The sequence below is a fragment of the Treponema primitia ZAS-1 genome (genome assembly GCF_000297095.1).
GTDB classification, from domain to species: Bacteria; Spirochaetota; Spirochaetia; order Treponematales; family Breznakiellaceae; genus Termitinema; species Termitinema primitia_A.
This window is the reverse complement of sequence record NZ_AEEA01000037.1, coordinates 1-56719: the sequence shown is the minus strand read 5'-3', so window position 1 is coordinate 56719 and position 56719 is coordinate 1. Positions and strand designations below refer to the sequence as shown.

General features: G+C 48.7%; 54 protein-coding genes. 35 read left to right on the top strand and 19 right to left on the bottom strand.

What is annotated here, in order from left to right; genetic code table 11:
- Window positions 1-439: 439 nt before the first annotated feature.
- Together TPRIMZ1_RS0105950 and TPRIMZ1_RS0105945 are read right to left on the bottom strand one after the other, a co-directional pair.
- On the bottom strand, window positions 440-1216 hold the full coding sequence (locus TPRIMZ1_RS0105950) for a DUF2971 domain-containing protein (protein WP_198429906.1): 777 nt from the start codon (window positions 1214-1216) through the stop codon (window positions 440-442).
- 54 nt (window positions 1217-1270) lie between these two features.
- Window positions 1271-3769, bottom strand: coding sequence for a type ISP restriction/modification enzyme (locus TPRIMZ1_RS0105945; RefSeq protein WP_198429905.1), 2499 nt, complete (start codon window positions 3767-3769; stop codon window positions 1271-1273).
- Between the two features lie 261 nt (window positions 3770-4030).
- Here TPRIMZ1_RS0105945 and TPRIMZ1_RS20680 point away from each other — a divergent pair, with 261 nt between their 5' ends.
- Window positions 4031-4414 carry a hypothetical protein gene (locus TPRIMZ1_RS20680; RefSeq protein WP_198429904.1) on the top strand — a complete coding sequence of 128 codons (384 nt, stop codon included), beginning with the start codon at window positions 4031-4033 and terminating at the stop codon, window positions 4412-4414.
- A 97-nt stretch (window positions 4415-4511) separates the two neighbouring features.
- Here TPRIMZ1_RS20680 and TPRIMZ1_RS0105940 read toward each other — a convergent pair whose 3' ends face one another.
- Together TPRIMZ1_RS0105940 and TPRIMZ1_RS0105935 are read right to left on the bottom strand one after the other, a co-directional pair.
- Complete coding sequence (locus TPRIMZ1_RS0105940) at window positions 4512-4853, bottom strand: type II toxin-antitoxin system PemK/MazF family toxin (protein ID WP_010256296.1); 342 nt, start codon at window positions 4851-4853, stop codon at window positions 4512-4514.
- Entirely contained in the window at window positions 4853-5089 is a 237-nt protein-coding gene (locus TPRIMZ1_RS0105935; RefSeq protein ID WP_010256294.1) for a hypothetical protein, read from the bottom strand. The genes TPRIMZ1_RS0105940 and TPRIMZ1_RS0105935 overlap by 1 nt, the downstream gene beginning before the upstream one ends.
- Before the next feature lie 161 nt (window positions 5090-5250).
- Between TPRIMZ1_RS0105935 and TPRIMZ1_RS0105930 the strand changes: the two genes are divergently transcribed.
- Window positions 5251-6345 carry a hypothetical protein gene (locus TPRIMZ1_RS0105930; protein ID WP_010256291.1) on the top strand — a complete coding sequence of 365 codons (1095 nt, stop codon included), beginning with the start codon at window positions 5251-5253 and terminating at the stop codon, window positions 6343-6345.
- Here the strand turns inward: TPRIMZ1_RS0105930 and TPRIMZ1_RS0105925 are convergent.
- On the bottom strand, window positions 6342-9452 hold the full coding sequence (locus tag TPRIMZ1_RS0105925; RefSeq protein ID WP_038077969.1) for a helicase-related protein: 3111 nt from the start codon (window positions 9450-9452) through the stop codon (window positions 6342-6344). The genes TPRIMZ1_RS0105930 and TPRIMZ1_RS0105925 overlap by 4 nt on opposite strands.
- A gap of 417 nt (window positions 9453-9869) precedes the next feature.
- On the opposite strand from TPRIMZ1_RS0105925, the gene TPRIMZ1_RS20245 reads away from it, so the two are divergent.
- The 12 genes from TPRIMZ1_RS20245 to cysK all read left to right on the top strand — a co-directional run bounded on the left by TPRIMZ1_RS20245 (window position 9870) and on the right by cysK (window position 20307).
- The gene (locus TPRIMZ1_RS20245) at window positions 9870-10019 is read left to right on the top strand and encodes a hypothetical protein (protein WP_332829110.1); all 150 of its coding nucleotides are present in this window, start codon (window positions 9870-9872) and stop codon (window positions 10017-10019) included.
- Between the two features lie 99 nt (window positions 10020-10118).
- The gene (locus TPRIMZ1_RS0105910) at window positions 10119-11489 is read left to right on the top strand and encodes an MATE family efflux transporter (protein WP_051004288.1); all 1371 of its coding nucleotides are present in this window, start codon (window positions 10119-10121) and stop codon (window positions 11487-11489) included.
- A 168-nt stretch (window positions 11490-11657) separates the two neighbouring features.
- Entirely contained in the window at window positions 11658-12515 is an 858-nt protein-coding gene (nifH, locus tag TPRIMZ1_RS0105905) for a nitrogenase iron protein (RefSeq protein ID WP_010256281.1), read from the top strand.
- 14 nt (window positions 12516-12529) lie between these two features.
- Window positions 12530-13993 (top strand): nitrogenase component 1, encoded by a 1464-nt coding sequence (locus TPRIMZ1_RS0105900; RefSeq protein WP_010256280.1) that lies wholly within the window; start codon window positions 12530-12532, stop codon window positions 13991-13993.
- Window positions 13990-15390: a nitrogenase component 1 gene (locus TPRIMZ1_RS0105895; RefSeq protein ID WP_010256279.1), complete on the top strand. Its 1401-nt coding sequence runs from the start codon at window positions 13990-13992 to the stop codon at window positions 15388-15390. The genes TPRIMZ1_RS0105900 and TPRIMZ1_RS0105895 overlap by 4 nt, the downstream gene beginning before the upstream one ends.
- 22 nt (window positions 15391-15412) lie before the next feature.
- Window positions 15413-15874 carry a NifB/NifX family molybdenum-iron cluster-binding protein gene (locus TPRIMZ1_RS0105890; RefSeq protein WP_010256278.1) on the top strand — a complete coding sequence of 154 codons (462 nt, stop codon included), beginning with the start codon at window positions 15413-15415 and terminating at the stop codon, window positions 15872-15874.
- A gap of 109 nt (window positions 15875-15983) precedes the next feature.
- Window positions 15984-16151, top strand: a complete 168-nt coding sequence (locus tag TPRIMZ1_RS20005; RefSeq protein WP_010256277.1) for a YezD family protein — start codon at window positions 15984-15986, stop codon at window positions 16149-16151.
- A gap of 20 nt (window positions 16152-16171) precedes the next feature.
- Window positions 16172-16360 carry a DUF2292 domain-containing protein gene (locus tag TPRIMZ1_RS0105880; protein ID WP_010256276.1) on the top strand — a complete coding sequence of 63 codons (189 nt, stop codon included), beginning with the start codon at window positions 16172-16174 and terminating at the stop codon, window positions 16358-16360.
- Window positions 16361-16486: 126 nt separating this feature from the next.
- Window positions 16487-17515, top strand: coding sequence for an ABC transporter substrate-binding protein (locus TPRIMZ1_RS0105875; protein ID WP_010256274.1), 1029 nt, complete (start codon window positions 16487-16489; stop codon window positions 17513-17515).
- Window positions 17516-17563: 48 nt separating this feature from the next.
- Complete coding sequence (locus TPRIMZ1_RS0105870; RefSeq protein ID WP_010256272.1) at window positions 17564-18370, top strand: ABC transporter permease; 807 nt, start codon at window positions 17564-17566, stop codon at window positions 18368-18370.
- Between the two features lie 31 nt (window positions 18371-18401).
- Window positions 18402-19322: an ABC transporter ATP-binding protein gene (locus tag TPRIMZ1_RS0105865; protein WP_010256270.1), complete on the top strand. Its 921-nt coding sequence runs from the start codon at window positions 18402-18404 to the stop codon at window positions 19320-19322.
- A gap of 46 nt (window positions 19323-19368) precedes the next feature.
- Complete coding sequence (gene cysK / locus TPRIMZ1_RS0105860; protein ID WP_010256267.1) at window positions 19369-20307, top strand: cysteine synthase A; 939 nt, start codon at window positions 19369-19371, stop codon at window positions 20305-20307.
- Here the strand turns inward: cysK and TPRIMZ1_RS0105855 are convergent.
- From TPRIMZ1_RS0105855 to TPRIMZ1_RS0105840, 4 genes are read right to left on the bottom strand one after another with little or no spacing between them, the layout of a single operon-like run.
- On the bottom strand, window positions 20294-21673 hold the full coding sequence (locus tag TPRIMZ1_RS0105855; RefSeq protein WP_010256265.1) for a nitrogenase component 1: 1380 nt from the start codon (window positions 21671-21673) through the stop codon (window positions 20294-20296). The genes cysK and TPRIMZ1_RS0105855 overlap by 14 nt on opposite strands.
- Complete coding sequence (locus TPRIMZ1_RS0105850) at window positions 21670-23139, bottom strand: nitrogenase component 1 (RefSeq protein WP_010256263.1); 1470 nt, start codon at window positions 23137-23139, stop codon at window positions 21670-21672. The genes TPRIMZ1_RS0105855 and TPRIMZ1_RS0105850 overlap by 4 nt, the downstream gene beginning before the upstream one ends.
- Before the next feature lie 9 nt (window positions 23140-23148).
- Window positions 23149-24510: a nitrogenase component 1 gene (locus TPRIMZ1_RS0105845; protein ID WP_010256261.1), complete on the bottom strand. Its 1362-nt coding sequence runs from the start codon at window positions 24508-24510 to the stop codon at window positions 23149-23151.
- Window positions 24507-25973 (bottom strand): nitrogenase component 1, encoded by a 1467-nt coding sequence (locus tag TPRIMZ1_RS0105840; RefSeq protein WP_010256260.1) that lies wholly within the window; start codon window positions 25971-25973, stop codon window positions 24507-24509. Before TPRIMZ1_RS0105840 ends, TPRIMZ1_RS0105845 begins: the two co-directional genes overlap by 4 nt.
- 317 nt (window positions 25974-26290) lie before the next feature.
- On the opposite strand from TPRIMZ1_RS0105840, the gene TPRIMZ1_RS0105835 reads away from it, so the two are divergent.
- The 6 genes from TPRIMZ1_RS0105835 (at window position 26291) to pyrF (ending at window position 30924) form a co-directional block, all read left to right on the top strand.
- Window positions 26291-26518 carry a hypothetical protein gene (locus tag TPRIMZ1_RS0105835; RefSeq protein ID WP_010256258.1) on the top strand — a complete coding sequence of 76 codons (228 nt, stop codon included), beginning with the start codon at window positions 26291-26293 and terminating at the stop codon, window positions 26516-26518.
- Window positions 26515-26841, top strand: a complete 327-nt coding sequence (locus TPRIMZ1_RS0105830) for a type II toxin-antitoxin system PemK/MazF family toxin (protein ID WP_010256256.1) — start codon at window positions 26515-26517, stop codon at window positions 26839-26841. The genes TPRIMZ1_RS0105835 and TPRIMZ1_RS0105830 overlap by 4 nt, the downstream gene beginning before the upstream one ends.
- 72 nt (window positions 26842-26913) lie before the next feature.
- A complete protein-coding gene (locus TPRIMZ1_RS0105825; RefSeq protein WP_010256255.1) occupies window positions 26914-28212 on the top strand; it encodes a dihydroorotase in 1299 nt (432 codons plus the stop codon).
- Window positions 28213-28214: 2 nt separating this feature from the next.
- Window positions 28215-29087 carry a dihydroorotate dehydrogenase electron transfer subunit gene (locus TPRIMZ1_RS0105820; protein WP_010256254.1) on the top strand — a complete coding sequence of 291 codons (873 nt, stop codon included), beginning with the start codon at window positions 28215-28217 and terminating at the stop codon, window positions 29085-29087.
- A complete protein-coding gene (locus tag TPRIMZ1_RS0105815) occupies window positions 29084-30004 on the top strand; it encodes a dihydroorotate dehydrogenase (protein WP_010256253.1) in 921 nt (306 codons plus the stop codon). The genes TPRIMZ1_RS0105820 and TPRIMZ1_RS0105815 overlap by 4 nt, the downstream gene beginning before the upstream one ends.
- Complete coding sequence (pyrF, locus tag TPRIMZ1_RS0105810) at window positions 30001-30924, top strand: orotidine-5'-phosphate decarboxylase (protein WP_010256251.1); 924 nt, start codon at window positions 30001-30003, stop codon at window positions 30922-30924. Before TPRIMZ1_RS0105815 ends, pyrF begins: the two co-directional genes overlap by 4 nt.
- A 15-nt stretch (window positions 30925-30939) precedes the next feature.
- Here pyrF and TPRIMZ1_RS0105805 read toward each other — a convergent pair whose 3' ends face one another.
- From TPRIMZ1_RS0105805 to TPRIMZ1_RS0105780, 6 genes are all read right to left on the bottom strand, one after another.
- Window positions 30940-31914: a transketolase family protein gene (locus TPRIMZ1_RS0105805; protein ID WP_010256248.1), complete on the bottom strand. Its 975-nt coding sequence runs from the start codon at window positions 31912-31914 to the stop codon at window positions 30940-30942.
- A complete protein-coding gene (locus tag TPRIMZ1_RS0105800; protein ID WP_010256246.1) occupies window positions 31914-32783 on the bottom strand; it encodes a transketolase in 870 nt (289 codons plus the stop codon). Before TPRIMZ1_RS0105800 ends, TPRIMZ1_RS0105805 begins: the two co-directional genes overlap by 1 nt.
- A gap of 19 nt (window positions 32784-32802) precedes the next feature.
- A complete protein-coding gene (locus TPRIMZ1_RS0105795) occupies window positions 32803-33861 on the bottom strand; it encodes a zinc-dependent alcohol dehydrogenase (protein ID WP_010256244.1) in 1059 nt (352 codons plus the stop codon).
- A gap of 21 nt (window positions 33862-33882) precedes the next feature.
- Window positions 33883-34740 (bottom strand): hypothetical protein, encoded by an 858-nt coding sequence (locus TPRIMZ1_RS0105790; protein WP_010256243.1) that lies wholly within the window; start codon window positions 34738-34740, stop codon window positions 33883-33885.
- Between the two features lie 94 nt (window positions 34741-34834).
- A complete protein-coding gene (locus TPRIMZ1_RS0105785) occupies window positions 34835-35731 on the bottom strand; it encodes an AraC family transcriptional regulator (RefSeq protein WP_010256241.1) in 897 nt (298 codons plus the stop codon).
- Window positions 35732-35842: 111 nt separating this feature from the next.
- Complete coding sequence (locus tag TPRIMZ1_RS0105780; RefSeq protein ID WP_010256239.1) at window positions 35843-36628, bottom strand: SDR family oxidoreductase; 786 nt, start codon at window positions 36626-36628, stop codon at window positions 35843-35845.
- A 199-nt stretch (window positions 36629-36827) separates the two neighbouring features.
- Here TPRIMZ1_RS0105780 and TPRIMZ1_RS0105775 point away from each other — a divergent pair, with 199 nt between their 5' ends.
- From TPRIMZ1_RS0105775 to TPRIMZ1_RS0105745, 7 genes are all read left to right on the top strand, one after another.
- Window positions 36828-37847 (top strand): sugar ABC transporter substrate-binding protein, encoded by a 1020-nt coding sequence (locus TPRIMZ1_RS0105775; protein ID WP_010256237.1) that lies wholly within the window; start codon window positions 36828-36830, stop codon window positions 37845-37847.
- 29 nt (window positions 37848-37876) lie between these two features.
- Window positions 37877-39424, top strand: coding sequence for a sugar ABC transporter ATP-binding protein (locus TPRIMZ1_RS0105770; protein ID WP_051004286.1), 1548 nt, complete (start codon window positions 37877-37879; stop codon window positions 39422-39424).
- Window positions 39424-40425 (top strand): ABC transporter permease, encoded by a 1002-nt coding sequence (locus tag TPRIMZ1_RS0105765; protein WP_051004285.1) that lies wholly within the window; start codon window positions 39424-39426, stop codon window positions 40423-40425. Before TPRIMZ1_RS0105770 ends, TPRIMZ1_RS0105765 begins: the two co-directional genes overlap by 1 nt.
- Before the next feature lie 3 nt (window positions 40426-40428).
- On the top strand, window positions 40429-41277 hold the full coding sequence (locus TPRIMZ1_RS0105760; RefSeq protein ID WP_010256231.1) for a hypothetical protein: 849 nt from the start codon (window positions 40429-40431) through the stop codon (window positions 41275-41277).
- Between the two features lie 28 nt (window positions 41278-41305).
- On the top strand, window positions 41306-42229 hold the full coding sequence (locus tag TPRIMZ1_RS0105755) for a hypothetical protein (protein ID WP_010256230.1): 924 nt from the start codon (window positions 41306-41308) through the stop codon (window positions 42227-42229).
- A gap of 149 nt (window positions 42230-42378) precedes the next feature.
- A complete protein-coding gene (locus TPRIMZ1_RS0105750; RefSeq protein ID WP_010256229.1) occupies window positions 42379-43383 on the top strand; it encodes a diguanylate cyclase domain-containing protein in 1005 nt (334 codons plus the stop codon).
- Window positions 43380-44408, top strand: coding sequence for a GGDEF domain-containing protein (locus TPRIMZ1_RS0105745; RefSeq protein WP_010256228.1), 1029 nt, complete (start codon window positions 43380-43382; stop codon window positions 44406-44408). The genes TPRIMZ1_RS0105750 and TPRIMZ1_RS0105745 overlap by 4 nt, the downstream gene beginning before the upstream one ends.
- Here the strand turns inward: TPRIMZ1_RS0105745 and TPRIMZ1_RS0105740 are convergent.
- Window positions 44405-45262: a DMT family transporter gene (locus TPRIMZ1_RS0105740; protein WP_010256227.1), complete on the bottom strand. Its 858-nt coding sequence runs from the start codon at window positions 45260-45262 to the stop codon at window positions 44405-44407. The genes TPRIMZ1_RS0105745 and TPRIMZ1_RS0105740 overlap by 4 nt on opposite strands.
- A 28-nt stretch (window positions 45263-45290) precedes the next feature.
- Between TPRIMZ1_RS0105740 and TPRIMZ1_RS0105735 the strand changes: the two genes are divergently transcribed.
- Genes TPRIMZ1_RS0105735 through TPRIMZ1_RS0105725 form a run of 3 tightly spaced genes read left to right on the top strand, consistent with a single transcriptional unit; the run spans window position 45291 to window position 49169 of the window.
- A complete protein-coding gene (locus TPRIMZ1_RS0105735) occupies window positions 45291-46037 on the top strand; it encodes a nicotinamidase (protein ID WP_010256226.1) in 747 nt (248 codons plus the stop codon).
- On the top strand, window positions 46034-47494 hold the full coding sequence (locus TPRIMZ1_RS0105730) for a nicotinate phosphoribosyltransferase (protein WP_010256225.1): 1461 nt from the start codon (window positions 46034-46036) through the stop codon (window positions 47492-47494). Before TPRIMZ1_RS0105735 ends, TPRIMZ1_RS0105730 begins: the two co-directional genes overlap by 4 nt.
- Window positions 47487-49169 (top strand): nucleoside kinase, encoded by a 1683-nt coding sequence (locus tag TPRIMZ1_RS0105725; RefSeq protein WP_010256223.1) that lies wholly within the window; start codon window positions 47487-47489, stop codon window positions 49167-49169. The genes TPRIMZ1_RS0105730 and TPRIMZ1_RS0105725 overlap by 8 nt, the downstream gene beginning before the upstream one ends.
- Before the next feature lie 15 nt (window positions 49170-49184).
- Here TPRIMZ1_RS0105725 and TPRIMZ1_RS20430 read toward each other — a convergent pair whose 3' ends face one another.
- Both TPRIMZ1_RS20430 and TPRIMZ1_RS0105715 read right to left on the bottom strand, forming a co-directional pair.
- On the bottom strand, window positions 49185-49349 hold the full coding sequence (locus tag TPRIMZ1_RS20430) for an SUMF1/EgtB/PvdO family nonheme iron enzyme (RefSeq protein WP_010256222.1): 165 nt from the start codon (window positions 49347-49349) through the stop codon (window positions 49185-49187).
- A gap of 143 nt (window positions 49350-49492) precedes the next feature.
- Window positions 49493-49825, bottom strand: coding sequence for a type II toxin-antitoxin system HicB family antitoxin (locus TPRIMZ1_RS0105715; RefSeq protein WP_010256220.1), 333 nt, complete (start codon window positions 49823-49825; stop codon window positions 49493-49495).
- 190 nt (window positions 49826-50015) lie between these two features.
- Between TPRIMZ1_RS0105715 and TPRIMZ1_RS0105705 the strand changes: the two genes are divergently transcribed.
- Window positions 50016-51839: a methyl-accepting chemotaxis protein gene (locus TPRIMZ1_RS0105705; RefSeq protein ID WP_010256217.1), complete on the top strand. Its 1824-nt coding sequence runs from the start codon at window positions 50016-50018 to the stop codon at window positions 51837-51839.
- A gap of 18 nt (window positions 51840-51857) precedes the next feature.
- Window positions 51858-53039 carry a DNA polymerase IV gene (dinB, locus tag TPRIMZ1_RS0105700; RefSeq protein WP_010256213.1) on the top strand — a complete coding sequence of 394 codons (1182 nt, stop codon included), beginning with the start codon at window positions 51858-51860 and terminating at the stop codon, window positions 53037-53039.
- 10 nt (window positions 53040-53049) lie between these two features.
- Here the strand turns inward: dinB and TPRIMZ1_RS0105695 are convergent, their stop codons facing one another.
- On the bottom strand, window positions 53050-54447 hold the full coding sequence (locus TPRIMZ1_RS0105695; RefSeq protein ID WP_026043550.1) for a bifunctional folylpolyglutamate synthase/dihydrofolate synthase: 1398 nt from the start codon (window positions 54445-54447) through the stop codon (window positions 53050-53052).
- Between the two features lie 120 nt (window positions 54448-54567).
- On the opposite strand from TPRIMZ1_RS0105695, the gene TPRIMZ1_RS0105690 reads away from it, so the two are divergent.
- The 3 genes from TPRIMZ1_RS0105690 to TPRIMZ1_RS18525 all read left to right on the top strand — a co-directional run.
- The gene (locus TPRIMZ1_RS0105690; protein ID WP_010256208.1) at window positions 54568-55338 is read left to right on the top strand and encodes a carbon monoxide dehydrogenase accessory protein CooC; all 771 of its coding nucleotides are present in this window, start codon (window positions 54568-54570) and stop codon (window positions 55336-55338) included.
- Between the two features lie 59 nt (window positions 55339-55397).
- Window positions 55398-56342 (top strand): methylenetetrahydrofolate reductase, encoded by a 945-nt coding sequence (locus TPRIMZ1_RS0105685; protein WP_010256205.1) that lies wholly within the window; start codon window positions 55398-55400, stop codon window positions 56340-56342.
- 122 nt (window positions 56343-56464) lie between these two features.
- On the top strand, window positions 56465-56719 hold a 255-nt coding region (locus TPRIMZ1_RS18525; protein WP_010256201.1), incomplete at its 3' end, for a formate--tetrahydrofolate ligase.

Here is a 56719-nt window from a genome sequence, read left to right as displayed (position 1 = left end):
AAAAAATTATAGATGGGAAAAATGGGATAAAATACCCTAAATCTGTTGTTGTAGTCGATGATGATTTCACAGCTTGAGGATGTCTGCAAAAGATTTTTCATATTATGGATACATGATCCTGAATGTCCAGGTAAAAATTACGCATGTTTTGAAGATTTGACCGGGAAAAACCGGATCCTAATTCGCGGGTCAGTCGTTTTGATATTTCCGGAAGAAGTTACTTTCCATATTCAGCCTTAATATTCCCGTTTTGTTCATACTCAACAATAATATGGCCTATCTCCCAACAAGTTTTTAGATGACTGCCATTGATTTCATGCGCAACCGGGCATGGGCCATGATGTCTTTAATTTGCATAACAATTACATTATAATCTATTATGTTGTTCATTTTCTTGCTCCGTGCGATAATTTATTCATAGCAAAATTAATAATTTCATTTATATATAGGATGCCCTTGACCGTTCAATTTGCGTTTTTTTCAATCCATTTTCAGCAAGGAAAAATTGTAGATCCCCTATATCAATCTTGCATTTGGGTCCCATGAATATATTGGATATTAGATCAGATGTAAATTTTTCTTCTAATTTCAGTTTAAAATAGGAGGAAATGTCATTGTTCTTGCAAATAAAATTGACTTCTGAAATATTTCCCATTAAGACACTAGCATTATTATTATCGGTAAATACCGCAGGTACGTGCATCAACCTAATTTCTTGTTCTTCAACGAATTTTGGGTTTTTAAAAACAAGCGAGTTAAAACGTAAAGGCATTACATTGTATGCTGCCATTTCATTACTTTCATTCTTCAATTTATCGATATCCAAAATAGAATTGACAATATTCCTCTGCTGAATTTCATCATATATACATTCGTGATATCCGGTACCTACGGTCCAATGGCCTCCCATTCCCGGCATCTTTTTTTCTATACCTATTTTTTCTTCATTAAATCCAATAGAAAATCCTGTGGCATTATTTGCGTATGCACGCCATTGGCTTAACTTATCCCCATCATTTGAAAAGCATGCAATATATGACCACCAGTTATTAATACTATATTGCTTCAAAAGCATGTCAATCTTTTCCGGTCCCAGTATTTTTTGATTTTCAGAAAGATGCTCAAGTATAAAATGATCTATCCAATGGGTTTCTTGAAAATCATTCATTTGTCTGGTGTTGAAAAGCCATATCTCTTTTGATTGAATAATTTTCATAAAATTTTCTACACTGCAATAATGATATATCATAATATTCCTCTTACCCAACCTTTATACAACCCCAACTTTATCAATTTCCCTCATTACCCGCCCTGTTTCTGTCAGTGCCATGATGATCTTCCGGTAATGCTTGACATCCTCGCCGCTCAAAATCTGTCCCTTGCGGTCTTTGAGCCACTTTTGGGCAGGCTGGTACCCGCCGATATAGAACTCCCAAGCGGCTTGCAGGACATCGGGAAAGTAAAAGCCGTCATTGATAAAGACCTTCCCATCTTCATACCTGGGTTTATCCACCGGAACCTTCCCGGCAGCCTCTTCTGAATCAACTTTGCTGAACAGGGGACTTTCCAAAAGATGAAGCTGCCGGAGTTCCCCGCCCAGGGCAACCAGTTTCCAAAATACTTTTTTATCCGTAGGATAGGGAATACGAGGGAAGTCGATCTTGAGAAATTCCTTGTACGTTTCTCGGTATTTGGGGGAATGGAGGACCGCATAGATATAATCCAAGAGGTCTATAGGGGCAAACTTATCCTTGTCCCCGGACTTTTCGTTTTCAAAGGAAAGACTGAGTTTATCGGCAATCTCATTAACAAGCATTTGGTCCAGGTTCGGGCGGCGGGATTGCTTGCCCTTTTTTGAATAGCCTTCATCGGGATAGAGATAAAGAGGGAATATTACCCCACCGCCTCTATAATAAAGATTAAAGTCTGTAATTTGAGTTGATAAAAAAGACAAATTCCATGCCATAGAGCCAACTACTTGTCCTTGGCGCCCTATTATTAAACCAATATTCTCTTTGTAAAATAAATGTCGCATAATAGTAGTTCTTGCTCTTTCGATCTTTTCGGTATCATAATATATATATTGAGTATCAAATATTCGATAATTAATGGATCTAATCAATTTCTTGTCAGGCTCTATGGAAAAGTGTTGTTTAATATTATTTATGAGTAGTTTTTTATCACTATTAATAAATATAGAATCACTTGATGTTACAATACCTACTGAATGAATCTGTAATAAATTTTTTATATAAAATCCATTATCATATACATTTTTGTTGTCAAATATTTTTTGTGTCAAAAAATATTGTGAATATTGTAATGATATTTTATTCCACTTTAATAGATTAATTCTGTTCTTATTAAGAAAATCGTATTTTTCATCTCGTAGCCCATATAAATCAAAATGAAACGCTTCAGCTAAATCGTCAGCGTTTTTCTTTCCGTTTTTTACAAATATATTTATACTTACACCTTGCTGAATATCAAAAACATTTTCATCTTTATCGCCGTCAGGCGTTGTTTCTTTCTTTTTGCTATTGCCATGTAAATCAATGATATAAATTTTGTCGAAGGATTTTAACAAATTCCAGCGCATACCTCGAAAGGTTGGATTATCCAGAAAACTATGATTATTGATATATGCAACAATCCCTGACCCAGAACGTTCAATATATTTCTGTGCATAGCGGATAAATTTGACATAATCATCATTTATCCATTTGGGATTCCGCTCGTTTAACTTTTCGACCCCGCCCGGTTCTTTTTTATAATCCTCCATCAGGGACATGATCCATTCACCCTTATTGGCGCTTTCTCCGCTATACGGCGGATTCCCAATCACCACATTAATTCCCTTGTTCTTTTTGGTTTCCCTTGCGGCTAATGATTCTTCCGCCAGGGCGTCATGTTCAAACATCATGCCCTGGCCGCCTTCTTTGTCGGCTTCTTCCAGGGAATTGGTAAGGAACACCTTTACCCGGTCAGGGTGTTCCTGGTCTTCATCAAAGGCATAACCAGTTTCCTGCAGGGCTATTGCCAGTTTCATGTGGGCAACGGCATAGGGAGCCATCATCAATTCAAAGCCGTTAAGACGGGGTAGGAGATGATTTTTGACATAGTAATTCCATTGATTCTCTATAGATTTTTTAGTAGCCCCGGTACGTGTACATTTAAAATTTTCCCATATTTGAAGAATTATCTGCCGCAGAAAAGTTCCTGTACCGGTTGCGGGGTCCAGGATTTGAATAGCCGGTACGACCTGGGGGCTTTCTTCTTTCTTTCCTTTTCCTTTGGCCATGATAGTTTTTGTTTCGGTTGAAGCAAGCCCGTCTTTTATACCGAACTCGGTTTTCAGGATATCGTCAACGGCCCGAACCATAAAGTTGACAACCGGTTGGGGGGTATAATAAACGCCACGCCGCTTTTTCTGTTCTTTTTCATAGGCGTTCAGGAACCCTTCATAAAAATAAATAACCGGGTCTTCCCTGCCGCCGCCGGTCTGTCGGTTAAAATCTTCAAGGATATGAACGGTATCGGTATTTTGTAACAAGAGGGTTATATCACCCAAATCAAGTTCATCAAAGGACAATCCGTGTCGTTTGGTAAAAGATTCCTTGAGCAATTTTTGCAAAAAAGGATTCGTGCTGGGAATAGCGTCAATAGCCTGCTTGGGATCGAAATGCTCCTCTGTACTCATACAACGGGCAGAAAATAAGCCATAGACCATGGTCTGGGCATACATATCGGCAAACTGTTCGGCGGTCATATCATGGATAAGGGTTTTTCGGTATCGTGTATACAGTTCATGAACATACCCGGTCTCGGTCTCAATGGCGAATATTTCAAGGATACGTTTTTGTATCACCCTGGCGATAGAGGAAAGCTCGGCCGTTAAGGTAATGGAATCACGTATCGTTTGATGATAAACAGTAGTAAAAGCTGTGGACCATGTTTCTACCCAGACCTTAGAGTCGGACGGATTAAGAGGCCAGCTTAAATGCTTTAGCTTTTCTTCAAAATTGTGCAGTTGCCTGGCATCTTCAAGACGGGGATTACAATAAAATGTTTTTATCCGGGGCAATCCAGCCGCCTTATCCTCAAAATACACTGCCCCAAAGGTCCGGTTGTTTTTTTCACCCCAGAAACAGAAGAAAAGCAGGTTCTTTTTATCCCATACCGCGTGGTCGCGGTTACGGCGTTTAGGGATAAGACCGGAAAGAACTTTGCGAAGGCTGGTAACTTCAAACCGTTTGCTTTCAAAATCAAGGGCAAATATTCCCCAGGGCTGTTTGTCATTAAGGGGACGGAGTTGTTTAAGGGAGTTAATCCGGGCAAATTCTTCCGGCTTAAGATGGATGTCCCTGGCTTCAAAGTCGTAGGTAACATCGTCAATGTCTTCGAGGTCGTCTAAGGCAATATTCCAATTTAAATGTTCCCCACAGTAGGAAAGCAAGGTCTTGAGATTGTGTACTTCTTTTATCTCTGTTGCCATTAGTACGCCCCTCTTATTACGGAAGCTCAAATATCTGCTTTATCCCCGCATTGATTTTTTCAATGACGCTTTTGGGAAGCATAGAAACCTGTTCTAAAAAATACGATTTATCAATAGTGAAAATTTGGGAGAAATTAATAACCGATGTTTTTTCCAGACCGGAAACTGCCTTCTCCAGCAGAAAATTTGGCGGCGCCTTGGCAAGTTCCAGGTTTGAGGTAAGAACCGCGCAAATAACCGTATTAAGGGCGCTACGGTTATACGTATCCCCCTGGATGACCAAAACAGGCCGCCGTTTTGCAGGTTCCGAACCCCTGGGCGGTGGCAGTTCCGCCCACCAGATTTCACCACGAACCATTACCAGTCTTCCCCGGCAAACAAAGCCGATTGAGTTTGTTGAATGTCATCATCTAAAGTGGAATTTTCTCTGCCGTAGACTTCGTTAAGCTGCTTTAACAGAATATCCGGGCTGTGGTTCCGCAGGTACTCTTCTATAGCCAGGGTATAGAGCTTGCTTCGGGTCAGGCCCATCCGGTCTGCTGCATCCTCGGCTACGCTGTAAACCCGGTCTTCAATGGAAATTGCGGTTTTCATACCTAATAAGTATAACCAAGGGTATAACGAATGTCAAGAGAAAATGTAGGGTACATTGGTACTGATTTTCAAGAATGTTTAATCTGTACTTAAGGCCAAGACTTGATACTTGAATTCTATACCTATAATAAAGTACTGTAGTCTAAGGAGTTTTTATAATATTGAAAAAGACGGAAAAACAAAATAGCAACAGTATAATAAAGGGCTTAAGAAACCAATCAAAAAAAACTAAATATATTTTATTACCGATAGTGTTAGTTCCTTCTGTCTTACCAATTTTGTTATTATTTATTCGTAATAAAATAATGATAAAACTAAATATGACCGAAGGCCTAGTGGTTAATATAATTATTGGTTTTTTGCCATTGGTATTTGGTATAACAACATTGTTAATTGAATATTTTCTAACTTCTAAAAAAGAAAATAAACAAATATTTAATGATGCTGTAGAAAATTTTAATTTGCAAATAAAAAATTATAACATGATCATGCAAAAACTTGCTAGAAACTTTAATACAATACTTACGGAAGCAAATCATATTTCATCAATATTAATCGGTGAGATATCAAAAATAATAGAATTTAAAGAATTTATAAATATATGGGAAATTAATACTAAGCATATTGTTGATTTTTCAAATAACGTTCAATTTAGAGAATTAATACGGAAAAATATTTTTAATGTTGTATCCAAATATAAGGAAGATCAAAATAAGCAAGAATATATAAGCGTATTATTTCTAATTAGTAATATTGATATAGTCTTTTTTGAATATGATGCATTAGATAGTTCGGATAATATTTGTTTATTTAATTCGAGAAACTACTTATCGTTTAATAAAAGAGATAATAACATTATTACATTATATATCACTATTTTTGGTAATAGTATACTATATAAAACATGTGCATATAATTTGAAAGAATCACTAACAAACTATAAGAAATATATCCAGTTAATATACACGCAGCCTTTAAATGATCAAATACTGTTTGATTTGTTGTATGATGTCATTCTAAAGATATTTAGATTTGTTGAGATTATGACAATGGTTTCTTTTTATTTGGAGGATACTATTGTCATATTGAATGATCGTAACAAAAAATATTTTAAAAAAATAGAAAAAAAATTAAGAGAAATAAACAAGGGATTTAAAAAGCTTGATACTGCAATTAATATAAAATATCTAAGGGATTTAGGTCAAATAAAAAACTATATGGATAAAGATACCTTTTATAAGTATCACAATATCTAGTCAATCTCCATCCACGTAACCAGCCGGGGCTTTACCCCAAGCGGCGCCTGGATTGCTTTCATATACGACCTGTTGATATGGGATTCTATGGCCTTGCGAACCGGGATAAAATTTTCTTCACTTATTGACAATACCCTGGACGTGTCTTTTTCTGATTTAATCAGTTTCCATATATCATAGGTCTGCTCGCCGATATCACCTGTTTTGGGATCAAGAAAATACCAGCGATAAAAGCCATCTCCGGTAATGCCGGTCCCGGCGGTATTCGTCCAAGTGCCATCGGGATGTTTACCCGGAAGCTCATAACAGAAAAAGAAGCCCTTCTGTAAATCCCCAGCCTTTCCGCTGTATATTTTTGCCGGGAGCTTAGGGGCGCTGTTTTCATAACCAGGATTTTCCAGCATCAATTTTTGATATTCCAGGCGTATTTCTTCTTCCCGGCTTTCAGTTCCTTCGTAGGCAGCATTAAAGTCCTGGAGGCTGTTATAATCATCATCGGGGGTCAACAGTTGTTTCCCTTCTATGCCCAGAGTTTTTGATATGCGTAGGGTCTTTTGGGACACCCTCTGATACAGGGAAAGTAAATCTTCCAGATCCGAAGGCGGCAGGAAATTCCAGAAATGGATAGTGTCCCGATTCTCCGGTTTTTGTCCCAGATCCTTCAAAAGTTTTTCTTCTATTTCCCGGCTCCGCCTCCGGTCAACACGGCCTATGCGCTGCATGAGACGTACCGGATTCCAATGAAGTTCATAGTTGATTAAACAGGTAGCATCCTGGAGGTTTAAGCCTTCGGCCAGCACATCGGTTGCAACAAGGATGTCTATTTCATTTTTTATTTCTTTAGATGATTTCCCATTATAGTACGGGGCAAAACGTTCAATTATCTCTCGACGATCAACCGGAGATTGTCCGTCAAGTTCAAAAAGTTTGCTAAATCCCGCCTTTTTCAGTTCCCGCTCAATATATCGTGCGGTAGACCGGTATTCAGTGAAGATGATTAATTTCTTTCCCTTTAGCTTTTCATCATTTGAAAGAATGGATTTTAAGGTATTTATTTTATCATCATTGGCGGGAGCAATGCCCATAAGGTCTTCAAGAAAATCCGCCAGGACTTCTAAATCCCAAAGAGTATCCTGAATTATTACCGGAATATCAAAGTCGTTTATATTAAGATTTTCCTCTGTATCCCACACATAGTCAGGGAGATCATCTTCCAGCTCTTCTTCAGTATAAGGAACATTTTCAAGGATATACTTGGAAATATACGCAATGACCCTATCCTGGTGCTGGTAAAACCGGTCTATTTCACGCTGGTTGCCGTAGTCTTTATAATCCTTTAAAAATTTATGCAGCCGGACAAATATTCTGATACAGGTTTCTTCAAAGGCTGCCGCTGAACTTTCAAAGCGTTTAAGGAGCAGTATCCTGATAAGGTTTACCACCTGGGCCTGGCGGCCTTGTTTGAATTCATCAATTTGAGATTTATCGCCCTTAAAATAGGCATCCTCATAGGGGGAGTATATGGCCAGCGAAAGGATACAGATTTTACGGTTGCTCTTTGTATCTTTCCGCTCAAAGGAATGGATAAAATCATCGATTAATTTGCCGTAGCTTTTTCGCAGGGAATAATCGGCAACCACTGGGGGCGCCCTGTTGGGGAACAGAACTTCTGCGCCTTCCATAGTATTAAGGCTTTTTTTGACATACGCGCGGCTTCGCTGTACCACCAGTTCCTTCACTAATTCATCGTTTTTTAGTATTGATTCGGCCTCGACCGGATCATCAATGGCACTGCCAAGTTTACCAAGTTGATTTTCCATGATCCTGATGCGGCCTTTCAGGCTGTGAATGCCCAGCGGGGGAACCGCAAACGCCTGATCATCTTCCTGGGTAAAGAGTTCTATTAAATGCTGTAAATCAAGGAAGCTGTTGTTTATCGGAGTGGCGGTAAGCAGAAAAAGTTGTTTCTGACGTCCTGTCCCAATTACTTCAAATAGCTTTCTATACCTGCCTGACCACCGGTTTCTGAAATGATGGGCCTCATCTATGACAATGCAGTCCGCCTGATAAGCAATCTGCTTCATCAGATTTTCATTTTTCTTTAGCAATATATCAGAATGATTGATGATTTTAAAGGGCAGAAAACCTTCAAGTATATCGGGCATATACCGTGCTATTGCTACCTCCCAAACCGGGAGGCGGGTTGCCGCAGGTACTATCAATACTACATTCCGGTGTTCCTTAATAAGGAGCCGTTCTATCAGCATCATTCCTACATAGGTTTTCCCGAGTCCTACGCCGTCGCAGAGAAAGGCGCCCCGGTATTTTTCGGCGATTTTAAGAACGCTGTTATAACCATCTTTCTGGTATTGGGACAGTGCGGGGTATATCCGGGATTCGTTTTTTTCCCAGCCGCTTACGGTTTGCTCATGGCTTTTGAAATAGTCATACATTGATTTGAGGTATATATCGTAGGGGGAATATTCCCGGCAATGATTTTCGATGGTGGTAAGTATCGCTTCGGTAATATCAGCGGCGCCATTCCAGTGATTATCGAACCATTCTTGCAGGACTTCAACATCATTGGATAGCTGGACATCAAGTTCAATGTTCTGGGTAAGCCCGGCTTTTGTAAAATTGCTGGAACCAACCAAGGCATATCCGGCGGGGATATTCACCGAACTTGGAAACTGCTTATGGTAGGTATCGGTAAAATAGGTGATAAAGGCTTTGGCATGGAATTTGTTTTTATCAAATACCCGGCATTCAATTTTTTTTGACTTCAGGGCGTCCAGGATAGCGGGAACGCCCAGAAGAAATTCATTTTTGTCCTTTTCGTCTTCAAGGCTCTTATCAAGGCCTTTGAGAAAATACTTTACCGTTTCGTTAATAATTTCCTTTGTTCTTTTAGTTACTTCGGAACCCAGGATTATCCTGATTTTTTCAAGTTTCTGCCATTCACCGTCAATTGCCAGAAGGCCGCCTATCTCAAAATAGCCGGTGGCAATGTCCATCTGCTTTGATATTGGGCACCATTCGTTGAGGTATTTCTGAACCGAGCGATCCGGGGTGTCATTATCGACTATATAGAGGTCATTATGGGCCATGAAGTGAGAATAACATGATGTAAAAGGACGGGCAAGGGGGCCATAAAAATGATGGTAGTGCTATAGAAATCATTCATCCTCTGAGAAATCTTCCAACGCCATTTTAGCCCTTATGGGATCGTAATAAAGATAATCAAATTCGTTAAAATAATATTTAATATTACTGTAATTATTTTCTTTTTTTGATAAAATCCCCATACCGCTTTTGTATTCCGATAGCGGCCTGTTTTCCGCCTTTTACAATCTTTGATATATTTTCAATGAATTTCTGTTTAAGTTCTCCACTCATAATTTTGTCCGATTTGCGTCCTTCTGTACATTACACCCCTCTGCCCACTTTTTGAATTATGAGCCGACAGGGACTTTGATCTGAAAAAGACCGGGACCGAGTACCTTGAAACGGACCATCTGGAAAAGGTGATAGGGGACCTGTACGTACTCTACATGACCCGGGTTCAGCGGGAACGGTTCTTTAACGAGGAGGACTACATCCGCCTCAAGAACAGCTATATTTTCACCATGGAAAAAATGAAGGCCGCCAAGGATGATACGGCGGACTTCCGGTAGGAAAGAAGGGACAACGCTTACTATCTGATATTGACATATTTTTTCATTGGGATAATACTGATTATAAAATATATTAAACATAGGTATTTAATAGGAAATATGGATATTTTATCACCGAGCAAAACCGCTGAAATCGGGGAACGCTGGAGCAACCGGGAACTGCTGCGTCTCATCGGGCCCCTTATAATCGACCAATTTCTCACGGTAATGCTGGGCGTTATCGATACCCTTATGGTTGTCGTCCTGGGGGAGGCGGCGGTAAGCGGGGTGTACCTGGTTGATACTATCAATGTGTTGCTGATAAATATCATTTTTTCCGTGACCACCGGCGGGGTGGTGATATGCAATCAGTACCTGGGCCGCCGGGACGGGGATAGCGCTTCCAAGGCGGCGAAACAGCTTATATATGGAATAATGATTTTATCCGTCCTTTTTATGATCATCACCAGGCTTTTCCCCCGTCCCCTGCTTCTCCTTGTTTATGGTCAGATAGAACCGGAGGTACTGGTCAATGCGGAACAGTACTTTTTTTGGTCTTCCATGAGTTATCCCTTCATAGCCCTGTTTACTGCCGGCGCCGCCCTGTTCCGCAGCATGGGCAACAGCCGGATCGGTATGTGGATATCCCTGCTGGTGAATATCCTCAATGTGGCGGGGAACGCCCTGTTCATGTTCGGCCTCCATTGGGGGGTAAGCGGCGCCGCCTTTTCCACCCTGATAAGCCGTATGGTTGCTGCGGTGGTAGTGATGGCGCTTTTATACCGTTTCCGGAGCGGGGCCATACAGATTCGGGGCATACTGCGGGTAAAGATTTTGCCGGATATTATGGGAAAAATCATGCGGATCGCCCTGCCCAACGGTATGGAGGGGATCATGTTCCAGATGGGTAAACTTTTCAGTATCCGCCTGGTCTCCACCTTCGGCGCGGCGGGTATTGCGGGTAACGCCATTGCGGGGATCATGCTGAGTATCGGATGCCTCCCGGGTATGGGGGTGGCTTCGGCAATCCTCATTGTGGTAGGCCAGTGTATGGGCGCGGGGGATCCCAGGGACGCCAGGAAGTATACCCGGAAACTCCTGGGGGCCAATTATGTTGTCATGGGGGTTCTCAATGGTCTCATGCTGATCCTCATGCCCATTTCCCTCCGGTTTTACGGCCTTTCCGAGGAAGGGACCCGTATCGCCATCCAGTGTGGTTCTATATTCTGCACCTTCGCTATCCTCATCTGGGGTCCCGCCTATTGTCTCCCCTATGCCCTGCGGGCCGCTGGGGATAATACCTTCACCATGGTGGTTTCCGGGGCCTCTATGTGGATCTTCCGCATAGGCGCCGCCTATACCCTGGCCTTGAAATTCGGTATGGGGGTGGCGTCGATCTGGGTTGCCATGGTTATTGACTGGGTAGTACGGATGATTTTTTTTGTTACCCGCTGGCGTGGCAGCAAATGGGAAAAAATTAAACTTATCTGAGGTAGCTATTGACAAAAAATAATTTATAGTATATAAATCATATATATTTAGTAAGTTATATTGTTTGACTGGAAACCCCAGAGAACAAGGAAGATATTTCTTTGTTCCCTGGGGGTTTTTGTTTTTACCGGAACCGAGAGTTTAAAAACAAGAAAAAAGGAGGCTAGAATGCCAAAGGCAACTTTACGGCAGATTGCAATTTACGGGAAAGGGGGGATAGGTAAGTCTACCACCACCCAAAACCTCACCGCAGGGCTGACCGAGCTGGGTAAACAGGTGATGGTGGTGGGCTGCGACCCCAAGGCGGATTCGACCCGGCTTCTCCTGGGTGGGCTCAGTCAACAGACGGTACTGGACACCCTTCGGAATGTAAGTGAACAGGTGGGCCTGGAAGAAATTATGAAAACAGGTTTCGGAGGTACCCGCTGCGTTGAGTCCGGGGGGCCGGAACCGGGGGTCGGCTGCGCAGGCCGGGGTATTATCACCTCCATCGGCCTTCTTGAGCGGCTTGGGGCCTATACGGACGATCTGGACTATGTGTTCTACGACGTACTTGGGGATGTGGTATGCGGCGGCTTCGCCATGCCCATCCGGGAAGGTAAGGCCAAGGAGATATATATAGTAGCCAGCGGCGAAATGATGGCCCTTTATGCGGCGAATAATATCGCCAAGGGTGTTCAGCGTTACGCCACTAAGGGGGTAGTCCGTTTAGGGGGGATTATCTGTAACAGCCGCATGGTGGACCGGGAGGAGGAGCTTCTACGGGCCTTTGCGGAAGAACTGGGAACCCATCTTATCTATTTTGTTCCCAGGGACAATATAGTCCAACATGCGGAGATCCATAAGAAAACGGTTATTCAATATAAAAATGACTCCACCCAGGCCCAGGAATACCGTAACCTTGCCAAAAGTATAGAAGAAAATCAACTTTTTGTTATTCCTAAACCGATGACCCAGGATCGTCTTGAGTCTATTCTTTCTGAATTCGGCCTTTTGGATGATCTTAAGGATCAGTATCAAATATAAATGGAGAAAAATGTATGGGTGACATCTTAACATATACCGGATTGGATGTACGGGAACATAGATTAAACACTGTTTTATCCTACCACGGTACATCGAAGGACCTTAATGAAAAGGGGAAATCCAATTCCCTTGCCTGTGCGGGCCGTTATTACGGTCAGTGCGGCAATTGCCCCGAAAGCTGCGCCGAAACCCGGGCGGTGTACATACGGGATGCGGTGGCAATCAGTCATGCGCCTCTGGGCTGCGCCTCCCTGTCCTCGGGTCGTAACGTAAGTTTCCGGGCGGTCTGCCGCGCCCGGGGCTTTGATGTACGGAATGTTCGCCATATCAGTACCAATATGCTGGAGAAGGAAACCGTGTACGGCGGGGGGGAGAAACTCCGTTTCGCCGTACGGGAAGCGGAAAAGCGCTACCATCCCAATGCAATTTTCATCCTCAGTTCCTGCGCCGCCGGTATTATCGGGGATGATCTGGAGAGTATTTCCGACGAAATGGAAGAAGAATTGGGATACCCGGTTATTCCGGTACCCTGCGAGGGCTTTAAATCGACCGTGTGGGCCACGGGGTTCGATCTCTCCTACCATGCCATACTCTGGAAGCTGGTAAAACCTCCCCGGAAAAAGCAGGAGGATCTGGTCAACGTGTTCAGCTTTGCCCAGTCCGATGGTTTTGGTCCCCTGCTCAGGCCCCTGGGGCTTAAGGCTAACTACCTGGTGGATTTAAGTACCGTCGAAGGGGTTACCTATATGTCCGAGGCGGTGGCGTCGGTACAGATGTGTACCAGCCTGTCCATGTATATTGCCCATATTCTTGAAGAACAGTACGGGGTTCCGGAGATTAAGGTTCCCTCTCCTTTCGGCCTGGAATGGACCGATCAATGGGTCCGCACGGTGGCGGCGTTAACCGGCAGGGAAGCTCTGGCGGAGGAATTTATCGCCGCAGAACACGCCCGTATAGCGCCGGAGCTTGCTGAACTGAGGGAAACGCTCCAGGGAAAAACCGTATATGTCTGGGGCGGGGATGCCTGGGCGATGAATATCACTAATATTGCCGGGGATTTTGGTATGAAATTGGTGGGGCTCAACCTGAACCACCATGATGTGCAAATGGATTCCACCAGTGACGAGGTGTTGTTGGATCATTTTAACGAAACCCACGGGGATGTACCCAACATTAGTATTTGTAACAAGCAGCCCTTTATCGTCCATAAACTCCTGCAGGAGATTAATCCGGATGTAATTATTCTGCGGCATGGGGGCGGCCCGATCTGCGCAAAAATCGGAATCCCCAACCTGCCCGAGGGGGATGTGAACTACGGAATCGGCTATGAGGGGATACTCCACCTGGGCCGGCGTTTGCAGACGGTGTTTAAGAAAAAGCGGTTTTATGAACACATGGGGAGACACCTGAAGCTGCCCTATACGGAATGGTGGCTTAATGAGAAAAATCCCTATTATTTTGAAGGAAGCGCCAAATGAGCGGCATCATAGAACAGCAGCGTTTTACCTGCGCCTTGGCGGCCCAGCAGACGGTTTTGGCCATACCCCGGGGTATTCCCATAATCCACGCCGGACCGGGGTGCTCAACCAAGGCGTTTAGTTTTGCCTCCGCCGGTGCAGGAATGCAGGGCGGCGGTTATGCCGGGGGTCATGAGATTTCCTGCACCAATGCCGGTGAAGCAGAAGTGGTATTCGGCGGGGAAAAAAAGCTGGACAGCCTGATCGACGGGACCCTCAGGGTAATCGACGGGGATCTCTACGTGGTGTTAACCGGTTGTACCTCGGATATTGTTGGGGATGATACCCTGAATGTCGCCCAGGGTTATGCCCTTGAGGGACATCCGGTGGTGGCCGTGGAAACCGCGGGTTTCAAGGGAAGTAACTACCTGGGCCATGAGTTTGTGCTGAACGCGATCATAGAACAGTTCGTGGGAGATGTGGTTCCCCAAGTACGGCAGGGGCTGGTGAATGTTTTTTCCGTGGTACCCTTTCAGGATCCTTTTTGGAGATCGGATCTGGAAACCATTAAGGAACTCCTGCAGCTTTTAGGCTTTGAGGTGAATATCCTCTTCGGAAGCCGTTCCCGGGGTATCAGTGAATGGAAGGATATTCCCCATGCCCAGTTTAATCTGCTGCTTTCCCCTTGGGTCGGCCTTGGGGTGGTAGAACTTTTGGAGCAAAAGTACGGTACCCCCTTCGTCCACTATCCTGTTTTACCCGTCGGCGCCGAGGAAACAAGCCGTTTTTTGCGGGTGGTCGGTCAGTTTGGCAATATCCCGCAGGAAAAGGTTGAGGCGGTTATTGCAGAAGAAGAACAGCGATACTACGATTATTTCAGCGCCGCCGCGGAACCCCTGACGGAATTTATCGATTTCCTCCCGGCGGATTTTTTTCTGGTGGCGGACAGCGTTTATGCCCTGGGGATCAGCAATTTTCTGGTGCATGAAATGGGGTATGAACCCCAGGGGATTTATATTATTGATGATCCCAGCGAGAGCAAACAGGAACTGGTCCGTACATCTTTTCACGGAATACTGCCGGAATTCGATAAACGGATCTTTTTTGAGCCCAACGGCGCCCTGATCGGGGAGGATATTCAGCGGCGGCTGGTGTACAAAAGCCGTTCGTGGATCTTTGGTTCAACCTGGGAACGGTTTCTGGCGGAGGATACGGGTAACATTTACGTTTTTACCAGTATTCCTATCAACGCCGATGTTATTATAACCAGGGGTTATGCCGGGTATGACGGCGGACTGCGTCTGATAGAAGAACTATTCAGTCAGGCGTTCCAGGGCCGGGCGGTTACATCGGGGGTTCGGAATTCCTCGGACCAAGCAGTTCCGGTCGCCGTGGCAACTGCCCAGGAAGCTGAATAACTTTTCCATATAAGGAGTACCTATGCCCTATAAAATTGCACTGACCACTTCAAACGGATCTGATGTGGATCTGCATTTTGGTCAATCAACGGAGTTTCAGGTTTTTCAGGTTCATGAAGATACCGGGACCTGGGAATTTCTTGAGCAGCGGAATCTGAACCGGGCAACCGGGCCGGCCTGTGCGCCCGGCGAATGCCCGGATACTTCGCAGGCATCCTGTGCGCCGGGCTGCGCTGCTCCTTCGCAGGCTGCTTCTTGCGGCGGCTGCGGATCCGGACAGGGGCACCGGGATGAGCGGATAGAGGCGGTTATCGCCGTTCTTTCGGACTGTAACTATATTCTAACCGCCAAAATAGGCCCCAAGCCCCAGGCGGTGCTTAAACAGGCGGGGATCACCGCCTTGGAATCTCCAACGGATCTGGGAGTGGCCATTGGTAAGCTGAATACCTACCACAATAAATACAACAAAATCACCAGGTTTTAGGGGAATTTATTGGATATAAACTATTGACAATCGTTATATCATATTGCATATTAATCATATATATTTTATAGGAAATAGAAGTGAGTTTGCTATAAAAAGCGGGGTGTTTATGGCGGAAGAGAAAGAAACCGGGGAATTCCCGGGAGGGCTTGATGACAAGAGCTTAAAGGAGCTGAACCTGGTTCTTTCATCCCTCAAGCATGGATCGGTAACCTTGATTATCCAAAACGGTAAGGTTGTCCAAATTGAAAAAAATGAAAAGATACGGCTGGTTTAGGATTTAAGGAGGGTACTCTTATGGAAAAAAGGGATTATCAAAAGAGCAAGCAGCCGAATTACCAACCGGTTTTGTTTGACAAGCTTAGAAATGTGCGGAATGGATCTATTTCCATCATTAAGCAGGACAGCGTAATCGTTCAGATCAATGTCTTTGAAAGGATACAGCCCGATACGGTAGTTTCAGTATTGACAAAAAAATTGGTATAGTATATAAATCATATATAAATAGTAGGATAGTGTGGTTGACCGGTGATTCGGAGGCCCTAAAAACCCTTGTAAGGTTTTTAGGGCTTTTTTATTTAGCGAGTTGAAAGATTAAAAGGAGAAAATGTTATGAAAAGGACAAAAAGATTTTTTGTACCAATCCTGGCGGCTGTAGCGGTATTAAGTGTTTTTACCGCCTGCGGTAAGGACAAGAAAGCGGCGGGAGCGCTCAGGACCGCGGATTCTGACGGGTTATTTGCGGTTCGGATTATTGAACCAACCGTATTTAACGAATTTTCAGCGGCGGATCTGCTCGGGTACTTTAAGGAAGAGGGTATTAAGGTCGAATACGTGGGGACGGTTCAGGGGGTTTCCAACTACCAGTTGCTGGAGCAGGATGCTCTGGACGTGGCCACCGGACATCCGCCCCAGGTTGCCCAGGCACGGCTGGCGGGAATGAAGATCGTCGCCGTAATTCCCGGTATGGTCGATCATCCCCAATACCCCCATGTCCGCTATTTTGTCCGGGAGAACGGTCCTATTAAATCTTTGGATGATATAGTTGGTAAAAAGGCTGCAATAGGTAGTTTCTCCGCCTGCTCGGACGGTTACTTACGATACTATCTGAATGAACGCGGGATAAAAGGGGATGTAGAGTTTGTGGTACTTCCCACGGGTGGACAGCCGGAACAGGCCTTAACCCAGGGCTTAATAGACATGACCAACTCCCATCCGCCCTTCGGCAGCATAGCCAAAAAAGCGGGAGGCAACGTACAGATCGCATCATCCTGGGATATTCTGCATAGCCCCGGCGCAGGGCTTTCAATCAGAGCCTTTACCGAGGATTTTGTCACAAAGTATCCGGAGGTTGTCCGGGGTTTCTCAAGGGCCATGTACCGGGCGCGGCTTTGGATCAATGCAAACATGGAAGAGGCGGTTCCCCTGGTTTCCGCCCATGTTGGGCTTGACCCGGACAATGTGGACATCGAATGGGACGCCTTTTGGTTTGAGGATAGTAATATTATCCGGCCTGAATATATCGACAAGTGGTTTGAAATTGCCGAGTCCCTTGAATATTGGAAGCATGGGGATATTAAACCGGAGGATATCTATACCAATGAATTTGCTCCGGCCCCGGTAGTATCCTCGGCGAATTGAAGTTAGTCATACCGGTGGAGAATTTTTAAAAACAAAAAGGAAAAAGAGATGAATATAGTATTAAAAATAGCGCAAAAAGGTCTTAGCAAGACAGCATATTTTCTCTACCGGATGCTGGCGATACTTATATTTCTGCTTTTCTGGGAAGTTTTTGCGCGCCTGCGGATTGTAAATCCGGTTTTTCTGCCCCCCTTTACCAAGGTAATGGCGACCCTCTACAAGCTGACCATATCCGGTGACCTATGGAAACATTTTACCATAAGCGCCCAGCGATCACTGACGGGGTTTATTGTAGGGTCCGCAGTGGGTATTCCGGTGGGGATGGTAATCGGATGGTTCAGAAAATTTGAGCATTTTATTGATCCCCTTATTCAGGTGTTCAGGAATCTTTCGGTACTTGCGCTGCTCCCCGTATTTATGCTGATTTTCGGGATAGGTGAATTTTCCAAGGTGGCCCTAATCTTCTGGGGCGTCCAGTGGACCCTGTTGATGAATACCATAGCGGGGGTCAAAAATGTAGATACCCAGCTGATCAAGGCTGCCCGGGCCATGGCAACCCCGGGACCGGTGCTTTTTGCGAAGGTTATCCTCCCGGGCGCTCTTCCCTCAATTGTTACCGGCATACGCCTGGCCGCAACATCATCGGTACTTATTCTTATTGCGGCGGAGATGTTAGGCGCCAATAGGGGATTGGGTTATGCCATTCACTATTACGAAGGGCAGATCCGGATTCCGGAGATGTACGCCATGATCGTTGTTATGGCGCTCCTTGGTCTTCTTATCAGTTATGCATTGGTGGCCTTTGAAAAACGGGCGTTCCAATGGAAAGAAAAAGTCGGCGTCGGCGGGGACTAGGAACCGCAATTATGAAAATGGAGTTAAAATTATGGTGAGTTTTGTTCAGCAGCCGGTGAAGGCCGGGGAAACAACGGTTACCGGGGACTATAAAATTGTCGCCCGGAATATTAACCGTGTTTTTCAGGCTAAAAAATCAGTTTTGGGTAAAAAAGAATTTACCGCAATAAAGGATCTTAACCTTGAAGTAAAGCAGGGTGAATTTGTTACCATTGTTGGCCCTTCAGGATGCGGTAAATCGACATTTTTGGATATCCTGGCAGGACTCGCCGCGCCGAGCTCGGGGGAATTGTTTATCGATGGCCATAAGATTACCGGACCTGCCCTGGACAGGGGTATTGTATTACAGGGCTACGCATTATTCCCTTGGCGGACGGTACGGCAGAACATTGAATACGGGCTTGAAATCAAAAAAATAAAAAAACAAGAACGTAAAGAAATCAGCAGCAAGTTTATTGAGCTGGTTGAATTAAACGGGTTTGAGGATCATTATCCCCACGAACTTTCCGGGGGTATGAAACAGCGGGTTGCCATTGCCCGGGCGCTTGCCTACGACCCGGAGGTTCTGCTGATGGATGAACCCTTTGCCGCGGTGGATGCGCAGACCAGGGAAACGTTGCAGGACGAGCTTCTCAATATTTGGGAAAAGACCCATAAGACCATAATCTTTATAACCCACAGTATTGAAGAGGCGGTGTTTCTGGCGGATCGGGTGGCGGTTATGTCCAACAGTCCCGGTACGATTAAGCGTATTATTGATGTTGAACTGCCCCGTCCCCGGCGGATAGGGGATACACGGAAATCTATTGATTTTTCCAGAATTACCGGGGTGGTGTGGAGTCTGCTCCATGATATTGGGGTACCTGAAGTTAAAGAAGATACCCGGGAAAGTTATGGTGATGATGTTCAAAAGGAAGCGGAAAAAAGGAATATTGATTCTGCTGCTCTATAGGACGGACGAATCGGTTCGTTATGCTTATTAACAGGAAGGCTGTTTTATGTCAAAAATTGCAAAGAGATTGACTGATTTGGTCGGCAATACGCCGCTTTTAGAACTTACCAATTTCAGCGAAGTAAAAAAACTTCAAGCGCGGCTTATAGCCAAGCTGGAATATTTCAACCCCCTGTCTTCCGTGAAGGATCGTATCGGATATGCGCTTATTAAGGATGCGGAAGAACGGGGACTTATCAAGAAAGATTCGGTTATTATTGAACCCACCAGCGGGAACACCGGTATAGCCCTGGCCTTTGTGGCGGCGGCAAAAAAATACCGGATCATCCTTACCATGCCCGAGACCATGAGCTTGGAACGGCGTACCCTTCTTTCCGCCCTGGGCGCAGAGATTGTGCTGACCCCCGGCCCCGAGGGTATGAAGGGCGCCATAGCCAGGGCAAAACAGCTTGCTGCGGAAACCCCCAATTCCTATATTCCCGGCCAGTTCGATAATCCTGCAAATCCGGAAATACACCGCCGTACCACGGCGCTGGAAATCTGGTGCGATACGGACGGCGAGGTGGATATTTTTGTCAGCGGGGTTGGTACCGGCGGTACCATCACCGGAGTTGGGGAGGTGCTCAAGCAAAAGAAACCGGGGGTAAAAATTGTGGCGGTGGAACCCTTTGATTCGCCGGTACTTTCCGGTGGAAATCCTGGACCCCACAAGATCCAGGGCATAGGCCCGGGGTTTGTTCCCGGTGTGCTGAATACCAAAATTATCGATGAGATTTTTAAAGTTAAAAATGAAGAAGCCTTTAACACCAGCAGGGAATTAGCTTTGGAAGAGGGTCTTTTGGCGGGGATTTCTTCGGGCGCCGCAGTATACGCCGCCAGTGAAATAGCAAAACGGCCGGAAAACAAGGGGAAGGTGATTGTGGTACTGCTGCCTGATACGGGGGAACGGTATTTATCAACTTCCCTGTTTTCTAAAGAGACTTAAGCGCTTCTGCTTCTATGGCATAGGAGTTGGTGTTCCGGGAAACGGACTGTTTCGTCTTAAAGTTGTCCGTGTATATTTCTTCTATCAGTTGCAGTCCACCCCGGTAACCCAGGAAGCTCTTGTTGATGATCACCGCATCCGATATGGGGGCGCTCACAAAGGTATAGAGATTATTGGTTTCCCGGGCCAGTAATTTCTCCCAGCTGCTACCCAGGAACAGGGCCTTCCGGGAATTTCCCAGCTTCTTTTTTATGTCCCGCTGAATAAGGCCGCCGTCTACCTCAAAGAAGGTACGGTCCTTAAATGATTCATCCCGTGATTTGGCAATTTCATTAATCAGGGCTGCATAAGCTTGGGGGGCGTCATCGGTGATATACAGACCCTTGAGGACAAAGCCCGCTTCGTTTACCAGAAAACTGGAAAAGCTTAAACCATAGGCGCTGTCCGCCACGGTGTAGAGTTCCGATGGGAGGTTTGTGCGGTAATCCCCCAGGAAATCAAGGAGGGAGACCAAATATTGATAATACCGTTCTTCCTCTTTTTGTATCACCCTTTCTACGGTGTCCGTTGGAATTCCGGCGTAGGTCCCCACTGCCCGCAGGAAGGCGTTTGTTTCCAATGCGCCCACGGGTAGTACGGGATAGTGCAGAAATGGTGTGCCGTATTTTTCTTCCAGCAGTTTTACGGTGCTTAATCCCACCCAGGGGGAAACCAGGAGGTTAAACTGGGCGTTGGGGATATCCTGCCATTCCGCAGCGCCGCCTGAATCGTAGCCAAAGAGGATATTTACCTCCAGGCCTATGGATTCCAGAAGGGTTTTTAGGGCTTCAAGATCCCCCCGCCAAAACGGATCCTGATAGGGGACCACGGAAAAAACATTTACCAGTCCTTTCCGCAGCTTGGGTTCCGCTTCCCCCACAAACTGTTCGATAATAGCGTTCACCGCCGCTTCGTGGCCGTAATAACTGTTCCCCTTAAAGCCCGCGGTTTCAACCCCCACAATGGGCTTACCCTGTTCGGCGAATTCCTTGGTGATATTGATGGTGTCATCCCCCACAATATCTGCGGTGCATCCCGTAAGGACCACAAAGAGGTCCCCCTTTAATACCCTCAGGGCGCCGTCGATGGTGGCCCTGAGCTTTTTTTCACCCCCGAATACCACTTCCTGTTCGTAGGAATTGGTGCATGCTATTTGGAGCCCGCCGCCGTACCCTTCCCCCTGCTGCCCTGCGGAGGCAAACTGGCTGACCTTCGCGGCGCAACCCGGTCCGGCGTGAATTATGGGCAGCGCCCTGGGTATGGCAAGGACGGTCTGCTGGGCCGCCAGGGCACAGGTAAATCTTGGCTGTTCAATAACAAAACTCATTTGGTTTTTTCTCCGCTGAAGTAAAAGGGATCTTCCTGTTCCAGCCACCAGTCGGTATAGGGCAGCTTTACGTGACGGGAGATATTATCAATCACCTTTCTGGTTTCCAAAAGCTCCAGTAAACGTTTTCCCATTTTGACAATTCCCTCGTAGCCGATGCTGTAGTTTGCGTCCCCCTCAAAGATGGTTGGTATGCCCAGCTTTAAGCCCAGGGGAGAAAGGCCGGGGTGGCGGCAAATCAGAAAATCCGGGTGGAGGTTTTTGAGCAGCTTTACTACCTGATAGGGCTGGAGGTTACAAACCGAAAAATTTGTTACATCTCCGTTGGTCTCCACCAGGGCTTCCATTGAATTAACCGATGCCGGGTTATCGGTAAACATATCGTGGTGCAGGGACGTTACCCCCGCCCATTCAAGGTCCAGGCTTTTTACCAGGTTTGCCAGGTTATGGGCAAAGGAATCCCCCGCTATGACGTAGAGTTTTTTCCCCGAAAGTTTCCCCTTGAGCTCCTCAATTTCACCGGCGTATTTTGCCCGTTCTTCGGCGATCACCTTTTCCGCCTGCTCTTCCCTGCCGGTAGCCTTGCCCAGGGCGCGCAGCCAGGCGTCGGTCCAGTCCAGGCCGTAGGGCGCGGCGACCTTCAACTCCGGCACGCCGTAGCGTTCCTCCAGAACCGAGGCCACATACATGGACAGGGTTTCGCAAATGGAAACCGAACAGACCGCTTCCGACATGGTTTCAAGCTGTTCAACCGTTGCAAGGCCCACAAGGTAATTAACCCGGAGCCCCATACGGGCCAGGAGGGGCGAAAATGTATCTATCCCGGCAAAATTAAATACGTTTACCAGATCTTTCTGCTTTTTTACCGGCGGCTTAACCACCTTTCTGAGTATGCCGTGGAAACCCGCATCAAACCCGGAGGACCATATTTTTGACTTAAACCCCTCGCAGTAAATGGGAACCACCGAGTAGCCCAATTCCTCCTCCATCTCATCGGCAACGCTTTCTATATCTTCGCCGATAATCCCCGATGTGCAGGAGGTGGTAATGTAGAGTACCTTTGGATGGAACCTGTTGTGCGCTTCCCGCAGGGCCTGACGTAGTTTTTCTGCGGCGCCGAAGATAGTATCCTTTTCCTGGAGGTTTGTGCAGAGGGTATTAATATGGATGGGCTTTTCCTTTCTGGCGTTTGCGGCCCCCGTGGTACCAAGGGTAAGTTCCAGTGTGGTGGCGTAGCAGCCCACGGGGGCGTGGAAAACCACCGCCGCATCACGGGTACGGCCCACGGTTCCCGAGGCGCATCCTTCGGGGCAGGAAGAGCATTGGCTGAAGGACCGGTCCCCCAGGGGGATGGTATTGGTCTTTGCCCTTTCATGCAGATCCTTTGCCGTACCGTTGTAGGAAATAATGGAATGTAAACGTCTTTCCCGCACTTCAACTTCCGGCGCCCCGGTATAAATACTCATGGTTTTCTCCTATTCATCAATTAGAATTTGTGTTCTGGATGTGGTGGTCTTTGTTTTGAACACATTGGAATAAATGTCTTCCAGAAGGTTAAGGCCGCCGTCATAGCCAAGAAAAGTATTATTAACAATCACCGTCTCCGGCAGGGGAAGGCTTGTGAAGGCATAGAGATTATTCGTTTCCTTGGCAAGCATTTTTTCCCAGCTGCTCCCCAGAAACAGGGCTTTCCGGGATTTCCCCAGTTTTTTCCGGATATCCTGCTGGACCAGGCCGCCGTCGGTCTCAAATACCAGCAGTTCCGACAGTTCCTGATCCCGTTGGGCTGTAGCTTCGGTGATGATCCTAATATGGCTTTCCTCAGCGCCGTCGGTGATATACACCCCCTTGGGGATAAAGCCGATTTCGTTCACCAGGAAACTGCTTTGGCCAACCGCATAGGCGCTGTCCGCCACGGTGTATAGTTCCGAGGGCAGGTTGTTGCGGAATTCCGCCAGAAAATCTATCATGGAGACCAGGTACTGGTAAAACCGGTCTTCTTCTTTTTTTACAACCCCTTCTACCACCGTCTTTTCTATACCCGCAAAGGCGGCAAGCTCCCGCAGAAACCTGCTCGTTTCTTTGGCGCCCACAGGCAGTATTGGGTAGTGTAGAAAAGGTGTGCCGTATTTTTCTTCCAGCAGTTTTACGCTGCTCAAGCCGACCCAGGGGGAAAGCAAAAGGTTAAATTGTGCGTTGGGAATATCCTTCCATTCTGCGGTCCCCTCCGCCGTATAACCGTAGAACACATGGGCCTCAAGCCCAATGGATTCCAGCAGTTTTTTGACGGTTTCAAGATCCCCCCGCCAGAAGGGATCCTGGTAGGGCACCACGGAAAAGACATTCACCAGACCCTTCCGGGGTTTTGCCGTTACATCACCGAGGTATTGTTCAAGGATGGCGTTCACCACCAGATCGTGTCCGATGTAGCTGTTACCCTTAAATCCGGCGGTCTCGACCCCCACCAGGGGTTTGCCCTGTTCCGCATACTCCTTAGCGATGTTAATCGAATCATCCCCCACAATATCTGCGGTGCATCCGGTAAGGACCACAAAGAGATCACCCTCCAGCACCTGCAGGGCGCCGTCAATGGTGGTGCGCAGCTTTTGCTCTCCGCCGAATACCACTTCCTGTTCGCAGGAATTAGTGCTGGAGACGATATTGCCCCCGGAAAATCCTTCCCCCTGATGCCCGGCACTAATGGTGGTAAACCCGGAAACCTTGGTGGAGCATCCCGGACCGGCATGAACGATGGGATGGGCGCCGGGTATGGCCAGTACGGTTTGTTGGGCCGCCAGGGCGCAGGAATAGCGTGGTTGTTCTACTACGGCACTCATTTTTCATTCCCCCGCTGGAAATAAAAGGGATCACTTTCCGCCAGCCACCAACTGGTGTAGGGCAGCTTTACATGGCTGGCAATAGTATCAACCAATTTTTTTGTCCGCAGGGCTTCGTAAAAACGCCGCCCCATTTTGACAACTCCCTCATACCCGATGCTGTAATTTGCATCCCCCTCCAGAATTGCCGGAATGCCCAGCTTGGAACCTAAGGTGGTAAGTCCCCCGTGCCGGCATACCAGAAGGTCCGGCTTCAGCCTTTGAAGTATCTTGGTAATCTGGTAGGGCTGCATATTGCAGACCGAAAAATTCGGTATATCGCCGTTAGTTTCGATTAATGCGCTCAGGGTATTAACCGAATCGGGATTATCGGTCTTGAGATCGTGGTGCAGTGATGTTGCCCCCACCAGTTCAAGCCCCAGGCTTTTACCAATGTTGGCCAGGTTATGGGCAAAGGAATCTCCGGAGACCACATACACCTTCTTGCCCTTGAGTTTTTCCTTGTAATACTCAAGTTCTTCCCGGTATTTTTCTTCATCCTCTTTGATGATCCGTTCCGCCTGTTCTTCCCGGTTTGTGATTTTTCCAATGGCCCGCAGCCATTTATTCGTCCAGTCAATGCCGTAGGGGGAGGGCGCCTTTACCTCGGGCACGCCGTATTTTTCCTCCAGCACCGCCGCCACATACATGGACAGGGTTTCGCAGATGGTGGTTGAGCAGACCGCTTCGGATATGGTTTCCACTTCCTCAAGGGAAGTAAGGGGCAGCAGGTAATTAACCCGCAGTCCCATGCGGGAGAGGATAGGGGTAAAGGTATCGGTCCCCTCAAAGTTAAAGACGTTGATCAGATCCTCCTGCTTTTTTACCGGCGGCTTTACCAGTTTTCGCAGTACCCCGTGGAAGGCGGCGTCAAACCCCGATGACCATATCCGCGACTTAAAGCCCTCGCAGTAAATCGGCGCTATGGGGTACCCCAGTTCTTCTTCCATTTCATCGGCCACGCTTTCCACATCTTCCCCGATAATGCCCGAGGCGCAGGAGGTGGTTACAAATATCGCCCTGGGGTGAAACCGTTTGTCAGCCTCCCGTATGGCGTTACGCAGTTTTTCTGTGGCCCCGAAGATAGTATCCTGTTCCAGGATGTTGCTGCTGAGCATATTCAGCTTGAATTCCTGTTTTCCCCGGGCCACGGCGGTACCGTTGGAGGCCAGGGCGTTGTTGAACATCCCCGCGTCACAGCCTATGGGGGCATGAAACACCACCGCCGTATCCCGTATATGGGTTACAACCCCGGCGCAGCCTTCAGCGCAGGAACTGCACTGGCTGTAGGAACGCTCGGTATGGACAATAGAGCGGTCCTTTGATTTTTCGTACAGATCCTTTGCGGACCCGGTATACGAAATGATCGAGTGTAAACGGCGCTCCCGTACTTCAATTTCCGGCGTCGTACTAAAAATACTCATATATGCAATTCTCCTTTCAGGGTTTCCCAGTGTTTGGTTCCCTACCCCGGAACCAAAAAAAGGCTCAAAAAGCCCCTTTCGGGATTTTTTGAGCCTCCGGATGTCCGGTTAACTACTATATCCTACAAATTAGATATGTTTAATATATTATTAATTTACCCCCTTTTTGTCAATAGCCTAAACGTAGCTTTTTCTTCGTATTTTATAGTAAGGTTTTCCCATGAAGCCCCTAAAAGTATCAAATCACGCAGCTCGAACCAACCGTTGCCTTGAAAATACATGATTTTGGGAGTATATTTATATAGGAGTATTTGCAAATGCAAAAACAAATTACCATATCCGTTGAGGAAGATGTTTATAATACCCTTGCGCCGTTAATCGCCAAAAAAACACTGGGAGAATATATCTCAAACCTTGTCCGTTCCCAAAATAAAACTCAATCGCTTGAAGAAGCATACAAAGCAATGGCTGCCGATACAGAACGAGAAAAAGAAGCCCAGGAATGGTGCAATGCTTATTTTGGCCCGGCGGATAAGCATGTATGACCCGTGGAAGTATCTGGTGGGTTGAATTTGATCCCGCTGTAGGTTCAGAAATTCGGAAAACACGGCCGGCGATAATTGTTAGCAATAACATTGCTAACCAGCATTTAAGCCGTGTTGTTGTTGTCCCGGTTACGAGCAATACATCCCGTGTATATCCCGGGGAGGCAATCGTAACGGTCAACGGCACACAAAACAAAGCAATGTCTGACCAGATTATGAGCGCCGATAAAAGCCGGTTAAAAAGTAAAATAGGCATATTATCGGACGTTGATATTCTCTCCCTTGAAACTGCCCTTAAAGAATTCCTCTATCTATCATCGTGACGTATTAACCAAAGGGCGATGTTTCAACCATTGTCCCCTTGCTACGATTCATTCCGGAGGGTATAAAACATCATGACCTTAATCTCAGGCGGCCGCCTGCTCAACCCCCTATCCTCGGACCAAAGGCCCGGCATGGACGATATCCTGGATATAGCCCTGGAAAGCGGCCGGATCACCCGTATTGGGAAGATTGATCCCCGGGATGGCGTCTATGAGCAGGTTATCGACGCCCGGGGGAAGACGGTTGTTCCCGGTCTGGTTGACGTACACGTCCACTTCCGCGATCCCGGCTTAACCTATAAGGAAGATATTGCGTCCGGAGCGGCGGCTGCGGCCCGGGGCGGCTTCACCAGCGTGGTCTGCATGGCCAATACCAAGCCGCCGGTGGATAACGCCGAAACCCTGACGGAGGTCCTGGCTAAGGCGGCAAAGGCTGTTATCCGGGTCTACACCGTGGCGGCGCTAAGCAAAGGCATGGGCGGCGTGGAGCTTACCGACATGGCGGCGCTTAAAAAGCTCGGCGCCCTGGGCTTTAGCGATGACGGCATCCCTATCCGGGACGCTGCCTTTTTGCAAAAGGCCCTGTTAGCCGCCCGGGAACTGGATGCCCCCATCAGCCTCCACGAGGAGGATCCCGCCCTGATTGGCATACCCGGTATAAACGAAGGGAAGGTGTCCGCCGCTCTGGGAATGACCGGAGCCCCGGCGGTGTCGGAAAGCTCCCTTGTAGCCCGGGACTGTATGCTTGCCCTAGCCACGGGCGCCCGGGTCCATATTCAGCACCTTAGCTGCGCCGAATCCCTGGAGCTTGTGCGGCTGGCGAAGCGCCTTGGCTGTACTGCCCGGCTTACCGCCGAAGTGACCCCCCAGCATTTTTCCCTCACCGAGGATGCGGTCCTTACCCAAGGAACCCTGGCGAAGCTCAACCCGCCCCTGCGTACCGAGCGGGATCGCCGGGCTCTTATCGAGGGGCTTAAGGACGGGACCATCGACATGATTGCTACGGACCACGCCCCCCATGGCGCCGAAGAAAAATCCCGGCCCTTTGCCGAAGCCCCCAGCGGGCTCATAGGCCTGGAGACCGCCCTGGCCCTGGGGATCACCAACCTGGTCCTGCCGGGGTACCTCAGCCTGAGCGAGCTTATCGGAAAAATGACGGCGGCTCCGGCGGCGCTCTACGGGCTTGAAGCGGGGTTTCTGGCGGAGGGCGGTCCTGCGGACATCACCATCATTGATGATAGGGAAACCTGGACCGTTTCCGGCTTTGTCTCCAAATCCGCAAATTCACCCTTTATCGGACAGACCCTGACGGGGAAGGTGAAGTACACCATCTGCGCCGGGAAAATCGTTTACCAGGACGGGGAGGCGTAGCAATGGCCGGGGTTATTTCCAACCGGCAGGTTTCGCCGGACTTTTATCTGCTGGAAACAGAATGTACCGCCCGGGACTGCACTGCCTGGGATGGGACTCAAGGCAGTATCCCTGCGATCCGCGCCGGGCAGTTCTGCATGCTCCGTTCCTGGGACAGTATCCCCGTACTTTCCCGGCCCATCAGTATATTCGACGCCGATGGAGACAGGATTTCTTTCTTATATAAAACCGTAGGCCGGGGAACGGCGATATTTTCCCAACTCAAACCAGGTGACAGTATCACTGTTCAGGGGCCTCTTGGGAGAGGCTTCCCCGATGTACGCGGAAGGGTTGCAATGGTAGGCGGCGGCGCAGGAATCGCCCCGTTTTATCTGGGGGCGAAACAGTACCGCGCCGCTTGCAGCACGAGCGCCGCAAATGGTACGAAGGCCGCACTTGGTACGAGCGCCGCCGGCTGCACGGTTGACCTGTACCTGGGCTTCAGCGGCGCATCTTTCCTGACTGAGGAATACCGGGGCCTTGCGCGGGGAACTCCGTTGCAAGTAGCGCGGGGAACTCCGTTGCAAGTAGCGCGGGGAACTCCGTTACAACATGCGGATAGGCTTACCGTGAATGTTGGCGGCCTTATCACCGACGATATTGACCCTGCGGGTTACGACTGGATTTTTACCTGCGGCCCGGAAATTATGATGAAGGTCCTCTGGGAAAAGTGCAAGGCCGCCGGGGTAGGGGATAGGCTCTTTGTATCCCTGGAGAGCCGCATGGCCTGCGGAGTGGGGGCCTGTTACGGGTGCAGCAGAAAAACGGTGACGGGAAACAAAAAGGTCTGCAAAGACGGCCCGGTGTTTCCCGCAGCGGAGGTGTTCGGCCTATGAAGCCCAGCCTTGTAACTGATTTTGCCGGTGTCCGCCTCAAAAACCCCCTGGTCCTGGCCTCGGGGACCTGCGGTTTTGGCCGGGAGTTCAGTGAAATTTTTGACATGAGCCGCCTGGGGGGGATCTGTTCCAAGGGCCTCACCCTGGAAGCAAAAACGGGTAATAGGGGCATACGGATCTGGGAAACTTCCGCCGGGGTGATGAACAGCGTGGGCCTGGAAAACCCCGGAGTTCCGGTCTTTATTGAAAAGGAACTTCCCTTTATGCAAACCCTGGGTCCCCGGCCCCAAGGTCCGGCGTTGATTGTTAATCTGGGGGGGCACAGCATTGATGATTACCTTGCGGGGGTGGAACTCCTCAATGGCGCCGATTTCGATATCCTGGAACTGAACATTTCCTGCCCCAATGTAAAGGCCGGAGGCATGGCCTTCGGTGTTAAGACCGAAGTTGCCCGAGATGTGGTGCGCGCTGTCCGCAGTATTTGTAAACACCGCCTGATGGTAAAGCTCTCCCCCAATGCGGAGGACATAGCAGCCCTGGCCCGGGCCTGCGAGGAGGAGGGGGCCGACGCAGTATCACTGGTGAACACCTTCCTTGCCATGGCCATCGATATCAAAAAACGAAGGCCCGTGTTTGAAAATACCTACGCGGGACTTTCCGGCCCCGCCATCAAGCCCATAGCCCTGCGCATGGTCCATCAGCTTGCCGGGGTCCTAAAAATCCCCGTGATGGGCGCCGGGGGAATAACGAGCTGGCAGGACGCGGCGGAATTTATCATGGCAGGAGCCGCGGCGGTACAGATAGGGACCGCTAATTTCATCAATCCCAAAATATCCCTGGACATACTGGCGGGCTTGGAAACATGGCTGGAATCCCAGGGCATCGCGGACATCAAAGAAATACGGGGGAGTGTATGACAAGTTGTATTACATATAACATGGACCGATTATTCGAAGCGGTAGCGGCCCGGGGGCATGTGTGCGTGGGCATGGATACTTCCACGGAGTATATACCCCCGGTGGAACTGAAGCGGGCCTCTTCGCCTGCGGCGGCGGTATTGGCTTATAACAGGGCGATTATTGACGCAACGGCGGATATTGCCGCCTGTTACAAGGTACAGATCGCCTACTACGAAGAGTTGGGTCTCGCGGGGCTTGAGACCTACGCTAAAACCCTGGCCTATATCCGGGAGCGGGGCGCCCTGGTCATCGCGGATATTAAGCGGGGGGATATTGCGGATACCGCAAGCCGCTACGCCAAGGCACATTTTGACGGCGACTTTGAAGCGGACTTCGTTACCCTCTCCCCCTATATGGGGATGGACTCTATTGAGCCTTGGCTTTCCTGGGCGGATACCAAGGGTAAGGGCGCCTTTGTACTCATGCGGACCAGCAATAAGGGTATGCGGGACTTTGAATACCAGGAACTGAAAACAGGCGGCCGGCTCTACGATACCGTTGGGGACCGCCTTTCGGAACTGGCCGCCGCCCATCTTGGCAAGCATGGCTACGGAGTTTTCGGCGCAGTGGTCGGGGCCGATCCGAAATCCGGCGCCGAGCGGGAAGAAGCCAAAGCCATCCGGGAAAAGCGGTCTAACCTGTTCTTCCTCATTCCCGGTTACGGCGCACAAGGCGGCGGCGCGGATGACGCTGCACTGCTGCTGCGGGAAGGCAACGGCGGGGTGGTAAACGCCTCCCGGTCCATCCTCAAGGCCTGGTCCTCAAATCCGGAAGCTGCTGCAGCCAATGCGGACAACACCATTGCTGCAGGAGCAGCCCGGAAAGCCGCGATGGCAATGCGGGATGCAATATGGGCGGCGCTGGGATCGGGGAAGTAGATCCGGCGGACCGCTCTATAAGGTTTTTAGCAGTATTGCTGTTTTTTCCGCGATACTTTCCGGATCCATACCGTAGTATTTGTATACCTCGTCAGGGTCACCTAAAACCGCAAATTCATCGGGAAGTCCGATCCGGAGGAATTTCCCGCCAAAGCCATGTTCACACAGGTATTCCGCCACGGCGCTGCCCAGGCCGCCGTTAATTGATGCTTCTTCCACGGTTACAATGTTTCCGGTTTCCTTTGCGCACTTGGCGATCATGTCCGTGTCAAGGGGCTTTATGGTGTGCATATCGATCAGCCTGGCGTTGATCCCATGCTTTTCTTTTAGTAACTTTACTCCCATCATTGACCAATATACGCTGGACCCGCTGCTTATAATAGTCACATCGTTTCCGGGGATAGTTTCAATGGCCTTACCGATTGAAAAATTATAGTTTGTGTCCGCATATACATTGGGTGATCCGCCCCGGTCTATGCGTATCACCATGGGGCCTTTTCTGCTCATGGACTGGCGCATCACTTTTTTACACTGATCGGCGTCGGCGGGTATCACCACGGTTAGGTTTGGTATTGCCCGGTACAGAGCCAGATCGGCAATGCAATTATGGGTCGGGCCGCCGCCGGCGGTAACCCCCGCGTGGGTACCGATGAGGCGCACGTTAACATCGTTATACGCTATATCGGTGTGAATCTGATCCGCCGCCCGCAGCGAAAGGAATGGGCCAAAAACCTGGGCAAACACCGTTATGCCGCTCAGCGCCAGCCCGGCGGAAGCGCCCACCTGATTCGGTTCGGCAATACCGAAATTAAAACAGCGATCCGGATACTTTTCCACAAACCTTCCCGCAGTCGTTGACGGCGCGACATTATCAGTATAGGTAAAAGCAAATTCCAGGCCGTCGTCAGCCATGGCCATCATTTCTTCGCCGTAGGCCTCTTTGGCGCTGGACAGCATCTGATCAAAATTAAAAGTGGTTTTTACGGGCATTATCGTACTCTCCTGTTCTTTTCGACTGAGGCAAGGGCCGTGTCAAGCTGTTCCTTTGCAATACCGCCGCCATGCCAAGTGGCTACATTCTCCATAAAATCAACGCCCTTACCCTTGGTGGTATTTGCGATTATGGCAATTGGCTTGCGCCTGACAAAGGGATCGGCGGGCGGTAGATTTTGCAGGGCTTCGCAGACTGAATACATGTCGTTTCCGTCAATAACAACCGGCTCCCAGCCAAAGGCTTTTAGTTTTTCATCCAGAGGATCAATGGTCATAACATCCTTGGTAAATCCCGTCATCTGGAGGCTGTTTTTATCAATAATTGCCACAAGGTTCCCCAGTTTATAATGAGCCGCCGCCATAAAGGCTTCCCAATTGGTACCTTCGTTCAGCTCGCCGTCGCCGGTAATAACAAAGGTACGCCAATTTTTCTTTTGCATTCTGGCGCCCAACGCAAGACCCACCGCAATAGGAAGGCCGTGTCCCAGGGAACCTGCGCTCACTTCAATGGCGTCAACATATTTACGGTTACTGTGCATACCAAATTTTGCCGTACCCAGGGTTTCAAAATGTTCAACCATATAGTCCATGGTATACATTCCCAGATCCGAGAAAATGGTGTACAGTGTTTCCGAACAATGCCCCTTGCTCAATATCAGCCGGTCCCGCTCTTCCCATTTTGGATTTTTTGGATCGTAATTCATATAATGGTGATAAAGGGCAACGACGATATCGACAATTGAAAGCTCGCCTCCCAGGTGTCCCATCCCTATACGGTAGATAAAATTGAGAAGATCCTTTCGTATCTTAATTGATTTTTCTTCAAGTTTTTTTACCAAGCCCATATCAATGTTATAGTTATACATCAGCTTCTCCTGCCTTTAATTATTCGTCAATGTTGTTACAGCGGATTAATATTTTTGTATATTTTCCCGCAACCTGCTGCCTGAACGCTTCGGCCACATCGTCAATATCAAAAATTCCCCGGGTAAAATCTTCCAGCTTGTAAAGCGGTAAAAGTTGCGCGGCCCTGGGGAACGTATACGGGGATATATATATTCCGGAAATAGTAATCTCATTTTTATAACAGTATTGATAGAGATTCAGCGGAAACTCAAAGGTGTTGGGATACATGGCGCTGAAAAGCAGGGTTCCGCCCAAAGCGGTAATCTGCGGAAGGCTGCCGACAGCCCTCACCGATCCCGAACAGTCCACCACGGCATCATAGCCCAAGCCTCCGGTCAGCCCCATGGCTGCCGTAACCACATCCTGTACGGTGGGATCTATGACATCCTTGGCGCCGAATTTAAGCGCCAAAGCGCGCCGGTCCGCAATGGGTTCTATAAGGGTTATCTGTGAAGCCCCGGCGATCTTAAAGCCCTGCAGTGCAAGCAAGCCTATGGGACCGCCGCCGCAAATTGCAATCCGTGCGCCGAATCTGGGCGAGACCTTATCCACAATACGGACCGCCACCGAAATTGGTTCTAAAAGGCAGCCTTCTTTCAGTGAAACACCTTCGGGAAGTTTGTACACCTGGCTTTCATGCCAGGTAATATATTCGGACATGCCCGGCTGGTTTGATTCATCCGCATGGGTGCAGAACTGCTGCTGGCCATTCTGACAGTAATAACAGGTGCCGCAGAATTTAAGGAAATTCCCCGCCACATGGTCTCCGACCTTCAATCCCTTTTTGGTTGCCCGCTCGCCCATCTCAACAATTACGCCGCTAACTTCATGCCCGATACCGAAGGGAAGGTCCCAGCCAAAAATATTATCCTGTGCAATGTGGGGATCGGAACCGCAGATCGAACAATAGGCAACTTTAATTTTAATCTCCTCCGGTCCAGGAGCTTTGACCGGTATGTCCACAACCCTGAGTTCCCCCGCATTCGGCGCTGTTGGGTCCCGGAGCGGGCCTGCTTTAATAACCTGAACTGATTTCATCGCCATTCTCCTCCCTCTGTCCTATTTAAATTCCGCCGTGGTTTGAGGCCCAACGCCTTCCCAATCCACATAATCAATGTGCCAGTCATGGAAGGCATAGATATACTTGATTAGGCCGTATTCGATTTTAAAAATGTCGGTAACATATCCAGGCGGTTCTGAAGGGGGACAGTTAACCATATGGGTGGTGGAGATACAGATACCTGTGTCCACATCTACCACGGGGTAGCGCCGCTTAATGCAATCCCATTTAAATATTGCATTGTCGCATGCACTTCTAACACTGTCCGGATTGAACATTTCATCGGTAACCGGGGTTCCAACTTCGAAACGCCGGGCATCAGGGTGAATTGGAACAATTTTAGAATCGACAATTTTCTGTACCCCGTCCCAATATAACGATGCAGTTCTAATCATCTCCTCCCTGGTGGATTTTGCCTTTTCCGGCAGGGGGGCTTCCATGATTCGAGGCGGTGTCATCTGGTGGGGCAGGACTTCCAAGGCGGATCCGGTCTCAGGGCGGGCAACTTCCTCGATCTCGATTAATTTGCCTTCGGAATTGGCGGTAAGACGGGCATAGTAGATCCACCATTTCTGGGGACCGTGCATCACCTTGGAATTTTCCACCTTCATAGCCTTCATCCCAACATTATTGGTTATGACACCGGAAAAACAGGCGGTGTTTGTTACGGGATCCACAAAGGTCTGCCGGTAAGGAATACGCCGGGGTATGCCCCACACATCGCCCTTACCTAATTCCAGTTTTGGCCCTTCGTAGGTACACTTACAATTCGGCGCCGTCGGAACATCCTGCGGCCTGTTATGTATCAACGCCTCGGTAAATTTAACCACCAGGGTAAGCAGTTCTTTTTCTGTCATTTGATTCCTCCAACTCAACAATCAGAATACTTTCACTTTGGATCCTGGGCAATGAATAATTGAGACACAAAAAGGATTTATTTGTCTATTTGAGTTATTTTCGTTTTATATCACGGAATTGTGAAATAGTAATGCCCTCGTATTTTTTGAAGAGCTTATACAGGGTTCTGGAACATGAAAACCCGATAATTTCTGAAATCTTGTCTATTGAATAATCGGTATAGCAAATGTATCTTTTGGCATATTCTATACGCAGCAGATTCAGGTTTCGAATAATAGAAGTATGAAAAATTTTCATATACTCCCGATTTACATGCCGGGATGAGTAATTTAAATGTTTCGCCACGTCTTCCAGGGTAATCGGTTCGGTAAAATGGGCATGGAGATACTTACTGGCCGCAATTCCCAGATTCAGGGTACCCGCCAGATCCTGGTCTGTTACCCGAATCAGGACAGTATGACGAAGGGCTTTAACCAAAAAATCAAACATCTTAAAAACTATCGAGCTATTCCAGGCCAGTTGTTTGCTATTCCATTCATGCTCAATGGCGTTTAAAATCTCATATCCGTCGAAAGGGGTTGCCGAATAAATAAACTGTTGTTTTTCCAATTGTTCCAGCGCCTGTTTTAAATCATCCCATTCGTGAACGCCCTCCGGACCTCGGTAAAACTGGGTGGCAATGGGAAACAGATCCCATATAAAGACAAAGTAAGGAGCATTGCGGTTTGAGGTAAACAGCACACAGTGTTCAACATGTTTATTAATGAGCAGCAATTCATGTTTACCCAATGTTATTGTTTCATTTTTCATTTTGATTTGTATGGGCGCTTCCAGGGAGTAATAAATCTCATAGAAGGGATGCTCATGGGGGAATTCCGCTGTTTTATTGTCAAGGACATCCGCGTATACCAGGGTGAATTCATAACTATCAAATCTGACACTGGCAATATGATCATAGATAAAAGTTTTAATGGCATCAGTTTGATCCATAATGGATAATTATAGCATACTTTTATAAGAAAAAAAGGGATCTCCTCGTTAGAAGTTTAAAGAAAAGTGCGTATGCAAAATTTGCGTTTTTCTGCGGTTTTCCGCGTTATTTTACAGTACTGTTGTAAATCCTCCGTCAACGCTGATATTCCAGCCATTGATATAATCCGACGCCTTACTGGCCAGAAAAACAACGGTTCCCATAAGGGAATCAAGGCTGCCCCATTTCCCTCCGGGGAGTCTGCTTGAAATTTTTTCGAAGAGCGGTTTATTCTCCTGGACCGCTTTATTTACGGCGGTGGCAAAGAAACCCGGGCAAATGGCATTGGTCTGGATATTGTATTTACCTAATTCATTGGCAAAATCCCTGGTAATACCGATAACACCGTGTTTGCTGATAACATAGGGCGGACAGTCGCCGTCCGCCGTATACGACAGGGCCGAGCCAATATTGATGATCTTACCGTGCCCTTGGTTTATCATCACCTTAGCGACCTCATGACCAAGATAATAAACGGCGTTGAGATTCAGATTTATCACTTGTTCGTATGCCTCGTCGGGATAATTAACAAAGTTATCAAAAATACCCATCCCCGCATTATTCACCAGAATGTCTATTTTGCCGTATTCTTTAAGGCAGGTTTCCACCACGGTTTTGCGGTATTGTTTATCCGTAAGGTCGCCCTTCAGAAAAACCACCCGCCGCCCTTCGGCTTCAATGGCCTGACGGACTTCGGAGAGCTCGTCAATAAAATAGGGAATAAAAAGATCGGCTCCGGCCTTGGCAAAGGCTATGGCGTAAGACATGCCCAGATTTGTATTGCCGCCGGTAACAATTGCTGTTTTGCCTTTCAGGGAAAAGTAGTCCATTGAAAAACGCTTAATATTGTCGTCCATTGTATGCTCCTGAACTATATTAAAGTAACACTATTTAGAATAAAACAATGACCAGAAAAGACACTCTTACAGTTTTTATGTCTCTATTGTGCAGGAGTAATAATGTTAAAAATAATGGTTGCATTTTCAAGAAACCTATGGTAAAACAGAATGAATAAGCGCTATTATAAATTGCGTGTATTTTGTCGAGGAGGAAAAAATGGAGAAGAGAAAATGGATAGTTGCGGCTTTTACGGCAGTTTTCCTTATTATGGGTTTGACTGCCTGTAACAGGAATAAAGGAACGGCAAACGGTTCGGACTCCGGTGAAAAGCAGTTCACCATCGCCATCGTGCTGCTGGAAGCAACGGGCGGTAATCTTAACGTAAGGGTCGCCATCGAAAAATTTGCCAAAGAGCGCGGGTACAAAACAATGTACACGGTGTACGAGAATGACAACGAAAAATGTATGGCCGCTGTTCAGGCATACATTCAACAGAAGGTAGATGTAATATTCGTCTATACCATTGACGTAGCCATGCAGAAAACTGTGCAGGATATGTGCGATGCCGCAGGGATCCATGCGGCGTTTACCGGATCAATGGAGTCACAGTATGTTACGGTGGTCGATAACGAATATGATCAGGGCATGGCCGGTGCAGAGCGCCTCATTGAAGCCGCTGAAGCAAAATGGGGCAAAGATACGGATATTGACTTTGTTATCCTTACGGAAGCGACAGAAGTCGGAACCGGTAACCGCATTCGTATGCACGAGGCTATCTATCCTGCAATTAAGGCGCGTTGGCCGAAATTGAAGGATAGTGATTTTCTATGGGTAGACTGCGCGCTTGATCTGCTGCAAGCCACCACCGACATTACCAACGCTCTCGCATCCCATCCGAATGCAAAGAAAATTCTTATTCCCACCTTTTTCAATTCCTCGGGAGCCCAGGGCGCTATGAACTCTCTTATTACATCAAACAGGTTGGATCAGGCGCTTGTCATGAGTTATCATATATCCGACAAGGCAACGATTCAATATATGATTGACTATCCGCAAGTCTGGATAGGAACCTATTACTTCCCCGGTGATTCTTACGCTAAGCCGCTGTTTGAAAAAGCCTTTGATCCCTGGTTCCGAGGGGAAAAAGTAGAACCCGGTCTTTTGTATTGTGAATTTTTCTGGGTAACAAAGGATACCATTGATGATTGGCGTCCGTATGCCTTTGAAGTTCAGTAAAAGTAACGAAGACAGCCATGGCGCAGTTCATGGCTGCCGAATTTGGGGAGCCTATGGAAAACGACGGTAACAGCAATGCTGGTTTAGGCAAAGAAATATTGCGTTTGGTGGATATTGATAAATCCTTTCCGGGTGTACACGCGGTAAATAAAATCAGTTTTACCCTGCATGATAATGAGATTGTCGGTATTTGCGGGGAAAATGGCGCGGGGAAATCCACCTTGCTTAAAATGATTTCCGGCGTCTATCACCAGGACTCCGGAGAGATATATTACCTTGGCGAGAGAGTCGATTTTAGAAGCCCTGAACAGAGTATTCGCGCCGGTATCAGTATTATCTATCAAGAATTGAGTAACCTCGATAATCTGACCGTCGCAGAAAATGTGTTCCTTGGCCGGTACCCCCTTACCCACGGCATTGTTGACTGGAAACGGCTCAACAGGGATGTTAAGGAGCTGATGTCGAGGTATAACCTTGACATCCCGCCTACCGCGTTGATGTCGTCGCTCCATATGGCGGAAAAGCAGCTGGTGGAAATCGTCAAGTCAATTTCTACGCATTCCCGGGTTATTATTATGGATGAACCCACATCATCCTTGGGTATTGATAACGTTGCTAAGTTGATGGACATTGTCCGCCGTGTCCATGCCGATGGCATATCCTTCATTTTTATTTCCCACCGGCTTGATGAGTTGATTGAAATCTGCGACCGTATCGTGGTTCTCCGGGACGGATCGTCCGTGGCCAGTTTTGAGAAAAAGGACTTTGACAAAAGCGCTCTGGTTGCCCAGATGGTCGGCCGTGAAATGAAGCAATTCTATACAAAGATCGATATTGAAAAAGGCGATACGGTTCTGGAACTGGACAAGGTAAGTACCCGGACTCTGCGCAATGTTTCCTTGAAGGTTCAGAAAGGCTCAATTGTCGGCCTATATGGCATGGCGGGCAATGGGCAGGATGATATATTACGTTTGATTTTTGGCTTAAAAACCGTGCATACCGGAACAATAAAATTATTTGGTAAACCCTATATACCAAAAAATCCGGAACACGCCATTCAGAGCGGGGTAGTATATATATCTGAAGACAGGCGCGGCACCGGATTATCCTTAATCCACACCATCCGTGATAATATCGGCATGGCCAACTTTTCCACTTTTTCCCGTTATGGCATTATGAACTGGAAAGGCCTTACAAAATCCGCGGGGGAATGGATGGATAAGCTTAAGATAAAAGCGCCCTCCATTAACACGGTGACGGGGAATCTGTCCGGCGGGAACCAGCAGAAGGTAATTCTGGGAAAATGGATAGAAAATAAACCCCGCATTATTTTGTTTAACGAACCTACCCGCGGTATTGATGTTGGCGCTAAATACGAACTGTTTCAGATTGTGCAGGAACTCTGTAAGGAAGGGATCGCCGTTTTGATGATTTCGTCCGATATGCTGGAAATGCTCAGTATGGCGGATAGTATTTATACCGTATGTGAAGGTATGGTTACCGCTTGTTTTGGACAAAAAGAAGCCACCCAGGAAAAACTACTGCGTGCGGCAATTAATTTGACGGAGGAAAAATAATGGCGTTGTTTAATAAAGCAGAGGATGGTGCGGGACAAACGAATAGCCTCCAAAGAAATAAATTCAGTCTAAGCCAAGTGAGCAGTCTTACCATGCTTCTTGTCAGTTTGATTGCTATGTTTGTTGTCTTTACCATTCTTTCGCCCTACTTTATGACGGTTTCCAATATGGTAAATCTGCTGCAGCAGGTGTCGGTTCTGGGAATTGCGTCCGCCGGTATTACCCTGGTAATCCTTTCCGGTAACCTGGATTTGTCCGTTGGTTCGGTTATGGCCATAGTGGCGGTTTATACCGCCTACATTATTCAGCTAACAAACAATTGGGTAATAGGGCTAATCGGCGGTTTTTTAATCGGTGTATTGTGCGGTTTTATAAACGCCGGGATGATCAATGCCCTTAAGATGAATCCCCTGATTGTGACCCTTGGTATGCAGAGCGTATTGCGTGGTCTAGCCCGTCTGCGCAACAAGGGTGTAAACATACCGATCTTCGATACAAGTTTTCGTTTTATCGGGCAGGGCCGGATTTTTGGCATACCGGTGGTGGTATATATTCTCATCATTCTTTATATATTGATGTATTTTGTTATGCGGTATACCACCTTTGGACGGAAAGCCTATGCGGTGGGGGGCAATGTAATGGCAAGCCACTATTCCGGCATCAATGTTATGTTTGTTTCGTCCGCCATCTATATTTTGGCAAGTACCCTGGCGGGTGTGGCGGGGCTTTGTAACGCCGCCATTGTCGGCACCGGCGCTCCGGCAACCGGGGAGACAACGCCGATGGATGCCATTGCGGCGGTCGTTTTAGGCGGCGCGTCCCTTGCCGGCGGTAAGGCCAGCATGGTTGGTACCTTCGTGGGGGTAGTACTTTTGGGTTGTATTTCCAACGGCTTAACGCTGCTGGGGGTAACCAGTTTTACCCAGCTTGTGGTTAAGGGCGCAATTCTGTTGTTGGCAGTGTTCATTGATGTGACTAAAAACCGCGGTAAAAAGGAGTAGTGTATGAACGAGAGGGCAAAGAAGCGGCAGGCTCTTTTACTCGCCATGGATACGTATCTTGAAGCGTTGATTGATAAAAAACCGGAAAATGCGCCGGTATCGCCTAAATTGAAAATGACCAATAACGGGGAAACCGTAAAAATAGGCGACACACAGATTTGGAAGAACACCCTGCTGATAAAAGAACGGCAGACCTTCGCCGATCCGGACACCGGGGAAGCGGTTTTTTTCGGTACCTTCACCAATATGCTTTCGGATAACAGCGTAACCCGGTATATTCCACAGCAGCTCTATGCGTTTTGGGCAACGGTTATCATCAGAATTAAAGTCGAAAACAGCTTAATTATCGAATTGGAAGAACTGGTCAATGATCGGCAGCTGCGGGGTTTCCCTGCGTTGAAGAAAGACATTGTTCTGCCGGACCCGAACTTTGGCTGGTATGTGCCGGAGGGGGAACGCAGTACCAAAGAAGAAATGATAGCGCTCATTGATAATTATTGGGACTGCGCTTCGGGCTTAAAGCCAATTGAAAAATTACCCGCCCATCCGGATGTGCAGCGTTTTGAGGAAGGGTATCGTACCACAAATCACCTGCATTCTTTCCGCGGAGATTTTAAGCATAATACTACGTTCCGCTGGGATGTTTTGCAGGAAAACCGCCGCTATCCGGTTGTTGATCCGGAACACGGTACCATAGTCAGCTATTGTATGATGGAGAATAATGTTGCGGACCCGCAAACACGGGAATTTAAACGCGGCGCCCTGGTAGTGGAGGCTTTCCGTATTGAATGCGGTTTGATTTACCGGCTCTTAGCCATGTTCCCGTTCCTGGATGATAAAATCGGCTGGTAGCCAAAATTGTGTTTACAAGGAGAAATTTATGCAAGTGGTACATTTTAAAGAGGAGTATTCTAAAAATAAATATAAGGTTGATCCGAACACACTGGATCTAAAATTTTTGCGTGAAATTTGCACCGGGGAATTCGACGCAAAAAAATATTTTAATGAGTCAACGATATATAAGAAAACAGTTTTTCTGGATGCCCCTAACGGACATTTTGAAGGGACTGCGGAAATTAACCGGTTTGCAAAAAATTGGCTCAAGGATTTTAAGGCAACAAAAGCGGAGGTTCATCCTGTTATTCAGACTATTGCCGGCGGACATATCTGTAATGAGTTGGAGATTCATTTTCATCTTGCCAAGGGTGGTGTCAGCAAGGTGCCCATGACCATTTTTTCAGACCCAATAGGGGAAGATAAACTTGAAGGAATGCGCATATATTTCTTCTATCAATTTCTGCCCGGGGCTATTCCTTACCGGAAACCGATTTTTCGTCCCGTTGTTAATAGTTGGGCGAGTCCTGCGGTTATGACCGGGGCTGTGCGTTACTACTACGAACAGCTGCACAATTACCGTTCCTCCGAGGCGATTGATAACATTGTTGCCATGTGTACCGAAGATGTTCACTATGGCGGCTACCGGCCTGATGAAGCGGAACCGCTTTTTATCGGGAAAGAAGCCCTGCGTAAGGTATACGATGGCATTATGGTAAATGTTCCCTGGAATAACTATGTTCGTTTTGAAACATTTTGCGATGATGGGGTAACCTGCTGTACAGAGTGGACCATTGTTGTACGAAAGACTGCCTTAAAAGACGGGTTTATCAACTTTGCCGGGTGTGCAATGTACGAACGCGCCAAAGACGGCAGGCTTTACTCTATCCGCATCAACGATAACGCAGGGTTTGACCCGGGCATAGATCGCAATACCATATCCGACGGCGACTGGTTTATTGACAGTTAACCGACCGCATCCTCACCCCTGTCCCGCTGTTCCTTCTAAATGGTATTAGCGGCCCCTAGTAAGCCCCTAAAAAAGTTCGCTCGCCGGCTGTGGCTGTGTTGTAGCTTTTTTGACGTTTGTGGTATACTTGCGGGAAAAGAGGACAGGAAATGAATAAACCAACGGCTCCACTAGACTTGGATTCTTCCCCCATATTGCAGGCGGAAATTTTTTCCGCCCTCCTCGAAATGGAGCGGGAAATTGCTGCCAACCATTCGAGCATATTGCAGCTGCGTAGGGGAGCCAGGCTTTTTTCCGCCGGTGAAAGGGCGGAACATTTTTACCTGCTTTTGGAGGGTGAAATCCGTATCTTCCGGTCCCAGGAGGAAGGCGGTATCGATGAAATGGCCCGGTTTACCTCCGGGGATATCATCGGAGACTTTGACTTTGCCCGGCGTGGGGATTTCGATGCCAATGCCGAAGCGGCAAAGGATTCGGTGGTGATCCTCTTTCCCGCCTATGGTATCACCCTGGAAGATTTTGCCCGGGAAGACCCCGCTGCGGTATCCCGGGTACTTCTGGGATCGATTTTGATGCTCACCAGCCGTATCAAACGGATTCAAAAGGTTATTGTGGAGAACATATCCTGGGTCCAGGAGCTGAATCGCAGGGCCTATGAAGACCCCGTGACCGGACTCTGGAGGCAATCCTACCTGACCGCTGAGCTGAACCAGCTCCTGGAGGTCCCTACTGCCCTGATCATCCTGAAACCGGACCGGTTTCAGCAGCTGTTGGATACCTACGGCAATGCCGTAGGGGACGAAACCATGGTTCGGATTGCCATGGTATTAAAAAACATAGTCCGCCGGCTTGGCCGGGGTTATGCCCTGCGTTTTAAGGGCAATGAGGTGGGTCTTTTGATGAATAAGACCAGCCACAGCCAGGCGGAGGAGATAGCGAAAGAAGTGGCTGCGGCTATCAACGCCTTTAAGCCCCTTCCTCTCAAGGGAACGGAAGAGGCCTATACTTTTTCTGCTACCATATCCTATGGAGTCTGGCCTGAGGATGAGCCCCTTTGGGAATCCTTTTTCACGGGTAATTTTTCCCTTCTGCGTGAAGCCAGACAGAATGGGGGAAACCACATTGTCCATTATCAACGGGGAGCGGTGAAATGAGCGATCAAACCAGTGGGAATAACGGTGAATTAGTTCCATTTTTTGCAGACCCGGTGCTGATCAATTCCCCGCTTTTTTCGAGCCTCAGTGATCTGGAATTTAATGCGGTCACTACTTTTCTGGAACGTCGGCCTATAAAACGGGGCGCCGTTATTTTTAATGAAGGGGATGCGGGGGAGGAGATGTTCGTCCTTCTTTCGGGGGATCTGAGCGCCTTTGTTGCCCAGTCCGATGGAACCCCCCGCTATATGTTCAGCATACCCCCGGGGGATTTTTTTGGGGAGATGTCCATCATCGCCAACGAACCCCGGTCAGCCACTATCAGCGCCAAGGAAGATTCGGAGCTGGTGGTACTCCAAGCCCTTGATTTCTACCGTATCATCTATATGCATCCCATGATCGGTGTAAAGATGCTCTTTGCCATTGCCGGGGTCCAGAATATCTGGCTGGACAGAACCGCCCAGCATCTGCGGGACCTGATGAGCTGGGGGGAAACTGCCCGCCGCCGGGCCATTACCGACGATCTTACCGGGCTCTATAACCGCCGTTTCCTGGATAATTCCATCAAGGAGCGGATTAAAAACGGCTCCCTAGAACTGAGGAAGATGTCCCTCATGGTGATGGATCTGGACAATATCCATGAGATAAATGACCGCTACGGTTCCCACGCTGTGGACCGGATACTGGTTACCGTGGCGGATGTAATCCGGGGCATAATGCGCACCGGAGACATTTGCGCCCGGCTTGATGGGGATGAATTCGCCATACTTTTGCCCGATGTAAATGTAGAAGTGGCAAAAAGTATCGCCGAACGGGTCCGAGAGCTGGTGTCTATTCAGAAAATTATCGTGGCAAGTTCTGAAGAAAGCAGGGAGCCGGTAACCCTTTCCATACACACCAGCATTGGTATTGCCGAAGCCCCCACCCGCCTTGAGGCTGAGGACGAAATCAAGGTGATCGACCGGGCTTTAGCAGCCCTGCGGAAGGCCAAAGAGGGTGGGAAGAACAGGGTAGAAGTGGGCTAGGTTTTGGCGTTTCCCTCTTTTACGGTGATTGATGAAAGGATCACCGCAGTAACGATGATGCCCCCTCCTATAAGGGTAAAAACGCCGGGTTTTTCCCCGGTAACGATTAGAACCCAGACCGGATTCATAACCGGTTCTACCACGGCGATAAGCATGGCCTGTACCGCCCGGACCCGCCGGATTCCATAGGCAAAAAGCAGCCCGGCAGCGCCGTTCTGCACTATTCCCAGGAAGAGGATCGCCAGGATATTCCCCGCCGTAGGCGCCGGGGGGGCGATAAACAGAAAGGGGATACAGGCAATAACGGTGAACCAGTGGGAAAGAATCAAGGCGTCCGCCGGATTTCCCTCCCTTTGCATACGCATAAGAACCGAGTACAGCCCAATGCTAATCCCCGCAAGTACCGCCAGGCAGTCTCCGAGGAAGGAGCCTCCCGCGAGGCCTTCCCTGAAAAAGAGGAGCAGTCCCACAAGGACCGCTCCCAGGGCGATCCAGTGCCCGGTCTGCGGTTTTTCCTTCGCCAGGATCCACCCAAAGAGGGCTGCCCATACGGGGGCGCTGTATTGTAAAAGAATAGCGTTGGCCGAGGAGGTCAACTTATTGGCAGCAACAAAGAGGATCATGGTAGCTGCGTAGCTGAGGGCGGCCCCAAAAAAAGCCGGGCGGGGAGCTTTGCCCCAGCGCTTCCGCCGCCCCATACGCCCCGCAGCTATCATGAAAAGGGCGGCGAAAAGACTTCGTATTCCCGCAATTACCATGGGATGCCAGTTGATTATTTTGATGAATAGCCCGGCGGTGCTCCAGAAGAATGCACAGGCTGCGATGGTTAATTGCCCTTTTACATTTTGAGTCATTGTTGTATTATAAGGGCTAGGAGAATGTATGGCTATCGATATTGGGGAAGCCGCCCTGATAATGGTTGATGTGCAGAACGATTTTTGTCCCGCCTATACCGGGAAGGATGGGAAGCAAAGGCCCAACGGGGCTTTAGCGGTAAGCCGGGGTTATGAGGTCATTGAACCCCTCAACCTGGCGGCAAAAAGATTTGCCCATGACGGAAACAAGGTTATTGCCTCCCAGGATTGGCACCCGGCTCATCATAGTTCTTTCGCGTCGTCCCACCCGGGTAAAAAAGTGAATGAGATAATTCTCCTCCCGGTTCCGGAATCGGTTCAAAACCCCGGGATCCACCGGCGGGACCCGATACAGGAATATGCCCTCCCGGCGATACAGCAGGTAATGTGGCCGGATCACTGTATCCAGGGCAGTGAAGGCGCTCAGTTTCATGACGAGCTCAATTTGGACTATGTGAATTTGATTATCCGTAAGGGCTATCGGGGGAATCTGGATTCCTATTCGGTGTTTTTTGAAAATGACCGGTACACCTCAACGGGGCTGGATGGATTTTTGAAGGGCCTGGATATTAAGCAGATCTTTATCGGCGGGCTCGCCACGGATTACTGCGTTCTCTATAGCGCCATGGACGCCGTGCGTCTGGGGTATCAGGTGGTTGTCCTTTCCGATGCGGTCTGTGGGGTGAATGTGCCGGAAGGTTCGGTGAAACAGGCCACGAGCCTTATGCGGGGCGCAGGGATTTCCTTCATAACAACCCAGGAAATTCTGGGATGATACACTCGGCCCTGCTTACGGATTTTTATTCCCTCACCATGGCCCAGGGTTATTGGAAGAATAAAATGGATAAGCGGGCGGTCTTCGAGATGTTCTTCCGCCGTCACCCCTTTGGCGGGGGTTTTTCCGTATTTGCCGGCCTGGGCCCCCTTCTGGAAGCCCTGCAGAATTTTTCCTTTTCCGCCGGAGATATCGACTATTTGGAGGGCCTCAAATTTTTTGAGAAACCCTTCCTGGATTATCTCCGGGATTTCCGATTTACCGGGTCTCTCTGGGCTATGGATGAAGGTACGGTGATCTTTCCCCAGGAACCACTGATCCGCGTTTCCGGCGGGCTCATCGAATGTCAAATCATCGAGGGTATGCTCCTCAATATAATCAACTTCCAAAGTCTCATCGCCACCAAGACCGCCCGGGTATGGCTTGCCACGGGCAAGGGCTCGGTGATGGAGTTCGGCCTCCGCCGCGCCCAGGGTCCGGATGGGGCCATGTCCGCTTCCCGGGCGGCATTTATCGGCGGCGCGGCCGGTACCTCCAATGTGCTTGCGGGCAAGGAATTTGGTATTCCCGTCCTGGGAACCATGGCCCATTCCTGGATCATGGCTTTCCCCAGCGAGGAAGAGGCATTCCAGGCCTATGCGGATCTCTACCCCGAATTTCCGGTATTTCTTATTGATACCTACGATACCCTGCGAAGCGGGACGCCTAACGCAATTAAGGTGGGCAAACGGGTGGTGGCGAAGGGGAAAAACTTCGGGGTCCGTCTGGATTCCGGGGATATTCACTACCTTTCGGTTCAGGTACGGAAACGCCTTGATGAGGCGGGTTTTAACAACGCGAAGATTTCTGTTTCCAACGATCTGGATGAGAGCATCATCCAGACCCTTACCGATGCGGGGGCGCCCATCAATTCCTGGGGAGTGGGGACCCGGATGGTTACCGGCGGTGATGAAGCGGCATTTACGGGGGTCTATAAACTTACCGTCCGGGAAGACGCTTCCGGAAAGCTGATACCTGCTATTAAATTTTCGGACAACCCCGAGAAGACCACCAACCCCGGGCTTAAACAGGTTTGGCGGCTCAGGGATAACCAGGGTATGTCCGTGGCGGATGTATTGAGCCTGGAGAACGATGGACTAACGAAATCCCCGGAACGGGGGAACCGCTATGTTTTTTGGCATCCCTCGGCGGACTACCGCCATTTCTATCATACCCTGGATGGGGCAGCAGAGCCCTTGCTCAAACTCCGGCTGGAAAATGGCGAGCCAACATCGCCCCAGCCTTCCCTGGAGGAGATCCGCCGTCATACCAAAGCGGAGCTGGAAACATTTGACAACAGCTACAAGCGGCTCCTTAACCCCCACCTCTACAAAGTTTCTATCACCGAAGAGCTGCGGCAGTTAAAGCTGGATTTGATAGAAGAATACCTGGGAGATCTACGGCCTGAACATGAATGAAGTAGAACTGCGCTTTATTAACCCCAATGATGATGCCGGTACACCCCCTGTTCCCCGCCGCATTCCCTCGGGTACTTCGGCGGCGGATCTGCTTCCGGAACTTCTTCCCGGGGTAGAGATACTGGCGGTTAAGATTAACAACCAGATACTTCCCCTGTCGGTACGGATAGAGATCAACGCCGTCCTTGAACCAATTTTTCCAAACAGTACCGAAGGCGCCATGATCTATCGCCGTTCCCTGGCCTTTCTCCTGGCATTGGCGGGGCAGGAACTCTTTCCCGGCCGGAATCTCCGGATAGGCCATTCCCTGGGAAATGGTTACTTCTATACCTTTGCGGACGAAAAACCCCCATCCGCCGATGAAATTAAAGCTCTGACAGAAAAGATGCATGTTTTGATCCGGGAGGATATCCCCATTACCTGCCGGTACATGGCCTATACGGATGCCCTGGATCAGTTTGAGAAGAACAAACAGACCGATACCAGGATGCTCCTGGAACAGCGCAGTGAATCCAGAATCCGGGTCAACCAATGCAAGGGCTTTTCGGATCTCTACATTGAACCCCTGGCTGCCCGCACCGGTATACTTTCTGTTTTTGAGCTTCTGCCCTACCAGGAAGGGTTTCTCCTCCGCTTCCCCGGGGTAGGCCGTTTTCCAAAAATCGATCCCTTTGAGGATGAGCCCGGGCTTTTTTCGGTGTACCATGAATACAAACGGTGGGGGCGCATCATCGGGGTCCATGCGGTGGGGCATCTTAACAGTCTTGTTGCCAATCGGACTATCCGGGAATATATCCGCATTGCCGAAACCTTCCAGGAAAAAAAGCTCGCCGCAATCGCCGACCGTATCTATGCGCGCAGGGATTCTGTTAAGACCGTGTTAATTGCCGGGCCTTCCAGCTCCGGGAAGACCACTACCGCCAAGCGGCTTTCCGTAGAGCTTAAGGTCCTGGGCATAGATCCCATAGCCATCAGCCTGGATGATTATTATGTGGGTACCGATAAGACCCCCCTGGATGAAAATGGCCAGCCGGATTTTGAATGTCTGGAAGCCCTGGATGTTTCCCTGCTGAATGAACAGCTCCTTACCCTTTTTAACGGCGGGGAAGTGGAGCTTCCCGGTTTTGATTTTGTCGCAGGCCGGCCCCGGGCAAAGGGAAACGGTAAACGGATCAGCATGGGCAGAAGGTCCATGCTGATCATCGAGGGTATCCACGGCCTTAACGACGCTCTGACATCCCGGATAGATCAGAGTAATAAGTTTAAGGTCTATATTTCCGCTCTTACCCAGCTTAACCTGGACGATCATAACCGTATCCCCACCAGCGACAACCGTCTTTTGCGGCGCATAGTCCGGGACTATCAGTTCCGGGGCAAGGATGCCGCGGCAACCATCAGGATGTGGCCCAGCGTTCAGGCTGGGGAACGGAAACACATTTTTCCCTTCCAGGAAGGGGCCGACATGGTCTTTAACTCCGCCCTGGACTATGAGCTGGCGGCGCTTAAGTTTATCGCCGAACCCCAGCTCCGCAGGGTAAAACCCAATATGCCGGAATACGCAGAAACGGTGCGGCTCCTGGCTTTTCTGGAAAACTTCGCCCCCATCCCGCCCCAGTATGTGCCCGGACAGAGCATACTCCGGGAGTTTATCGGCGACAGTGAATTTGAGTACTGAAAATTATTCTGTTGTTTATTCCGCGGATCGGGCTATCCGGAAGCCCAGGTTATTACCGTTCGTAACCGTGGTATTGAAAGACCGGTAGGCGGAACGCAGGGACTTTGCGGAGGATGACCAGGCGCCGCCCCGGTTTATACGCTCCGTACCCAGCTCGGGGCCGATGGGGTCCTGCGCCAATAGGCAGGCATATTACCATTCCGCTTCGGTAGGCAGCGTCCGGAATTTATATTTTTTTAAACCATTCTTTATTTATTTCTATTTTCTTTTCTATTTTTATTATTAAACCTAATTTTAATTCTTTTATTAAATTTATAAATGTATCATGAAATCTTTGATAGTATGTATTGATTTAATGAAACCCCTTCTTCAGCTGATTTTATGACCAAATTCTTGTGTATTTCCGATGGTACCCTTAAAGTCAAATTCCCCTTGAATTTTTTTAGTCCAAATGGTTCCGGAATAAGTTCGTTTTCTTCTTCCATCCATTTTATGCTCTCCGTTACTACCTTTTCAATTTCCATTAATGCCTTTCCGGCCGTATTTCCATGCGCCATTAACGATGGAAATTCCAGACAATGCGCTATATGAACATTGTCTTCTGCAGACCATTCTACCCGATACGTATATTTGTCAATTAAACTATTTTTTACCATTCTTGTCCTCCAAAATTTTCTGTACAAATTTGTAACAAATCCACAAATTTTACATTTTTTGGATTTGCTAAAACATCCTTTCCCATGGTCATATGATAGCGTATATGCTATCATATATCAAGAAGACAATTCAAATACTTCTTCCAAAAACTGTAAAGAAATGATAAGATTCCATAATTAAGGAGCTTGTATGAAAAAGGTCATATCCCTAAAAACCCAATTTGTCGTATTTTTTGCGATTTTTATTGTAGCCCTAAGCGCAATTATCACGATTATGGCCCTGCGGGAAAGCATGGCTGTGGCGTCCTCCGTCTTTATTGACCAGGGGACTACCATTACCGACAAGGCTGCCGCTCTGATCGATGGGGATTCCTTTGAGCGCCTGACCAAAACCCTGGACGCAAATGATCCCTTTTATGAGGAAGTCAGACTCAAGCTGTTTGCAATAAAGGAAGACACGGTGGCCGAGTTTCTGTATACCATGGCGCCCGCAGAGGGCAGCATTTATCGGTACATAATTGACGGGAGCGCTCCCCCGACTGATGCGGAAAATTTTACCCCCCTGGGCTTTGAGGAGGACACCACAAGCTACGATCCTGCCTTCGAGAGGACTTGGCGGACCGAGCTTGCCCAGAGCAGCGGTATGACCCAGCAGGCTGAGTGGGGCTGGATGATATCGACCTATGCCCCCATCCTCAATTCCCGGGGGGATATGGTGGGGATCGTCGGCTGTGATTTTGAAGCGGAAAGTCTCATTGAAATGATAGAAACGCAGACCCTGCGGCAGATAATCCTGGCGGTAGTTTTATCCGCCATCGGCATAGTGATTACCATCGTATTTATGGGGAGGATTTTCCGCCGCCTTGCAGCGGTAAGTGCCATCCTTAAGGAAATATCCGAAGGCGAAGGGGATTTAACCAGGCGCATCACCATTAAACGAATGGATGAGATTGGAACCCTGGCATCATTTTTTAACCAAACCCTGGACAAGATACGGAACATGATCGTTGCCATAAAGGAACATTCCATAAAACTTTCTGATATCGGGAGTGAGCTTGCAAGCAACATGACCGAAACCGCTGCGGCGATAAACCAGATCACCGCCAACATCCAGAGTATCAAGGGCCAGGCGATAAACCAGTCCGCCTCGGTAACTGAAACCGGTTCTACCATGGAGCAGGTAACCATCAACATTGAAAAGCTCAGCGGCCAGGTGGAAGAACAGACCGGCAGTGTGGCCCAGTCATCATCGGCCATTGAGGAGATGCTTGCCAATATTCAGAGCGTTACGGCGACCTTGAAGCGGAACGCTGAAAACGTAGAAGAACTAACCGCAGCCTCCGAGGTAGGCCGCACGGGGCTCCAGGGTGTCTCTGCGGATATTCAGGAAATAGCCAGGGAGTCCGAGGGCCTCCTGGAGATCAACTCGGTGATGCAGAATATCGCCAGCCAGACCAACCTGCTCTCGATGAACGCCGCTATCGAAGCGGCCCACGCAGGCGAAGCGGGGCGTGGCTTTGCGGTGGTGGCCGACGAGATCCGTAAACTGGCGGAAAACTCAGGCCGGCAGTCCAAGATCATCTCGGACACCCTGAAAAAGATAAAAGACGCCATAGACAAGATAACAAAATCGACAAACACCGTTCTTGACCGTTTTGGCGCCATAGACGCGGCGGTGAAGACCGTATCGGATCAGGAGGCGCAGATCCGTAACGCCATGGAGGAGCAGGGACAGGGGAGCAAGCAGATTCTGGACGCCATCGCCAAGCTGAACGACATCACCCAGCAGGTAAAGCAGGGCTCCCAGGAGATGTTTACGGGCAGCAAGGAAGTGATCAACGAAAGCCGAAACCTGGAAACGGTAACCCAGGAGATAACCAACGGCGTAAATGAAATGGCCACCGGGGCAGATCAGATCAATATCGCCATAAACCGGGTAAACACCATCAGCGGGGACAACAAGGAACACATCAACACCCTTACTGCGGAACTGGCCCGGTTCAAGGTGGAGTAGGGGAACTTATTTCGCCCCATGCCCTACTACATCCATGCCGACCTTGATGCCTTTTATGCATCGGTTGAACAGTTAGATCATCCTGAATACTGCGGGCAGCCCGTCATTGTAGGCGGCTTGCCCGGGGATCGGCGCAGCGTGGTGTCCACCGCATCCTACGAGGCGCGGAAATTCGGGATCCACTCCGCCATGCCCGTAGCCCAGGCGTATAAACTCTGCCCACAGGGAATATACCTGCGGGGGAACATGAATCGCTACCGGGAAAAATCGGCGGAAGTCATGGCGGTCTTTGCGGATTTTGCCCCCGATGTCAGGCAGATTTCTATTGATGAAGCGTTCCTGGACATTACCGGCACAGAAAAACTATTGGGTCCTCCGGCCCAGCTTGGGGCTAAACTCAAGGAAGTGGTTCGGGAGAAGACCGGACTTACGGTTTCCCTGGGGCTTGCTTCCAACAGGTATGTCGCCAAAATTGCCTCGGGCATGTCTAAGCCGGACGGTATGTCCGTTGTTGCTGTAGGAGAGGAGGCTGGATTCATGTGCGCCCTTCCGGTTAGCAAAATTTGGGGCGCCGGAAACAAAACCCAGGAACAGTTCAGGAAGTATGGGTTTAAAACCTGCGAAGACATTCACCGTTTGTCTTTAGAAAATCTACGGTCCATCTTCGGCGCCGCCTTCGGTCTTTTTCTGTACCGCGCGGTCCGTGGAGAGGCGGCGGAAGCCTTTGAGAACGAGCGGGGGACCCATTCTATGAGCGCCGAACGCACCTTCCCCTACGATCTCTACGATGAATTTACCATAGAGACCGCCCTGTTTGAAATTTGTGAAACCCTCATGTTCCGCCTTTTGAATCAAAGCTGGCAGAGCAGGACGGTCTCCATAAAGATCCGCTACGAAGATTTTTCCACCGAAAGCGCCCGGGAAACTTTTCCGCGCCCAGTTGGGACCATAGACGAACTGTTTGACCATCTTTCCGTTTTATTTCACCGGAAGTACCAAAGCGGCAGGGGAGTGCGGCTCATCGGCGCAGGGCTTCTGAACCTGGAAACCGGAAACGCCCCCCGGCAGGGAGAACTATTTGATACGGTCAACGAAAAAGAGCGGAACCTGGAAAAATATATCCTGGAAATCAACAAGAAGTTCCCCAACGCAGCGTTACGAAGGGGCCGCTCCATGATGGCCGACGATGAGGAGAAATGAATCTATCCTTCTAGTCCGCCTTGAACTGCGCCCGTATCTCCGCCGCCAGGTAAAACGATCCCGTCCCTAAAACAGGCAGGCATTTCTTCCGGCCTTCTTCCAAAACGTAGTCTATAGCCTTTTTCGTTTCCGGTATAAACAGCAACTCCGGCGTGGAAGCGGCCGCCTTGCCCTGTCTTTGCAGTTCCTTCGCAAATACTTCGTGGACGCCCTTGGGGTCGCTTATTTTAAAAGTCCCCGGGGTGGTGATGATAATCTTGGAAAACCGTGGCGTTAGTATTGCCGCCATGGCTTCGGCGTTTTTCCCGGCGGCGCACCCGAAGATGAATATGCCCCCTTCACCGTAAAGTGCAGTAAAGGTGTTCACACAGAGTTCCACGCTTTTTTCCGTATGCGCCCCGTCGATGATTACCGGCGGTTTTCCGGCGCCCAGCCTTTCAAACCGGGCAGGCAGGGTAAAGCTGCTGAGTCCCTGGCGTATGGTTTCTGCATCCAGGGAAGGGTAGGCGGTTTTTAAGGCGATAACCGCAAGCCCCGCGTTCAGGGCCTGCACGGCGCCGGGTATGCCTACGCTCAGTTTCAGGGGCTCGGAAAAAAATCCACCGGTCTTAAAGGACAGGGTAAAATCCGTACCACCGTCCCGGATTGTAAGATCCCTGATTTCCGCAATATCGGGGAAGTAGAGCAGGGGAGAATTCTTTTCCGCTGCGGTCTTCCGGAAAACCGCCAGGGCTTCGTCGCACTGTTCCGCCAGGATAAGCGGTTTCCCGCGCTTGATGATCCCCGCCTTCGCCCAGGCTACCTCAGTAATGGTATTACCCAGAAATTCCGTATGCTCCAACTCTATGACGGTGATTATCGTGACAAGGGGATCAACAATGTTGGTGGGGTCCAGCCTGCCCCCCATGCCGGTCTCCACGGTCATGGCGTTACAGCGGACAATCCGGGCGCAGAGGAAAAAGTACAGGGTTAAAAGTTCAAAGTAAGTAGGGGGGGCGTCGTCCGGGGCATCCCCGGTAAAGATGCGGTACTCGGCCTTCGACGTATCCGACAGGGTATTCGTCAGGTCCCGCAGCTCATTCCCCGCCTCAATGTAGACCTTTTCGTCAAGGAAAGCGCGGTTAAGGCTTATCCGTTCCCGGAAATCCGCTACATGGGGGGATACGTATTGGGCGGCACTATGCCCCGCTGCCTCCAGGATCGAGCTGAGCATCCCCGTAACCGATCCTTTGCCCTTGGAACCCGCTACGTGGAAAGAGGGGGCGCACAATTCGGGGTGTTCCGCCACTGCGGCGATAAGTTCCATCCGCTCGGGACGGAAACTGCTAGGTTTTTGGCCCGCCTCAAGGTTTACAAACCGGTTTAACCAGTCGAATACCTCTTGGGAGGACCTAAATGAAGAGACCATATATTTATAGAATAAAACCTAAAAAGGCCATACCGTCAAGGCCAATTCGGAATATATATATAAAAAAAGCTCGATAAGCGGCGGTTGACAGATAAACCGAGTAGTATTATAGTAGGGAACATGACTTATAGCATTGCCATGGCTGGGAAAGGCGGTGTGGGAAAGACCACGCTCTGTGGTTTGTTCTTAAATTACCTCGCCCAGACCGGGAAAGGCCCCATCCTGGCGGTGGATGCCGACCCAAACTCTAATCTGAATGAAGTCCTGGGGGTGGAAACGACCATAACCCTTGGGGATATACGCGAAGAAATTGCCAAGTCGGAATTTGCCGAAAAAAATCCCATACCACCGGGGATGTCAAAGCAGGAATACGCTAATTTCCGCTTTAGCGCAGCTTTGGTGGAGCTGGACAATTACGATTTGCTGGTCATGGGCCGGACCCAGGGTAAGGGTTGCTATTGCTTTGTAAACGATCTTCTCCGGGATCAGCTCCAGAAGTACTATCAGAATTACAACTATTTAATAGTAGATAACGAAGCGGGGCTGGAGCATATCAGCCGGGGAATTTTGCCCCCGGTGGATCTGATACTCCTGGTAAGCGACTGTTCCCGGCGGGGCATACAGGCTGCGGGCCGCATTGCCGAGATGATAGAACAGTTGGATTTTAAGGCCAACAAGGTCTGTCTCATCGTGAACCGCGCCCCAGGGGGGAAGCTGGAGCAGGGGCTGCTGGACGAAATTGCGGAACAGAAACTTTCCCTTATTGGGGTGATCCCCATGGACGATTCGGTGTACAAGTTCGACGCCGACGGCAAAGCCCTGGTTACCCTGCCGGAGGATTCTCCTATCAAAAAGGCGCTGGGGGAGATCATACAGAAGCTGGGAATATAAAATTTTGTAAACAACGGGATTTTTTCCTGTTTTAAAAGTTTAAAAGAGAGGAGAGGGAAATGAAAGTAGCGGAGATTCTGAAAAATAAGAAGACCCTATCATTTGAGGTGTTTCCACCCAAAGAAAAGGATGGTATTCCGAAGCTGCAAAAAGAGCTGGACCAATTATTCCAATTAAAGCCGGATTTTATTAGCTGCACCTATGGCGCCATGGGCACCAATGTGGGCGAGTCAAAGGAAATTTGCAAATACATCGTTGACCACAAAGTCAATTGTGTAACCCACTTTACGTGTATTGGGAAAACAGCCGCCGAGTTAAAGGCGATTTTTGCGGAATATGTGGCCATGGGGCTTGAAAATAGTCTTGCCATGCGCGGCGATTTTCAGAAAGATCCGGTCACCGGGGACATCAAGTCATCCACCGGCGGCGAATTTGAGCACGCAAACCAGCTTATCAGCTTTTTACACAAGGAATTCCCTCAAATATGTTTTGCCGCCGCAGGTTATCCCGAAAGGCATCTCCTTGCTTCCAGCTTTGAAAGCGACATCAACTACCTCAAGGCGAAACAGGATGCGGGCGCTGAGCTTGTTATGTGCCAGACCTGTCATGATATCCCTGCTTATGAAAAGTGGGTCGCCCAGTGCCGCAAGGCCGGCATCAAACTCCCCTTTGTTATTGGCATTATGCCGATTCTTTCCCGCAGAAATGCTATCGACATGACAATTCCCGGCGCCATTCCGGTGGAACTTTCACGGATCGTCGGTCAATACAGCCCGCCCCCGCCCCCGCCCAAGAGTTCTTCCGAAGAAACCCTCAAACAGTACGACGATCTTACCAAGAAATACGCGGCGGATTTTGAAAAATACGGCATGGAATACACAATCAACGAAGTAAAGAGCTACTTGAAGACTGACCTTCAGGGCGTTCACTTCTACGCTCTCAATAAAGCGGAGAAAGTTGCCAAGATCGTTACCGATGGTAATCTCGTCTCGTTGTGTAAGTAAGATGAGGGGACTGATTTCCAAGAGACGAGGTCTTTGGAATCGTCCCCCTTTTTGTATTGTGGTCGCGCCGTTGGCGCATTGCCCTGATCAGGGCTAATTGTACTAAAGTTGAGGTGAACAGTATGGCAAAAGGTTCAGACGCGGTGAAGAAGTTTATCGGTTCAGACATTGATATCGCCCAAGCGGTTTATCCCGAACACGCCTATGATGTTAATGAAATCGCAGCGAAGTTAAGTATTCCCGAGAAGTATATTGAGCAGTACGGAAAGTACAAAGCGAAGATAGACTACAACTACCTTAACAACGAGCTTAAGGACAAGAAGGACGGCAAGCTCATCCTGGTAACGGCGATTACCCCCACTCCGGCAGGGGAGGGC

Excerpts from the sequence above, each read along its gene's own strand:
- TPRIMZ1_RS0105950 (WP_198429906.1), bottom strand. The coding sequence starts at position 1,216 with ATGAAAATTATTCAATCAAAAGAGATATGGCTTTTCAACACCAGACAA.
- TPRIMZ1_RS0105945 (WP_198429905.1), bottom strand. The coding sequence starts at position 3,769 with ATGACCGCCGAACAGTTTGCCGATATGTATGCCCAGACCATGGTCTAT.
- TPRIMZ1_RS0105940 (WP_010256296.1), bottom strand. The coding sequence starts at position 4,853 with ATGGTTCGTGGTGAAATCTGGTGGGCGGAACTGCCACCGCCCAGGGGT.
- TPRIMZ1_RS0105935 (WP_010256294.1), bottom strand. The coding sequence starts at position 5,089 with ATGAAAACCGCAATTTCCATTGAAGACCGGGTTTACAGCGTAGCCGAG.
- TPRIMZ1_RS0105925 (WP_038077969.1), bottom strand. The coding sequence starts at position 9,452 with ATGGCCCATAATGACCTCTATATAGTCGATAATGACACCCCGGATCGC.
- TPRIMZ1_RS0105910 (WP_051004288.1), top strand. The coding sequence starts at position 10,119 with ATGGATATTTTATCACCGAGCAAAACCGCTGAAATCGGGGAACGCTGG.
- nifH (WP_010256281.1), top strand. The coding sequence starts at position 11,658 with ATGCCAAAGGCAACTTTACGGCAGATTGCAATTTACGGGAAAGGGGGG.
- TPRIMZ1_RS0105900 (WP_010256280.1), top strand. The coding sequence starts at position 12,530 with ATGGGTGACATCTTAACATATACCGGATTGGATGTACGGGAACATAGA.
- TPRIMZ1_RS0105895 (WP_010256279.1), top strand. The coding sequence starts at position 13,990 with ATGAGCGGCATCATAGAACAGCAGCGTTTTACCTGCGCCTTGGCGGCC.
- TPRIMZ1_RS0105890 (WP_010256278.1), top strand. The coding sequence starts at position 15,413 with ATGCCCTATAAAATTGCACTGACCACTTCAAACGGATCTGATGTGGAT.
- TPRIMZ1_RS20005 (WP_010256277.1), top strand. The coding sequence starts at position 15,984 with ATGGCGGAAGAGAAAGAAACCGGGGAATTCCCGGGAGGGCTTGATGAC.
- TPRIMZ1_RS0105880 (WP_010256276.1), top strand. The coding sequence starts at position 16,172 with ATGGAAAAAAGGGATTATCAAAAGAGCAAGCAGCCGAATTACCAACCG.
- TPRIMZ1_RS0105875 (WP_010256274.1), top strand. The coding sequence starts at position 16,487 with ATGAAAAGGACAAAAAGATTTTTTGTACCAATCCTGGCGGCTGTAGCG.
- TPRIMZ1_RS0105870 (WP_010256272.1), top strand. The coding sequence starts at position 17,564 with ATGAATATAGTATTAAAAATAGCGCAAAAAGGTCTTAGCAAGACAGCA.
- TPRIMZ1_RS0105865 (WP_010256270.1), top strand. The coding sequence starts at position 18,402 with ATGGTGAGTTTTGTTCAGCAGCCGGTGAAGGCCGGGGAAACAACGGTT.
- cysK (WP_010256267.1), top strand. The coding sequence starts at position 19,369 with ATGTCAAAAATTGCAAAGAGATTGACTGATTTGGTCGGCAATACGCCG.
- TPRIMZ1_RS0105855 (WP_010256265.1), bottom strand. The coding sequence starts at position 21,673 with ATGAGTTTTGTTATTGAACAGCCAAGATTTACCTGTGCCCTGGCGGCC.
- TPRIMZ1_RS0105850 (WP_010256263.1), bottom strand. The coding sequence starts at position 23,139 with ATGAGTATTTATACCGGGGCGCCGGAAGTTGAAGTGCGGGAAAGACGT.
- TPRIMZ1_RS0105845 (WP_010256261.1), bottom strand. The coding sequence starts at position 24,510 with ATGAGTGCCGTAGTAGAACAACCACGCTATTCCTGCGCCCTGGCGGCC.
- TPRIMZ1_RS0105840 (WP_010256260.1), bottom strand. The coding sequence starts at position 25,973 with ATGAGTATTTTTAGTACGACGCCGGAAATTGAAGTACGGGAGCGCCGT.
- TPRIMZ1_RS0105835 (WP_010256258.1), top strand. The coding sequence starts at position 26,291 with ATGCAAAAACAAATTACCATATCCGTTGAGGAAGATGTTTATAATACC.
- TPRIMZ1_RS0105830 (WP_010256256.1), top strand. The coding sequence starts at position 26,515 with ATGACCCGTGGAAGTATCTGGTGGGTTGAATTTGATCCCGCTGTAGGT.
- TPRIMZ1_RS0105825 (WP_010256255.1), top strand. The coding sequence starts at position 26,914 with ATGACCTTAATCTCAGGCGGCCGCCTGCTCAACCCCCTATCCTCGGAC.
- TPRIMZ1_RS0105820 (WP_010256254.1), top strand. The coding sequence starts at position 28,215 with ATGGCCGGGGTTATTTCCAACCGGCAGGTTTCGCCGGACTTTTATCTG.
- TPRIMZ1_RS0105815 (WP_010256253.1), top strand. The coding sequence starts at position 29,084 with ATGAAGCCCAGCCTTGTAACTGATTTTGCCGGTGTCCGCCTCAAAAAC.
- pyrF (WP_010256251.1), top strand. The coding sequence starts at position 30,001 with ATGACAAGTTGTATTACATATAACATGGACCGATTATTCGAAGCGGTA.
- TPRIMZ1_RS0105805 (WP_010256248.1), bottom strand. The coding sequence starts at position 31,914 with ATGCCCGTAAAAACCACTTTTAATTTTGATCAGATGCTGTCCAGCGCC.
- TPRIMZ1_RS0105800 (WP_010256246.1), bottom strand. The coding sequence starts at position 32,783 with ATGTATAACTATAACATTGATATGGGCTTGGTAAAAAAACTTGAAGAA.
- TPRIMZ1_RS0105795 (WP_010256244.1), bottom strand. The coding sequence starts at position 33,861 with ATGAAATCAGTTCAGGTTATTAAAGCAGGCCCGCTCCGGGACCCAACA.
- TPRIMZ1_RS0105790 (WP_010256243.1), bottom strand. The coding sequence starts at position 34,740 with ATGACAGAAAAAGAACTGCTTACCCTGGTGGTTAAATTTACCGAGGCG.
- TPRIMZ1_RS0105785 (WP_010256241.1), bottom strand. The coding sequence starts at position 35,731 with ATGGATCAAACTGATGCCATTAAAACTTTTATCTATGATCATATTGCC.
- TPRIMZ1_RS0105780 (WP_010256239.1), bottom strand. The coding sequence starts at position 36,628 with ATGGACGACAATATTAAGCGTTTTTCAATGGACTACTTTTCCCTGAAA.
- TPRIMZ1_RS0105775 (WP_010256237.1), top strand. The coding sequence starts at position 36,828 with ATGGAGAAGAGAAAATGGATAGTTGCGGCTTTTACGGCAGTTTTCCTT.
- TPRIMZ1_RS0105770 (WP_051004286.1), top strand. The coding sequence starts at position 37,877 with ATGGCTGCCGAATTTGGGGAGCCTATGGAAAACGACGGTAACAGCAAT.
- TPRIMZ1_RS0105765 (WP_051004285.1), top strand. The coding sequence starts at position 39,424 with ATGGCGTTGTTTAATAAAGCAGAGGATGGTGCGGGACAAACGAATAGC.
- TPRIMZ1_RS0105760 (WP_010256231.1), top strand. The coding sequence starts at position 40,429 with ATGAACGAGAGGGCAAAGAAGCGGCAGGCTCTTTTACTCGCCATGGAT.
- TPRIMZ1_RS0105755 (WP_010256230.1), top strand. The coding sequence starts at position 41,306 with ATGCAAGTGGTACATTTTAAAGAGGAGTATTCTAAAAATAAATATAAG.
- TPRIMZ1_RS0105750 (WP_010256229.1), top strand. The coding sequence starts at position 42,379 with ATGAATAAACCAACGGCTCCACTAGACTTGGATTCTTCCCCCATATTG.
- TPRIMZ1_RS0105745 (WP_010256228.1), top strand. The coding sequence starts at position 43,380 with ATGAGCGATCAAACCAGTGGGAATAACGGTGAATTAGTTCCATTTTTT.
- TPRIMZ1_RS0105740 (WP_010256227.1), bottom strand. The coding sequence starts at position 45,262 with ATGACTCAAAATGTAAAAGGGCAATTAACCATCGCAGCCTGTGCATTC.
- TPRIMZ1_RS0105735 (WP_010256226.1), top strand. The coding sequence starts at position 45,291 with ATGGCTATCGATATTGGGGAAGCCGCCCTGATAATGGTTGATGTGCAG.
- TPRIMZ1_RS0105730 (WP_010256225.1), top strand. The coding sequence starts at position 46,034 with ATGATACACTCGGCCCTGCTTACGGATTTTTATTCCCTCACCATGGCC.
- TPRIMZ1_RS0105725 (WP_010256223.1), top strand. The coding sequence starts at position 47,487 with ATGAATGAAGTAGAACTGCGCTTTATTAACCCCAATGATGATGCCGGT.
- TPRIMZ1_RS0105715 (WP_010256220.1), bottom strand. The coding sequence starts at position 49,825 with ATGGTAAAAAATAGTTTAATTGACAAATATACGTATCGGGTAGAATGG.
- TPRIMZ1_RS0105705 (WP_010256217.1), top strand. The coding sequence starts at position 50,016 with ATGAAAAAGGTCATATCCCTAAAAACCCAATTTGTCGTATTTTTTGCG.
- dinB (WP_010256213.1), top strand. The coding sequence starts at position 51,858 with ATGCCCTACTACATCCATGCCGACCTTGATGCCTTTTATGCATCGGTT.
- TPRIMZ1_RS0105695 (WP_026043550.1), bottom strand. The coding sequence starts at position 54,447 with ATGGTCTCTTCATTTAGGTCCTCCCAAGAGGTATTCGACTGGTTAAAC.
- TPRIMZ1_RS0105690 (WP_010256208.1), top strand. The coding sequence starts at position 54,568 with ATGACTTATAGCATTGCCATGGCTGGGAAAGGCGGTGTGGGAAAGACC.
- TPRIMZ1_RS0105685 (WP_010256205.1), top strand. The coding sequence starts at position 55,398 with ATGAAAGTAGCGGAGATTCTGAAAAATAAGAAGACCCTATCATTTGAG.